The sequence below is a fragment of the Variovorax sp. ISS6 genome (assembly GCF_056523145.1).
Window position 1 is genome coordinate 6,733,945 of the sequence record NZ_JAWRZC010000001.1, and the last position, 53,387, is coordinate 6,787,331.

Sequence of the window (53,387 nt, forward strand, 5' to 3'; positions counted from 1 at the left end):
ATGACTTCGACCACCACCGATTCATGGAAGTTGGCGGCCTTGTGGCCCACCGACTTGCGGTGCTTCCAGATCGAATAGAACATGACCGCGAACACGGCCACGAAGATCACCGTGCAGATGATCATCATCACCGTGTGCAGGAAGTGCTGCTCCTGCGCAATCTTGGTCACACCGACCGGAAGATTCAACTGGCGCACCGAGGGGCCGCCGGGCAGATCGTTGACTGCGTGCGCCGCGCCGCTGAAAGCCGCGCCGGCCGCCAGCATCGCCGGCATGAACTTATTGCGCCAAATGCTCTTCATCGTGTTCACGTTTCTTCAAATTTTCAACAAACCCAACCGTGCGGCACCGCGCGAGCCCCCTCAGGCGCCGCGCAACGCCATCCGGATCTCGCGCGCCAGTGCGGCCCTCAACTCCGGCCGCACATAGCGTCCCACCCTGACCGACCGACCCTGGCCCGACAACTCGATCAGCGATCGGTCGCCGGTCTGCGGCTCGATCCGCACCCGGTGCGGAAGAAATTCCGTGCGCTCGTAGCTCCCGCCGTTCTCGAGTTCGACCACGAGCCGACCTGCCTGCAACATGATCCTCTCGCCGTCGGTCGCATGCCGCGCGTAGGCCATGAACGCGAACCCCACGGCGGCCAGTTCGAGCCAGGCGAACGGCAGCACGAGCGGCGCGCCATGCAGCCAGAAGACCGTGCCTATACCGAGCGATACCACGCACAGCGAAGCGTAGAGCCAGCCGAGCTGGCTCGGCGTCACCGAGCAGTTCCGCTTCAGGAACCAGTGGATGTTCTGGCCTGAAACGGTGGCAAATCGAAACACGGAATTCGACACGGGCGAGTTCAGCAAATCGGTCAATCGGCGCCCGCCCGAACCCTTGTCTTCCACGGGTTCCGACGGACCTCGATCGCGGGCATGTACCCACGAGTTTCACGCAACGGCGGATTGTAGCGGGTAGATACCAGCGGCCGTGTACCGAATGCGGCACGCGCGGGCCGCTCGACAACCGGCTTCAGTGGGCCGGCGGGCGCCCGCGCTGCAGCATCGCGCGCATCTCGCGCAGCGAGACCGCGCTCTCGGCCGACAGCGAGACCCGCGGGGTCGGCTTGAAGGCATGGCCGTAGATGATCTCGAAGGTCAGCGCGATCCGGCCCTCGCCGCCCTCGGCCGGCGCGAGCTCGGGCAGCGCCTTTCGCAAGGCCGCGTGCCAGGCCCGGCCGCGCAGGGCCGGGAACCGCGCCGGATGCAGGTTGCGCCCGAGCGTGCGCAGCTCGGCCAGCGCGGCCTCGGGCGTGGCCCAGGTCAGCACGATGCGCTCCATGTCCATCACCGGCTCGGCGAAGCCGGCATGCACCAGCATGTCGCCCCAGTCGTGCATGTCGGTGAACTCGTGACTGGCGGCCGGCCAGCCCAGGCGCGCATGCAGGGCGCGCAGTTCGCGCAGGGTGTCGGGGCCGAAGCACGAGAACATCAGGAAGCCGTCGGTGGCGACCTGCCGGTGCCAGTGCGCGATCAGCGCCTCCGGGTCGGCCGCCATGTGCAGCGCCATGTTGGCCCAGAGCAGGTCGACGCCCTCCTCGGGCAGTCCGTCGAAGCGCAGCTTGCCGCCCTGCCAGCGCCGCGCGCTCCACCAGGGCGCGGCCAGCGCGGCCGAGGTCGCGGCGGCCAGCGCCGGTTCGGGCTCGATCACGAAGGCCTCGGCCTCGCGGTAGCGGCGCGCCAGCAGCTCGTGCGCCTCGAGGCCGCCGCGCAGCGGCGCCCAGTCGGCCCAGTGGCGCGGCTTGGCCTTGATCCATTGCAGGCGGTCTTCCATGCGCCGCCCGATCTCCTCGTGCAGCCAGGGCGAGCCGTCGGCGGGCGCCAGCCGGCGCCAGCGGGCGGCCGCCGCGGCATCGATGGTCGGCGGTCGTCGTTGGGGGTCGGTGGCCATGGGGGCGTGAGTATATTGAGCCCATGCTCAGCCGCTGGACCGCACGCCCTTTGACCTCGCTGTTGGCACGGCTGCCCAGCCAGTGCGCGCTGTGCCGCGACTGGCCGTCGCGCCCGGTGTGCGAGGCTTGCGCCGCGCGTTTCGCCGCCAGCGCGCCGCGCTGCCAGACCTGCGCGCTGCCGCTGCCCGCGGGCGTGGCGCGCTGCGGCGACTGCGTCGTGCACCCGCCGCCGCTCGATGCCTGCCTCGCGGCCTGCGACTACGCCTGGCCCTGGCCGGACTGCGTCGCCGACTTCAAGTTTCGCGGCGACACCGGCTGGGCCGGCCCGCTCGCGCAGCTGCTGCGCGCCATCCCGCAGGCGGCGGCGCTGCTCGATGCCTGCGACCGCGTGCTGCCGATGCCGCTCGCGCCGGGCCGGCTGCGCGAGCGCGGCTTCAACCAGGCACTCGAGCTGGCGCGCCGGCTCGCGCCCGGCAAGACCGATGCCGCGCTGCTGCTGCGCACGCGCGAGACGCCGGCCCAGCGCGGCCTCTCGCGCGCCGAGCGCATGCGCAACCTCCAGGGCGCCTTCGCGGTCGAGCCGCTGCGCGCCGATGCGCTGGCCGGGCGGCGCGTGGTGCTGGTCGACGACGTGATGACCACCGGCGCCTCGTTGTTCAGCGCGGCCCAGGTGCTGCGGCGCGCGGGCGCGGCGCATGTCGCGGGCATCGTGCTGGCGCGCACCGGCAAGCCGCACTGAGCGTGGCGACAATCGGGCCATGTTCCATATCGTCCTGGTCCACCCCGAGATTCCGCCGAACACCGGCAACGTGATCCGCCTGGCCGCCAACACCGGCTGCACCCTGCATCTGGTGGAGCCGCTGGGCTTCTCGATGGACGACAAGCTGCTGCGCCGCGCCGGCCTCGACTACCACGAGTACGCCGAGGTGCGCCGCCATGCGAGCTGGCAGGCGCTGGTCGACAGCGAACGGCCGGCGCCCGAGCGCCTGTTCGCGCTCACCACGCGCGGCACCCGCGCCGTGCACGACATCCGCTTCGCGCCCGGCGACTGGCTGGTGTTCGGCTCCGAGACCAGCGGCCTGCCGCCCGCGATCCGCGAGAGCTTCGATCCCGCGCAGTGGCTGCGGCTGCCGATGCGCGAGGGCCAGCGCAGCCTGAACCTGTCGAACGCGGTGGCGGTGACGGTGTTCGAGGCCTGGCGGCAGAACGGATTCAAATGAGGCTTCGCGACCCCTCGCGCGATGGGGTCGCATCCGAACGGCGGAATCCCCCGTATGGAAAGCATGCCGGCTCGATGCGTTCCGGCATGCCGATCCACCCACGCTCCACACGGGGCACGAGGAGTTCCACCATGCAAGCCAAGTCCATCGCCTTCGCCGCCCTCGCCACCCTGGTCCTGAGCCATGGCGCCCAGGCCTTCCAGGGCGAACAGAATCCGCTGCCCGCGGCGCCGTTCCAGTCGACGCTGTCGCGCGCCGAGGTGCAGACCCAGGCCATGCGGCCGCTGCGCATCACCAATGGCGGCACCGGCGTGGCCCGACCGACCGACGGCATGACCGACCGCGCCGCGGTGCGCGCCAGCGCGGTCGGCATCACGCGCCAGGGCGCGGCCGCCTATGGCGAGATCAGCGACCGCCGCATGTAAGAAAAGAAGGGGCCGCCCGCGTCAGCGGTAGCGGCGCACCACCGACTCGGCCACGCAGGCGGGCTTGGCCGCGCCTTCGAGCTCGATGGTGGTTTCCCAGGTCATCTGGATGCCGTCGTCGGCAATGGGTTCGGCGGTCAGCAGCTTCATGCGCGCGCGCAGCCGCTTGCCCACCGGCACGGGCGACATGAAGCGCACCCGGTTCAGGCCGTAGTTCACGCCCATGCGCGACTCCACCACGTCGAGCGCGGTCTCGTAGAAGCGCGGCAGCAGCGACAGGGTGAGGAAGCCGTGGGCGATCGGCCCGCCGAAGGGACCGGCCTTCGCGCGTTCGAGGTCGACGTGGATCCACTGGTGGTCGCCGGTCGCTTCGGCGAACTGGTTGACCTGCTCCTGGGTGATGGTGATCCAGTCGCTCACCGCGACTTCCTGGCCGACGCAGGCGGCCAGATCCTGAAGGGTCTGGAAGGTCTTCTTGGTCATGCGCCGCACTCTAGCGGCAAGGCCGCGGCCGCGGGTGTCGGCACCGCGACAAGCGGCCTCAGGGAATACCTGGGGCGCCCAGGCACGCGGCGGCTCAGCTTTCGAGCCATTGGCAGATCGGCTGCCATTGCTCGAGGTCGCGCTGCACCCGTCCCGGCGCGATGTCGAACACGGTGAGTCCGCGCGCCGCGAGCTGCACGTAGTTCTGCGTGTCGCGCAGCTCGCCGACCACCGGCACGCCCAGCCCCGCGATGAATTCGTTGAGCCGGTCGGCCGCCAGCGTGCGGGCGTTGACGCGCATGCCGACCAGGCCGATCTGCGTCTTCTCGGCGCGGCGCTGCTCGAGCAGCCGGTCGATGAATTCGCGCGTGGCGTAGATGTCGAAGATGCTCGGCTGCAGCGGCACGATGAGCTTGTCGGCCAGCCCGATCACGTCCTTGAAGCGCCAGCCGTGCAGGCCGGCCGGCGTGTCGAGCACCGCATGGGTGGTGCCGCGCGGCGGGCGCACCACGCTGTTGTCCTCGGTGGCGTCCCAGGTCGAGATGGTCCGCGCCTGCGGCGGGCGCAGCCCGAGCCAGAGCCGGGAGGACTGCTGGCGATCCACGTCGCCGAGCATCACGGCGTGGCCGCGGCTTGCAAAGTAGCCCGCGATGTTCGTCGCGAGCGTGGATTTGCCAACGCCACCCTTGGGATTGGCGACCAGAACCACCGGCATGGAAATCTCCTCCAGAAGGGACAGTCCGCCATGGTAGTGGCTGGCGCCCAAAATCCCGGGACTGCGCTATGTTCGCGGGATGACGACAACAACATCCACGGGAACCCCTCAGGGCGGAGGCACCTACGTGCTCGCCGCCCATCCGCACTGGCGCGATTCGCGCGTGAACCGCCGGCTGCTGGCCGCGGCGCGCGCGGTGCCGGGCGTCGATGTCAACGACCTCTACGGCACCTACCCCGACTACGCGATCGACGTCGAGGCCGAGCAGCGGCGCCTCGAGCGCGCCCAGCTGGTGGTGCTGCTGCACCCGATCCAGTGGTATTCGATGCCGGCGCTGCAGAAGCTCTGGGTCGACGAGGTGCTGGCCTACGGCTGGGCCTACGGGCCGGAGGGCATCGCGCTGCAAGGCAAGGACCTGTGGCTGGTCGCCACCACCGGCAGCCCCGAGAGCAGCTACCACCCGCAGGGTTACCACCGCTATTTCTTCGACGCCTTCCTGCCGCCCTACGAGCAGACCGCCGCGCTGTGCGGCATGCGCTTCCTGCCGCCGCTGATCTCCCATGGCGCGCGCAGCGCCCCCGAGGCCGAGGTGGCCGCGCATGTCGAGGTCTTCGCCCAGCGCCTGGGCAGCTACCCCGACTGGCCCGAGATGGACGAGCTCGACGCCTGCGTGGCCTGCCCGGTGCCAGAGAGCGACCGGCCGGCCGAATCGGACGACATCGGCAAGGTGGTCGAGCGGGTGTTCCACACCACCATGAGCCGCCGGCTGGCCGCCACGACCGGCGGGAGCGCCTGAATGGAGCACGCGCCCGCCTGGCTGACCAACAGCCTGATCTACCTGAGCGCCGCCGTGCTGGTGGTGCCGCTGTCCAAGGCCCTGGGCCTCGGTTCCATCATCGGCTACCTGGTGGCCGGCATCGCCATCGGCCCGTGGGGGCTGGGGCTGGTGTCGCGCGTGGAGGACGTGCTGCACTTCGCCGAGTTCGGCGTGGTGCTGATGTTGTTCCTGGTCGGCCTCGAGCTCGAGCCCAAACGGCTGTGGAACCTGCGCCGGCCGATCTTCGGTTGGGGCACGGCGCAGGTGCTCAGCTGCGCCGCGGTGCTGTTCGCCATCGGCTGCGCGGTCGGCGCGCCCTGGCGCGTGTCGCTGGTGGCGGCGCTGGGGCTGGCGCTGTCCTCGACCGCGATCGCTCTGCAGGTGTTCGGCGAACGCAACCTGCTGCGCACGCCGAGCGGCCAGGCCGGCTTCTCGATCCTGCTGTTCCAGGACGTCGCGGCGATCCCGATCCTCGCCATCCTGCCGCTGCTGGCCGGCGCCACCGCGGCCGAGCAGTCGATGGGCGGCCTCGACCGCCTGCTCGAGGGCCTGAAGATCTTCGGCGTGATCGGCGGCATCGTGCTCGGCGGCCGGCTCGCGCTGCGCCCGGTGCTGCGCTGGATTGCGCGCAGCGACACGCCCGAGATCTTCACCGCCGCCGCGCTGCTGCTGGTGGTGGCGATCGCGGCGCTGATGCAGTTCGTCGGCCTGTCGATGGCGCTGGGCGCCTTCCTCGCGGGCGTGCTGCTGGCCGAGAGCGAATACCGGCGCGAGCTCGAGACCGACATCGAGCCCTTCAAGGGCCTCTTGCTCGGGCTGTTCTTCATCGCCGTGGGCATGACGATCGATTTCGGCGTGCTGCTCGCGAGCCCCTGGATCATGGCGATGCTGGTGGTCGGCTTCATGGCCATCAAGCTGGTGGTGATCTACGCGCTGGCCAAGGCGATGGGGCTGGCCTACCAGGAGCGCCCGGTGTTCACGCTGCTGCTGGCGCAGGGCGGCGAATTCGCCTTCGTGGTGTTCCAGTCGGCCGGGCCCGACGTGCTGCCGCCGCAGGTCACCTCGCTGCTGATCGGCGCGGTCGCGCTGTCGATGCTGCTGTCGCCGCTCCTGCTGGTGCTGCTCGACCGCTACCTGCTGCCGCGCTACAGCCGCTCCGGCGGGCCGCAGCTCGAGGAGATCTCGGAGCAGCAGGACGCCAAGGTGCTGATCTGCGGCTTCGGCCGCTACGGCCAGATCGTGGGCCGCATGCTGATGTCGCAGGGACTGCAGGTGACGGTGCTCGACCACGATGCCGACAACGTCGAGGGCCTGCGCGAATTCGGCTTCCGTGTGTTCTACGGCGATGCCACGCGCCTCGACCTGCTGCGCACCGCGGGCGCCGGCACGGCCAAGGCGGTGGTGGTGGCGGTCGACGACATCGAGCAGTCGCTGGAGATCGTCGACCTGTTCCGCGAGAACTTCCCGCAGACGCGGATCATCGCGCGGGCGCGCAACGTGAGCCACCTGTTCCAGCTGCGCGACCGCGGCGTGACGCTGGTCGAGCGCGAGGTCTTCGAGTCCTCGCTGCGCAGCGCGCGCTCGGTGCTCGAGGTGCTGGGCTGGCCCGCGCACGAGGCGCGCGAATCGAGCATGCGTTTCCGCGAGCGCAACCTCAAGCTCACCGACGAGATCTACCCGCACTACAAGGACCGCGCGAAGCTGATCGCGGTCAACAAGGCGGGCCGCCAGCAGTTCGAGGAGCAGATGGCGCGCGAGCGCGAGGAGCGCAAGCGGCGCGCCGGGAACGACTGGGACCGGCAGGAGGAGGACGAGGAGCGGGTGCCTTAGACCGGCACCGTCAGGTACACGCCCTCGCGGCCCACCAGCGCCGCGCGCGTGGGCATGAAGACCGTGCAGCCGTCGCAGGGCGAGCGGATCTCCTGCCCCGCGTCGACCGCGATCAGCTCGCCCCGGTCGAAGGTCTCGAAGCCCAGCAGCGGCCGCGTGAAGGCGAAGCTCTCGGTCTTCACCATGTGCACCTCGAGCAGGCGGAAGCGGCGCGCGGGCGCAGCGGGCGCCTGCGGGGCCACCGGATCGACCAGCCCGAGATGCGCGAGAAAACGCTGCGTCACGTCGACCGCGAGCTCGGCGGCCGAGCGGCTGAAGTGCTGGCCGCACTCCACCACGACGGCTGCGCCATTTCCCTCGACTTCACCGTGGCGGCCGTAGCCGATCACGCCGGTGCCCGGCGCCGCGCCCGCGGGCATCACCAGGTGCACCAGCGGCGCGCCCACGGCCAGCGCCAGCCGCGCATTGCGCTCGAGCTCCGGATAGACCCAGAAGGGCTGCACCGGCGCGCGCGTCGAATGGATGTCGAGCACGTAGTCGGCCGCATCGAGCACCGGCCGCAGCTCGCGCGCGCGGCGCAGCTCGGGGCTGTCCTCGTTGCCGTCGAGCAGCGCCGGCGTCCAGATGCGGTTGAGGTTGTGCACCAGCTGGCGGTTCTCGTAGGGCCGCTCGATGTCGAAGGCCTCGTAGGCTTCGACGTTGGCGAAGCTCACGGTCAGCGTGCCGATCTTCGGGCGCACGCCGCGGTCGAGCAGGTCGGTCGCCGCCACCATGCCGCAGATCTCGTTGCCATGCGTCAGCGCATTGACCAGCACATGCAGGCCGGGCCGGCCCGATTCGAAACGATGGACGTAGTCGATGCCGGTGTTGCCCGCGCGGTAGGCCGAGAGGTCGCGCGGCAGCACCTCGAGCGGCGCGGTGTCGGGGGTGAACGAGGACGCGCTCATTCGCCGCGGATCCCCGCGCGCTTCACCATCTCGCCGTACAGCGCGAGACGCTCCGACATCATGGCCGTGAACTGTGCGGGCGACTGCTGCTCGGGCGTGAGCGAACCACGCGACTCCAGCGCCTCGACCATGGAAGGCTGGTCGGCCACCGAGCGCACGGCCTTGTGCAGGGTGGCGATCACGTCGCCCGGCGTCTTCGCGGGCGCGGCCAGGCCGATCCACGAGGTGGTGTTGAGCACCGGATAGCCGAGCTCCGCGAAGGTCGGCACGTCGGGCAGCGCCGCGACGCGCGCCGGCGCGGCCACCGCGAGCGCGCGCAGCTTGCCGGCCTGGATGTGCGGCAGGAAGGGCGCGAGGTTGTCGAGGCCGAACTGCACCTCGTTCGAGATCAGCGCCGTGACCAGCGGCCCGCCGCCGCGGTACGGCACGTGCGTGGCATTGAGCTGCAGCTGCGACTTCATCAGCTCGACGTTGAGCTGGCCCATGCTGCCGGGCCCGGCGCTGCAGAAGTTGAGCTCGCCGGGGCGGGCCTTCAGCAGCGCGACGAATTCCTTGAAGTTCTTCGCGGGCACGGCCGGGTTCACCAGCAGCACGTTGATCGAGCGCGCGAGCTGGCTGATGGAGGCGAAGTCCTTGATCGGGTCGTAGCCGGGGTTGGCCTGCGTGAGCGGATTCGCGAGGTGCGAGCTCTGCGACGAGACCACCAGCGTGTAGCCGTCGGGCTTGGCGCGCGCCACCTGCGCGCTGGCGATCGAGCCGCCCGCGCCGCCGCGGTTGTCGATCACCACCGGCGCGCCCAGCGCCTTGGCGAGCGGATCGGCGTAGAGCCGCGCGATCAGATCCACCGAGCCGCCGGCCGGAAACGGCACCACCAGCGTGACCGGACGCGACGGATAGGCCTGCGCATGCGCCGCCAGCGGCAGCGCGGCCGCGAGACCCGCGCCCAGGAAGGTGCGGCGGCGCAGCGCGGAGGCGGAAAGGGGGAAGGTCATGGAAGCGTCCTGGAATCGGGAAGGGATGGGGCCTGAATGTGCGTGCATTCTTGCAAGGTCGTCACATTTTTGCAATAACCATTGCAAAATCGAAGCCCATCGCGACCCCTGCGCGGGCAGAATGCCCGGCGACCATGAACCTCAACCAACGCATCTCGGGCTACGGCCGCAAGCTCACCAAGAGCGAGCAGCGGCTGATCGAGGAACTGCAGACGCGCTATCCCCAGGGCCTGCTCGAATCTGCAACGAGCCTTGCAAAGAAGGTGGGCACCAGCGCCTCGACCGTGGTGCGGCTGCTCGCCAAGCTCGGCTATCCCAGCTACGCGGAAGCGCAGCTCGAGGCCCGCTCCGAGGTCACGGCGCGGCTGGCCTCGCCCGCCACGCGCGCCGATGCCGTGATCGTCGACGACGCCTCGGTGCGCACCTGCCTGGCCAACGCGCTGCTGCACGACCAGCACAACCTGAGCTCGACCTTCGCGGCCATCGATCCCGTGGCCTTCGAGGCCGCCGTGCGGCTGCTGGTGCAGCGCAAGGCGCGCGTGCACGTGCTGGGCCACCGGCATGCCGCCGCCATCGCGGGCCACCTGGCGCTGCACCTGAACCTGTGCCTGCCCGAGGTGCGGCCGCTGGCCGGCACGGCGGCGCTGCCGCTCGAGGACCAGTTGTTGTGGGTCGGCGAGAACGACGTGCTGCTGGCCGTCACCTTCAGGCGCCACTCGCTGGCCACGGCGCGCGCGGCGGCCTACTTCCGCGAACGCGGCGCGAAGGTGATCGTGATCACCGACAGCCCCTCGGCGGCCGCGGCCGCCTCGGCCGACCACCTGATGCTGGTGCGCACCTCGAGCGCCTCGCCCTTCGATTCCTACACGGCCGCCTTCTCGCTCGGCAATGCGCTGGTCACCGCGGTCGTGCAGCGGCGCAGGAAGGAGCTGGGCGCCGCGCTCGAACGCGGCGACGCCCTGTGGGAACAGCACTGGAACGACGCCGCCGCGCCGGCGGGCCCGGCGCGCAAGGCGGACTGATCAGGCCGCGGCAGCGGTCTCGAGCCGCAGCAGCCGCACCGCGTTGCCCTTCAAGATGCCCGGCATCACCTCGGGCTTGAAGCCCGCGACCTCGAAGTCCTTCATCCAGCGCTCGGGCGTGATCAGCGGGTAGTCGCTGCCGAACAGCACGCGGTCCTTCAGCAGCGTGTTGGAGTACTGCACCAGCTGCTTCGGAAAGTACTTGGGGCTCCAGCCCGAGAGGTCGATCCAGACGTTGGGCTTGTGCGTGGCCACGCTCAGCGCCTCGTCCTGCCAGGGGAAGCTGGGGTGGGCCATCACGATCTGCATGTCGGGGAAGGCGATCGCCACGTCGTCCAGGTGCATCGGGTTGCTGTACTCGAGCCGCAGGCCGCCGCCGCAGCGCATGCCCGAGCCGATGCCGCTGTGGCCGGTGTGGAAGATGGCGGGCATGCCGTACTCGGCCACCACCTCGTAGAGCGGCCAGGCCATGCGGTCGTAGGGATGGAAGGCCTGCACCGTCGGGTGGAACTTGAAGCCCTTGACACCGTGCTCCTCGATCAGCCGCCGCGCCTCGCGCGCGCCCATCTTTCCCTTGTGCGGATCGATGCTCGCGAAGGCGATCATCATGTCGGCGTTCTTCTGCGCCGCCTCGGCGATCTCCTCGTTCGGGATGCGCCGCCGGCCCATGTTCGACTCGGCGTCGACCATGAACATCACCAGCCCCAGCTTGCGCTCGCGGTAGTAGGCCACCGTCTCCTCGATCGTCGGGCGGCGGTTCGAGCCGAAGTACTTGTCGGCCGCGCGGTCGTACTCCTCGCCGTAGTTGTCGAACGGGTTCCAGCAGCTCACCTCGGCATGGGTGTGGATATCGATCGCGATCAGGTTCTGGTGGTCCACTTCATCGTCTCCTTTACGGGAAAGTCCCTAGTCCGCGGCATCGTCGAATGCCTTGAATTGATTATTTCACATAACCATAATCCGCTTCAATCCCGAACGCAACATGACCTCTTCCGACCTCCACATCGAACTCCGCGACGACGTCGCCATCATTCGCCTGACGCGCGGCGCCAAGCGCAACGCGCTGTCGGATGGCCTGATCCTCGCGCTGCGCGATGCCTTCCAGAACCTGCCCGCCAGCGTGGGCGCGGCCGTGATCGACGGCGAGGGCCCGCACTTCTGCGCCGGCCTCGACCTGAGCGAACTCAAGGAGCGCGACGCGGGCCAGGGCCTCGCCCATTCGCGCCTGTGGCATGCGGCGCTGGACTGCATCGAGAAGGGCCCGGTGCCTGTGATCGCCGCGCTGCACGGCGCGGTGGTCGGCGGCGGGCTCGAGCTCGCGAGCGCCTGCCACATCCGCGTGGCCGACCGCAGCACCTTCTATGCGCTGCCCGAGGGCTCGCGCGGCATCTTCGTGGGCGGCGGCGGCTCGGTGCGCATCCCCCGGCTGATCGGCGTGGCGCGCATGACCGACATGATGATGACCGGCCGCGTCTACAACGCCGAGGAAGGCGAGCGCGCCAACTTCGCGCAGTACCTGGTCGACGAGGGCACGGCCTTCGACAAGGCCTTCGAGCTCGCGAAGCGCGTGGCCACCAACGCGCCGCTCACCAACTACGCGCTGATGCACGCGCTGCCGCGCATCGCCGAGCAGCCGGCCGACCACGGCTTCTTCACCGAGGCGCTGATGTCCGGCATCGTGCAGGCCGCGCCCGAGGCCAAGCAGCGCGTGCGCGACTTCCTCGAAGGCCGCGGCGCCAAGGTCAGCAAGGGCTGAGGCCCTTCCTTCATTCATTCACCGATCCACTCACGCACGGGCGCCCCGATGACGGCCATCCAATACCGACCGCTCGCCTTCGGCGTCACGCGCGCGCTGCTGCGCGACGGCGCGCCGGGCACGCAGTACCTGCGCGCGGAAACGCCGCTTCGCCCCTACCGCGAGCGCATGACCGACCGGCTGCACCACTGGGCCGAGGCCGCGCCCGAACGCACCTTCATCGCGCGCCGCGCGCGGCTGGCCGACGGCGGCACCGGCGACTGGCTGCGCGTGAGCTATGCCGAGACGCTGCACAAGGCGCGCGCGATCGGCCAGGCCCTGCTCGCGCGCGGCCTCGATGCCGAGCGCCCGGTGGCCATCCTCAGCGAGAACGGCATCGAGCACGCGCTGCTCGCGCTCGGCTGCCTCTACGCGGGCGTGCCCTATTGCCCGGTCTCGCCGCCCTACTCGCTCGTGAGCCAGGATTTCGACAAGCTGCGCCACGTGCTGGCCACGCTCACGCCGGGCCTGGTGTTCGCGGCCGACGCCGCGCGCTATGCCCGCGCGATCGAGGCCACGCTGCCGGCCGATGCCGGCGTCGAGATCGTGCTGGCCGAAGGCGAGCTGCCCGGGCGCGCCACCACCTCGTTCGACGCGCTCGCGGCGACGGTGCCCACGCCGGCCATCGACGCCGCGATGCAGGCCACCGGCCCCGACACCATCACCAAGTTCCTGTTCACCTCGGGCTCGACCAAGATGCCCAAGGCGGTGGTCAACACGCACCGCATGTGGTGCGCCAACCAGCAGCAGCTGCGCCAGTCGATCCCGGCGCTGGGCGACGAGCCGCCGGTGCTGGTCGACTGGCTGCCGTGGAACCACACCTTCGGCGGCAACCACAACGTGGGCATCGTGCTCGACAACGGCGGCACGCTCTACATCGACGAGGGCAAGCCCACGGCCACCGGCATGGCCGAGACGCTGCGCAACCTGCGCGAGATCGCGCCCACCATCTACTTCAACGTGCCGACCGGCTTCGAGGCGATCGCGCAGGCGATGGAGACCGACCCGATGCTGCGGCGCAACCTGCTGTCGCGCGTGAAGATGTTCTTCTACTCGGGCGCGGCGCTGTCGCAGCCGGTCTGGGACAGCCTGCACCGCACGCAGGAGGCCGAGGTCGGCGAGCGCATCGTCATGGGCACCGGCCTGGGCATGACCGAATCGGGCCCGTTCGCGCTCTACGTGACCGGCCCCGACGTGAAGTCGGGCGACGTCGGCCTGCCCGCGGCGGGCATCGAGCTCAAGCTGATCGAGGTCGACGGCAAGACCGAGGTGCGCTATCGCGGCCCCAACATCACGCCCGGCTACTGGCGCGCGCCCGAGGCCACGGCCGAGGCCTTCGACGAGGAAGGCTTCTTCTCGACCGGCGACGCGGTCAAGTGGATCGACGACGCCGACATCCACCGCGGCCTGCGCTTCGACGGCCGCATCGCCGAGGACTTCAAGCTCGCCACCGGCACCTTCGTGAGCGTGGGCCCGCTGCGCGCGAAGATCGCGACGGCCGGCTCGCCCTATGTGCAGGACGCGGTGCTGACCGGCATCAACCTCAAGGAGGTCGGCGCGCTGGTCTTTCCTACGCAGAAGGTGCGCCAGCTCGCGGGCCTCGACGCCGGCGCGAGCATGCGGCAGGTGCTCGAGAGCGCGCCGGTGCAGGCGCACTTCCAGCAGGTGCTGGACCAGCTCGCGGCCGCGAGCACCGGCAGCGCCAACCGCATCGCGCGGCTGCACCTGATGAGCGAGCCGCCCTCGATCGACAAGGGCGAGGTCACCGACAAGGGCTCGATCAACCAGCGCGCCGTGCTCAAGCACCGCGCCGCGCTGGTCGAGGCGCTGCACGACGGCACGCTGCCCTTCACCTTGCGGCCGCGCTGACGCTTTTTCCCATCTCTGGAGACGAACCCATGAAGATCGAAGGACAGGCCGCGCTCGTGACCGGCGGCGCATCGGGCCTCGGCGAGGCCACCGCGCGCGAACTCGCGCGCCTGGGCGCGAAGGTAGCGCTGCTCGACCGCAATGCCGAGCTGGCCGCGAAGGTCGCGGACCAGATCGGCGGCATCGCCTGCGCCTGCGACATCACCGATGCCGCGAGCGTGAGCGCCGCGCTCGACCGGGCCGAGGCGGCGCATGGCCCGGCGCGCATCCTGATGAACGTGGCCGGCATCGGCAGCGCGAAGCGCATCGTCGGCAAGGACGGCAACCCGGCGCCGCTCGAGGACTTCGTGCGCGTGGTCAACGTCAACCTGATCGGCAGCTACAACATGGCGCGCCTGTTCGCCGCGCGCTGCGCGAAGCTAGCGGCGCTCGCCAACGGCGAGAAGGGCGTGATGCTGTTCACCGCCTCGGTCGCGGCCTTCGACGGCCAGGTCGGCCAGCAGGCCTACAGCGCCTCAAAGGGTGGGCTGGTCGGCATGACCCTGCCGATGGCGCGCGACCTCGCGCAGCACGCGATCCGCGTCTGCACCGTCGCGCCCGGGCTGTTCGCCACGCCGCTGCTGCTCGAGCTGCCCGAGCCGGTGCAGCAGTCGCTCGCGGCCTCGATCCCGTTCCCGCCGCGGCTGGGCCAGCCCTCGGAATTCGCCGAGCTGGCCTGCCACGTCGTGACCAACGGCCACCTCAACGGCGAGGTGATCCGCCTCGACGGCGCACTGCGCATGGCGCCGCGATAAGCCCCAGCAACACCACCGGAGACAAGACCATGACCAACCGACGTCAGTTCGTGACGGCGCTCGGCGGCGCAGCCGCGCTCGGCGCCCTGCAGCATCCCCTGGCCGCGCTGGCCGAGATCGTCGCCCAGCAGGTGAAGATCTACTACGGCTTCCCGGCCGGCAGCGCGGGCGACAGCGTGGCCCGCCGCGTGGCCGACAAGCTCGGCGGCACCGACTTCACGAAGCTCAACCCCGTGGTCGAGAACAAGCCCGGCGCGGGCGGGCGCATCGCGCTCGACTCGCTCAAGAGCGCGCCGGCCGACGGCTCGGTGCTCGCGCTCTCGCAGGCCTCGGCGCTGTCGACCTATCCCTACATCTACAGCAAGCTGAGCTACGGCCTGGCCGACTTCGCGCCGGTCTCGATCGGCGCGGTGATGACGCACGGCCTGGCGGTCGGCCCGATGGTGCCGGCCAGCGTGAAGACGCTGAAGGACTACGTGGCCTGGGCCAAGGCCAACCCGGGCCAGGCCAGCTACGGCTCGCCGGGCGCGGGCTCGACGCCGCACTTCCTCGGCGCGCTGCTGGGCCTCAACAGCGGCGCCGACCTGCGCCACGTGCCCTACCGCGGCTCGCTGCCGGCGGTCAACGACGTGGTGGGCGGCCAGATCGCCTCGAGCCTCACGCCCAGCGGCGACTACCTGCCCTTCGTCAAGGCCAACAAGCTGCGCGTGCTCGCCACCTCGGGCGCCCAGCGCGCCGCCTACCTGCCCGAGGTGCCGACCTTCGCCGAGCAGGGCTTCCCCGAGCTGGTGGCCGACGAGTGGTTCGGCTTCTTCGCGCCCGCGAAGACGCCCGCGCCGGTGATCGCCGCCGCGAGCGGCGCGATCCAGGCCGCGCTCAAGGACAAGGCCGTGGCCGACGGCCTGCTGTCGGTGGGCCTGATCGCGCAGGGCTCCACGCCCGAGGAGATGCGCCGGTCGCTGCAGTCCGAATACGAGCGCTGGGGCCCGCTGGTGAAGAAGATCGGCTTCACCGCGGAGTCCTGAGCCGGCGCCGGGCTGTCGCCAAGTCGCCACCGGCCCGGCCCTTCGGGGCCCCGCTCGCGGTTACGCTTGCGGCATGCCCACCTCCCCGAAATCCGCCAACCCCAAGGGCGCGAAGAGCGACGCGGCCGCCGCGCCGCTCGGCAGGACGGACCGCCTCGACGCGCGCGTGCTCGAGACCCTGGTCGGCTACAACGCGCGCCGCGCCTGGCTGGTGGTGAGCGCGCTGTTCGCCAAGCGCATGGCCGCCTTCAAGCTCAAGCAGATCGACTTCTCGGTGCTCTCGCTGCTGGCGCACAACCCGGGCGCCACCTCGCGCCAGATCTGCAGCACGCTCGACATCCTGCCGCCCAACCTCGTGAGCCTGGTGGCCGAGCTCGACGCGCGCGCGCTGATCGAGCGCAAGCCGCATCCGCACGACGGCCGCGCGGTCGGCCTGCATCTCACGCCGGCCGGCGAGGCGCTGGTGCGCGAGGCCGAGCAGGCCGTGATCCAGCTCGAGCTCGATGCCAGCGCGCGGCTCAGCGCGCGCGAGCGCGAGACGCTGATCAAGCTGCTGCAGAAGGTCTATCTCTGAGCCTCTGAGCGCCGCGCCTACTGCAGGCCCAGCTCCACCATCTCCAGCAGCCGCAGCGTCAGCGGCTCCAGCACCGACGGGTCGGCCTCCTTGAGCGGGCCCTCGATGATCAGCAGCGCGAGCCCGTGCACCGCCGACCAGGCCAGGTACTCGGCATTCGGGCGCCGTGCCGGATCGAGCGCGCCGGCCTCCACCAGCCGGTCCAGGCCCGAGCCCAGCAGCTGGAACGGGTCCATGCCGCTCGCGCCAGCGCTCGAGGGGCCGATGGTGCCGCGCGCCTCGTCGGAAGAGATCACGAAGGCGGTGCGGAACAGCCCCGGCTCGTCCTGCGCGAAACGCAGGTAGCCCGAGCCGATCGCCCGCACCCAGGCGCGCGCGTAGTCGGCCGGCGGCTGGTCGTGCGAGATCGCACCGAGTTCCTTCTCCATCGAACGTGCCGCGGCCGACAGCGCGGCGCCGCGCACCGCCAGCAGCAGTTCGTGCCGGCTCGCGAAGTGGCGGTAGGCCGCGTTGGGCACCACGCCCACGCGGCGCGTGGCCTCGCGCAGCACCACGGCATCGGGGCCGCCGTCGCGCGCCAGTTCGATGCCCGCGTCCAGCAAGGCCCGGCGCAGGTCGCCGTGGCGGTAGGTGGAGCGCGAGGGCGGCGCGGATTCGGCGGCGATGGCGGCGTTGCGGACCATTTCCTTCTTTCTCGGACTACGATTTTTCGATGTGGACAGTGTCCATTATCTTTGCTATTCTTTGTGGACGGTGTACACAAAGTAGTGCCATCGTATTCGCCAGGGCCTTTTTCGCCCAACGGCGCCCACGGAATAACCGCACCAGCGAAAAGGAATTGCCATGAAAGTCCAGTCCTATCTCTCGTTCGAAGGCCGCTGCGACGAGGCCATCGCGTTCTACGGGAAGGCGCTCGGCGCCGAGGTCGTGCAGCTCATGCGCTACAGCGACGCCCCCGCCGACATGCCGCCCGACGCGGACGGCTGCGCCGGTGCCATGCCCGGTCCCGACAAGGTCATGCATGCGGTGCTGCGCATCGGCGAGACCGAGCTCATGGCCTCCGACGGCCGCTGCTCGGGCCAGGCCGAGTTCAAGGGAATCATGCTGGCGATCACCGCGCCGACCGAGGCCGATGCGCGCAAGTGGTTCGACGCGCTGGCCGACGGCGGCCAGGTGATGCAGCCGCTGATTCCCACCTTCTTCTCGCCGGGCTTCGGCATGGTCGGCGACCGCTTCGGCGTGGGCTGGATGGTGGTGGTCGGCCACTGAAGCCGCGCCCCGCAAGACCCCGCCCCCTTTCCTCCCCGGATCTCCATGTTCAAGAAAATCGCCCTCCTCCTCGTCGTGCTGATCGCCGGCGTCCTGCTGTACGCGGCCACGCGCCCCGACAGCTTCCGCGTCGAGCGGAGCACGCGCATCCAGGCACCGCCCGAGCGGATCGCGCCGCTGGTCGCCGACTTCCACCGCTGGAGCGAGTGGTCGCCCTACGAGAAGCTCGATCCGGCCATGAAGCGCAGCTTCGGCGGCGCCGCCAGCGGCCCGGGCGCGACCTACGCCTGGGAAGGCAACGACAAGGCCGGCGCCGGCCGCATGGAGATCCTCGAGGCCTCGCCCACCAAGGTCTCGATCAAGCTCGACTTCCTCAAGCCCTTCGAGGCCCGCAACACCGCCGACTTCAGCTTCCAGCCGCAGGGCGACGCGACCCAGGTCACCTGGGCCATGCACGGCCCGGCGCCCTACATCTCCAAGCTCATGGGCCTGTTCTTCGACATGGACACCCTGATCGGCAAGGACTTCGAAGCCGGCCTCGCCAACCTCAAGACCGCGGCCGAGAAGCCGGCGGGATCCTGAGCCTGTCCCCCTCCCGTTCTCCCATCCACCCACTCACGAAGGAACTCCCATGTCGCTCCTCAACGCCTATCTCACCTTCGACGGCAACGCGGCCGAGGCCATGCGCTTCTACGAGAAGACGCTCGGCGGAAAAATGGAAATGCTCATGACCGTGGGCGACAGCCCCGAGGCCGCCAACATGCCGCCCGAGGCCGCGAGCCGCCTGATGCACGCCAGCCTCGTGGTCGGCGACAGCACGCTCATGGCCTCCGACAGCATGCCGGGCATGCCGTACGAAGGCATGAAGGGCTTCGGCGTCGCGCTCAACTACCCGACGGTCGCCGAAGCGAAGCGCGTGTTCGACGCCTTCGCCGAAGGCGGCCAGGTCGGCATGCCGTTCGAGAAGACCTTCTGGGTCGAGGGCTTCGGCATGGTGACCGACCGCTACGGCACGCCCTGGCTGATCAACGGCGGCGCCTCCCTCGTCTGACGAAGAACGCCACAACCATCCGCCGGGCGGCGCGCCGCCCGGCCCCTGAGGAATCCTTTCCATGACCGAATCCCTCGACAACCGCAAGCGCTGGCTCGCCCTGATGGTGCTGTGCCTGGGCGTGCTGATGATCGTGCTCGACACCACCATCGTGAACGTCGCGCTGCCCTCGATCCGCACCGACCTCGGCTTCACCGAGACCTCGCTGGTGTGGGTCGTCAATGCCTACATGCTGACCTTCGGCGGCTTCCTGCTGCTGGGCGGGCGGCTCGGCGACCTCTACGGCCACCGCCGCGTCTTCCTCGCCGGGCTGGTACTGTTCACGCTGGCCTCGCTGGCCTGCGGCATCTCGACCACGCAGGGCCTCTTGATCGCCGCGCGCGCGGTACAGGGCCTGGGCGGCGCGATCGTGTCGGCCGTCTCGCTGTCGCTGATCATGAACCTCTTCACCGAGCCGGCCGACCGCGCCAAGGCGATGGGCGTCTACGGCTTCGTCTGCGCCGGCGGCGGCAGCATCGGCGTGCTGCTCGGCGGCCTGCTCACCAGCTCGCTGAGCTGGCACTGGATCTTCCTGGTCAACCTGCCGATCGGCGTGGCCGTGTACGCGCTGTGCATCGCGCTCTTGCCGAGCGCGCGCGGCCAGGCCCATGGCGAGAAGCTCGACGTGGCCGGCGCGGTCACGGTCACGCTCTCGCTGATGCTCGCGGTCTACGGCGTGGTCAACGGCAACGAGGCCGGCTGGCGCTCGGCGCAGACGCTGGGCCTGCTCGGCACCGCGGTCGCGCTGCTCGCGATCTTCATCGCCATCGAGGCCAGGGTGAAGCATCCGCTGATGCCGCTGGGCCTGTTCCGGCTGCGCAGCGTCTCGGTCTCGAACGTGGTGGGCGTGCTGTGGGCCGCGGCGATGTTCGCCTGGTTCTTCATCTCGGCGCTCTACATGCAGCTGGTGCTCGCCTACACGCCGATGCAGATCGGCCTGGCCTTCCTGCCGGCCAACGTCATCATGGCCGTGTTCTCGCTCGGGCTGTCGGCGAAGATCGTGATGCGCTTCGGCATCCGCCGTCCGCTCGCGGCGGGCCTGTGGCTCGCGGCCATCGGGCTGGCGCTGTTCGCGCGCGCGCCGGTCGACGGCCGCTTCGCGATCGACGTGCTGCCCGGCATGCTGCTGCTGGGCCTGGGCGCCGGCATGGCCTTCAATCCGCTGCTGCTGGCCGCGATGAGCGAGGTGAGCCCTAGCGAATCGGGCCTGGCCTCGGGCGTGGTCAACACCGCCTTCATGATGGGCGGCGCGCTGGGCCTCGCGGTGCTCGCGAGCATCGCGGCCGCGCAGACCGGCTCGATGCTCGCGGCCGGCGCGAGCACGCCGCTCGCGCTCACCGGCGGTTACCAGATGGCATTTCTCGTCGGCGCCGTGTTCGCGGCGGTGGCGGGTTTGTTGGGCGCCCTGCTGCTTCGCTCCGCCATGCCGGGGCAGATGCACGACAACGAGGAAGCGGCGGGCCCCGGGAGCGCGGCGAATGGCGCGGCAACGTCCTGACGGGCTGCTGCTGGGCCGGCCGCCGTTTCTGTTTCTCTTTCCCTTCTTTTCAAGGAGTGTTCCCATGGCTCGCTATGTCGACGGTTTCATCGTGCCGATTCCCGCCAAGAACGTGGAGGCCTACCGCAAGGTGGCGCGCAAGGCCGGCAAGGTCTGGATGGAGTACGGCGCGCTCGAATACGTGGAGTGCGTCGCGGACGACGTCAAGCCCGGCAAGCTGACCTCGTTCCCGCAGAGCGTGAAGCTCAAGGCCGACGAGGTGGTCGCGTTCTCGTGGATCGTCTACAAGTCGCGCAAGCACCGCGACACGGTCAACGCCAAGGTGATGGCCGACCCGCGCATCGCGGCGATGGACCCGAAGACCATGCCCTTCGACGCCAGGCGCATGATCTTCGGCGGCTTCAAGTCGATCGTCGAATTCTGAGCGCCGCGGCGGGGACTCAGGCCGCCACGAAGCCGTCGTAGACGAGCTTGAGCCCCGTCAGCAGCATGCCCAGGTAGACGAAGCGGTAGAACCAGGTGGCGTCGATGCGCCGCGCGATGCGGATGCCGACCCACACGCCCAGCGGCGCGAAGGGCATCAGCGCCAGCGAGGTGGCCAGCGTGCGCAGGTCGATCAGGCCCAGCCATGCGTAGGGGATCCACTTGCTGAGGTTCACCACGAAGAAGAAGTAGGCCATGGTGGCCGTGAACACCACCGGCGACAGCCGCAGCGGGATCACGTAGGCATTGATCGGCGGCCCGCCCGCATGCGCGATGAAGCTCGTGAAGCCCGACACCGTGGTCAGCGCGGCGCCGATGCCGCGCGAGGGCAGCGGATCGTCCGGCTTGGGCGGGAACAGCACGCGCTGCGCCAGGAAGAGCAGCGTGAACACGCCCACGATGCCCGCCACCGTGTGCGCCGACAGCGCGCGGAACAGCAGCGTGCCGATCACCGTGCCCAGCAGGCCGAAGGGGATCAGGAACTTCAGCAGCGAACGGTCGAAGTCGCGCCGGAAGGCCGCGAGCCCCAGCAGGTCCATCAGCAGCAGCAGCGGCATCAGGATCGCCGCGGCCTGCGGCACCGTGACCGCCAGCGCCATCAGCGGCACCGCGAGCGAGCCGAAGCCGGCGCCGAAGCCGCTCTTGCTGATGCCGAGCAGCAGCACGGCGGGAATGGCGACCGCGTAGAAGTGCGGGTCGGTGATGAGGGGGAAGACCATGGGCAGGGAGGGCGCGCGAAAAAAAGCCCGTCGTCGCGGCGGGCCCCGGCGAGCGTAGCAGGAAGGCGCTCGGGCCGCTGCGGCCCCGATCCGGCCCGGCTCAGCGCTCGAGCGCGCCGCCCGCGAGCCAGCGCGCGCCGCGCTGGTAGAGCGCCTCGACCGCCGGGCCCTTGAGCATCGGCATGTCGAGCTTCACCGTGTAGCCGATGCGCTGCTGTATGTAGGCCAGGTGGCGGTAGCCCTCGGGCAGCTCGGCCAGCTTCGCGGCATCGAGCGTCACGCTGGCGGCCGGATCGATCGGGTCGATGCGGTCCTTCTCGTAGATCGGCTGGCGGTGCAGCAGCTTCCACTGCCCCTCGTGCAGCACCACGAAGTCGTAGAAGCGGCCGGTGCACACCACGTCGCAGGGCACGCCCTCGACCGGGCCGCGCTGCGAGATCGTCATCTTGGTCTGCACGATGGCGCGCTCGCCCGCCAGCTCGATCGCCGAGCCGCCGAGGAAGTGCAGGATGCTCACGCCCTTGGCCCAGCCCTCCCGCGTGACGCGGATGAACTCGGCGAACGGCCCCTGGAACCAGGTCGCCATCATCACGCCCTCGGGATGCCACACGGTGGCGAAGCGCTCCCAGTCGCCCGCATCGCGCCAGACGGCCCAGCGTTCGATCATGCGGCGGATCAGCAGCTCCTGCTGCAGCGTGTCGTTCATTCCCTGCGTCTCCTGTCGGGGGGTGGATGTCATGCGGGCTGGGCCACGGCCTTCGCCGCACCGGTCGCCGGCGACGGCGCCAGCGGGTTCAGCACGAAGTCGAAATCGAGCCGCCAGCGGCCGTCGGCCTGCCGCGTCCAGGGCGCCACCAGCGATTCGCGCACCGCGAACACCGCATCGGAATCGAGCCATTGGTCGCCCTCGCGGAACACGTGGGTGATGAGCCGTTCGTAGCCCGGCGCCTGGATCATGAAGTGCAGGTGCGCGGGCCGCCACGGATGGCGCTTCGTGGCATCGAGCAGCTGGCCCACCGGGCCGTCGGTCGGGATCGGGTAGGCCTCGGCCAGCACGCTGCGGAAATGCAGCGCGCCGTCGGGCCCGGTGCGCAGCCGGCCACGGTTCTCGGCATGGCCGAGCTCGGGATGCTGCACGTCGTAGTGCCCGCCCGCGTCGGCCTGCCACACGTCGACCACGGCACCGGCCACCGGCGCGCCATCGAGGCCGCGCACCGTCACGCTGACGTCGCAGGGCTCGCCGGCCGCGCCGTTGGCCACGTCGTCGCCATGCGCGTACTCGGGGGCGCCCTCGACGTAGAACGGCCCGAACACCGTCGCCTCGGTGCAGCCCGCGGGCTTGTCGTTGTTCATCGCGATCGTGAGCATCGACAGCCCCAGCACGTCCGACAGCAGGATGAATTCCTGGCGCGTGTCGTCGCACATCCGGCCCGTGGCCGTCAGGTAGTCGATGCCCTGCTTCCACTCCGCCTCGGTCAGCTTCACCTCGCGCGCGAAGGCGTGCAGGTGCTGCACCAGGCTGGTCACGATCTCGTGCAGCCGCGGGTTCGGGGTGTCGGCGAAGCGCGCGAGCACGGCCTGGGTGATGTTGTCCTGGTTGAGATTGCGCATGGCGGCTGTCTCCATTCGTTCGAGGGGTTCGCCGACTCTAGGCGTCGGACCGATGGGCGCAAAGCACCTCGGCGCAAATGATTTTTCCGCCCAGCGGAACGGTCGACCCATCGCCTGGCACAAAATCGCGCAGCCCGAAAAAGACGCTCGCCGGAGACACCCATGGACCGCTGGACCGAAATCGCCCTGCTCGTGCAGATTGCCGACGCCGGCAGCCTGAGCCGCGCCGCCGAGGCGCTGGGGCTGTCGAACGCGGCCGCGAGCCGCCACCTGAGCGCGCTCGAGGCGCGGCTGGGCGCCCGGCTGGTCGAGCGCAACACGCGCCGGCTCTACCTGACCGACACCGGCCGCGAGTTCTGCGGCCGCGCGCGCACCATCCTGTCGGACCTCGAGGATGCCGAGACGGCCGTCAACGCCACCGCGCTGCAGCCCACGGGCACGCTGCGCATCACGGCCTCGCTGTCGTTCTCGATCCACCACATCGCGCCGCTGCTGCGCGAGTACACCCAGCGCTACCCCGGCGTGAAGGTGCACGTGGAGGCGGCCAACCGCTACTTCGACCTGATCGACAACAACATCGACGTGGCGATCCGCACGCGCGAGTACGAGCCCGATTCCAACGTGACGATCCGCCGCCTCGGCGAGACGCGGCGCATCCTCGCGGCCTCGCCGCGCTACTTCGCGCAGCACGGCTTCCCGAAGACGCTGGAGGAGCTGCTGCAGCACAAGCTCCTGATCTACACCTACGCCAACAACCCCAACGAGCTGCGCTTCACGGGCCGCGACGGCGAAGTCCGCACGGTGGCGGTGCAGGGGCTGCTCGAATCGAACGACGGCCAGGTGCTGCGCGCCGCGGCGCTCGACGGCATGGGGATCCTGGTGCAGCCCACCTACATCGTCTACGACGACATCGTGGCCGGCCGGCTGGTGCCCACGCTCGACGACTGGGACCTGCCGCACCTGCGCATCAACCTCGCCTACCCGAGCCGCAAGCACCTGTCGGCCAAGGTGCGCAGCTTCATCGACTTCATGGCGGCGCACTTCCACAAGATGGACTACGAGCGCAAGTGGACCGGGCATTTCCTGGGCCGCTGATCCCTGCGTCCACCCGGCTTTCTCGAAAAAAAGGTGCGAAAACGCACCGACCGGCCCGCCGCCCCCTGCGCACACTCGAAACGGACCTGCCCGCATCCCGCGGGCGGGCGCAGTCCTTTCCCATCCTGACCGCTCGAGGAACCGCCATGAACACCCAGGCCGCCACCACGCATGCGCCGATCGCTTCGTCGTTCGCCGCCCCCACCCTCGCCAACGGCGACGACGCCGGCAAGCTGCTGCTGCGCGTCGCCATCGGCGTGCTCGTGCTGCTGCACGGCATCTTCAAGCTCTCGGCCGGCGTCGGCTTCATCGGCGGCATGCTGGCCAAGGCCGGCCTGCCCGGCGGCCTGGCCTACCTGGTCTACGTGGGCGAGATCGTCGCGCCGCTGCTGCTGATCGCCGGTTTCTGGACCCGCGCCGCGGCCGCCGTGGTGGTGGTCAACATGCTGTTCGCCTTCGGCCTGGTGCACATGGGCGACTTCTTCGCGCTGACCAAGCAGGGCGGCTGGGCGCTCGAACTGCAGGGCCTGTACCTGTTCGGCGCGCTGGCCGTGGTGCTGCTGGGCGCGGGCCGCTTCAGCGTGGGCGGCACGACCGGCCGCTGGAACTGATCTCGCGCAGGCTCAGGACGCGTCGCCGCGCACCTGGGCCACCATCCGCTCCAATCGGCCGGCGTCTTCCAGCACCAGCGCGCGGCCGTCCTTGCGCAGCACGCCGCTGCGCACCAGCGCATTGAGCTCGCGCGTGACCTGCTCGCGGTTGGTGCTGATCTGGCTGGCCAGGGCCGCGTGGCGCGGCGCGGGCTCGAGCCGCGCCTGGTTGCCGTCGAAGCCGGCGCCGCGTGCCAGCCGCAGCAGTTCGGCATGCAGCCGGTTCTGCACGCCCAGGGTGCTCAGGTCGATCACGCGTTCGCTGAGCTGGCGCACCAGCGCGGCCAGCCGCTGCATCACGCGCTCGGCCACCAGCGGCTCGTCGCGCAGCAGGGCCAGGAAGGCGGCGCGGTCGAGACTGGCGACCACGCAGGGTTCGAGCGTGACCACGTCGGCCGAGCGCGGCCCGCCGTCGATGGCGGCGATGTCGCCGAAATGCTCGCCGGCCTCGGAGTCGCGGAAGGTCACCTGGCGGCCGTTGGCCGAATAGGTGGTCACGCGCACGCGGCCCGAGACCAGCAGGAACACCTCGCCCTGCTGCTCGGCGCGCAGCAGCAGCGGCTTGGCGGCCGCCACGCTGTGCCACAGGCACTGCTGCGCGAGCTGGTCCAGGCGCTGGTCGGACAGCCCCGCGAGCAGCGCGATCTGGCGCAGCGCGAGGCTGGAACGCGGGGCGGCCGAAGCCGGGGCGGAAGACGGGGAAGGTGTGGTGGAGGCCATGCCGGGTCGGTGGGCGCCGCGCATTATGCTCGGGTGCCCTTCCGACCCGCCGCATGCAAAGACGTTCCCCATCCGCCCTGAGAACGCCCACGCGGCGCAACCTGCGCTGGGCCAGCGGGATCGTGCTGATGGCCTACGTCACGCTGCACCTGCTCAACCATGCGCTGGGCATCGCCTCCTTCGCCCGGGCCGAGGCGGTGCTCGACCAGTTGCGCGCCTTCTGGCACAGCCTGCCCGGCACCCTGCTGCTGTATGGCGCCGCGCTGGCGCACCTGGCGCTGGCCGTGGTCGCGCTGTGGGAGCGGCGCACGCTGCGCATGCCGCCGCTCGAGGGCCTGCGCGTGCTGCTGGGCTTCTCGCTGCCGCTGTTGCTGGCGGCCCACCTGACGGCGATGCGCGGCGCCCACACCCTCTACGGCATCGATGGCTCGTACGCGCGCGTGGTCTGGGGCCTGTGGGACCTGCCGGGCGCGAGCGCGCAGTTCGCGCTGATGCTCGCGGCCTGGGTGCACGGCTGCCTGGGCCTGCACTTCGCGCTGCGCGTGCAGCCCTGGTATCGCCGCTTCTCGCATCTGCTGCTGGCCATCGCCGTCGTGCTGCCGCTGCTGGCCGCCGTGGGCTTCGTCTCGATGGGGCGCGAGTTCCAGTGGACCGGCGTGCCGCCGACGGTGGTCCCGACTGCCGAGCAGTCACGCGCGCTCGGTGCGATCGAACGCAACATCAAGCTCTTCTATGCGCTGGCGCTGGCCGCGCTGCTGCTCGCGCGCTGGGGCCGCACGGCCTTCTATCGCTGGTCGGGCCGGCCCTCGATCGCGCTGCGCTATCCCGAGCGCACGGTGCACGTGCCGCGCGGCTGGAGCGTGCTCGAGGCCAGCCGCTCGCACGGCATCGCCCACCTGTCGGCCTGCGGCGGCCGCGCGCGCTGCTCGACCTGCCGCGTGCGCGTGAACGGCCCGGCCGGCCACGTCGGGGCGCCGGGCCGCGACGAGCAGCGCACCCTCGAACGCGTGCGCGCGCCGGCCGACGTGCGCCTGGCCTGCCAGCTGCGCCCGCGCGGCGACATCGAGGTCACGCCGCTGTTCGCGCCGCGCCCCAACGAGGGCCGGCCCGCGCCCGTGGGCAGCTTCGGCCACGAGCGCGACGTGGCGATCCTGTTCGTCGACCTGCGGCGCTGGTCGGGGCTGTCGGAACGCCAGTGGCCCTTCGACCTCGCCTACGTGCTCGACCGCTACTTCGCCACCGTGGGCGCCGCCGTGCGCGAGGCCGGCGGTGTGCCCAACCAGTTCATCGGCGACAGCGTGATGGCGATCTTCGGCCTCGAGACCGACCTCGCCACCGCCTGCCGCCAGGCGCTGCGCGCCACCACGCTGATCGGCGAGCGCATGGACGCCTGGAGCGAGGGCTTCGAGGCCCAGTTCGGCCAGCGGCTGGACTTCGGCATGGGCCTGCACGCGGGCCGCGCCGCGGTCGGCGAGGTCGGCTACCTCGAGACCACAACCTTCACCGCGATCGGCGAGGTGGTCAACACCGCGAGCCGGCTGCAGGACCATTCGAAGAAAGCCTCGGCGCGGCTGGTGCTCTCGCTGTTCGCGGCGCAGCAGGCCGGCGCGGCCGAGGCGCTCGGCGAGCCCGAGATGCTCGTTGTGCGCGGGCGCACCGAGCCGCTGGCGGTGCTGTACGCGGTGCGAACGGCCTGAGCCTTCATCCCCGTTTCTCCCCACTGCCAGTGGGGTTCACGGCCCGCGCGCGATCGATCGAAAGCAGTGCGCAAACGCACAGCGCGAACCACGATGCGGTTTCACACTGCATCCCGTGGCAACGACGAATGTCCGCCGCCCACACAGACATCCGAAGGGACTCTCACCATGAACACCAAGCAACTCATCGCCCTCTCCGCTCTCGCACTCGCAGCCGGCGCCGCCTCGGCCCAGACCGTGCCCGCCGAAGCCTGGGTGGGCGCGCCGATCGCCACCACCGGCAGCGCGCTGAGCCGCACCGACGTGCGCGCCGACCTGGACCGTTCGAAGACCGTGGCCCAGGCGCCGCAGGAAGCATGGGTCGGCAGCGAAGCCGGCGAGAACGTGGCCGCGGGCGCGCTGAGCCGTGCCGAAGTCAAGGCCGACCTCGCGCTGTGGACCCGCGCCGGCCTCAACCAGTACGCGCGCATCGACGGCATCGACAGCACCAACCCCGATTTCCGCCAACGCACGGCCGCCTACGAGCGCCTGCGCAACAGCCCGGCCTACCTGGCCGAAGTGAAGCAGCTGCAGGGCGTGCCCTCGGTGGCCAGCACGCAGCCCGCGGGCGGCGAAGCGGCCGCGAACTGAGAGCGGCAGACGGACCTCGCGCGCAAGGCGCGGAGGTCCCGCCGCTCAGGGCCGCGCGCCTTCCCAGGCGTTCTGCAGCAGCGCGCGGATCGCGTCGCGCTCCAGCGGCCGCGGATTCGGATACTGGTTCTGCAGCGCCTGCGCGCAGGCCACGTCGAGATCGGCTTCCTTCATGCCGATGTCGCGCAGCGCCACCGGCGCGCCGTTGTCGCGCGCGAGCTCGTACACGGCCTGCGCCGCGCTGCCGCCGCCGAGCGCGCCGGCGATGCGCTCCATGGCGCGCGGCGCCGCCGCGGCGTTGTAGGCCAGCGCATGCGGCAGCACGATGGTGTGGGTCTCCGCATGCGGCAGGTTGAAGCTGCCGCCTAGCGTGTGGCAGAGCTTGTGGTGCAGCGCCATGCCCACGTTGCCGAGCACGGTGCCGCACAGCCATGCGCCGTACAGCGCATCGCCGCGCGCCGCCACGTCCTGGGCCGAGGCACGCAGCACGGGCAGCGCACGGCCCAGCGCGGCGATGCCCTCCACCGCCATCAGGTCCATGATCGGATTGGCATCCACCGCGTAGAGGCCCTCGGCCGCATGCGCGATCGCGTTGATGCCGCTGGTCACGCTCATCGCCACCGGCAGGCTCAGCGTGAGCTCGGGGTCGTAGATCACGGTGCGCGGCAGCACGCGCGCGTCCTTGCCGGTCTTCTTGAGGCCGGCCTCGGTGATGCCGTAGATCGGCGTCATTTCGGAGCCCGCATAGGTGGTGGGAATGGCGAGGATCGGCAGCCCCGAATCGAGCGCGATCGCCTTGCCCAGGCCGGTGGTCGAGCCGCCGCCGATGGCCACGGCGCAGTCGGCATCGAGCCGCCGCGCCACCTCGCGCGCCTCGCGCGCGGTCTCGATCGGCACGTGCATCACGGCGCGGTCGAACACGCCGGCCGCATGGTCGCCGAGCAGGGCCTCGATACGCTCGGCCTGCGGCCGCTGCTCGGGCGTGGACAGCACCAGCGCGCGCCGAGCGCCGAGCGCCTCGATCTCGCGCGCCAGGTGCCGCAGCGCGCCGGCGCCGAAGACCACGCGCTGGGGCGCGCTGTTGTAGACGAAGGAAGAATGGGTCATGGGGTCGGGCTTTCGGATTCGGGACGCGAGGCGCCCGCCGCGAGTCTCCCGCGCGCCAGTGCGCGCTGCCATGCCGCCAACGGAAAGCAGTTTTCCGCTCAGCGCACAGTGTCTCTGGTGCGGGCCTGCACGATCAGCAGCAGGAAGCCACCCGCCATCGCGACGTTCTTGAGGAAGTTGTTGAGCTGCGCATTGAACTGCGCCGCGTCGGCCGCCCAGAAGGCATGGGCCGCGAAGGCGGTGGCGAGGGTGAAGAGCGCGAGCGCACCCGCCACCCACTTCACGCGCCAGCCCGCGACCAGCAGCAGGCCGCCGCCGATCTCGAGCGCGATGGTCAGCGGCAGCACCACGTCGGGCAGCGGGATGCCGAGCTTGGCGAAATAGCCGAGCGTGGCGCCATAGGTCATGAGCTTGCGCACGCCCGCGATCAGGAAGATCGCGGCCATCAGCACGCGGGCCGCCAGCACCGCCGCGCCGCCATCCATCGGCCTCGTCGCCGTTCCATTCGTCATGCTCTCTCTCCTTCGCGCACCGTGGCGCTGTTCGTGAATCCAGTCCGCCCCATGCAGAACACCATCGCGCACGACAGCAGCGCGGGCAGCGCCGCCGCCACGAACAGCGCGCCGTTCGACCAGTGCAGCCCGATCAGCCAGCCCGCCACCAGCGGCCCCGCGATCGAGCCCGCGCGGCCGATGCCCAGGCTCCAGCCCATGCCGGTGGCGCGCACCGTGGTCGGGTAGACGCTCGAGGCCAGCGCGATCAGCGCCGGCTGCGCGCCGACGATGCAGAAGCCGCTGACCACCACCGCCGCCAGCATGGCCGCGAGCGGCAGCGCGGGCTGGCCGATCAGCGCGATGGTCAGCACCGCGAGCGCGAACACCGGCACCAGCACGCGGTAGAAGCCCACGCGGTCGATCAGCGGCCCCATCGCCACCGTGCCCACCACGCCGCCCACCTGCAGCAGCGTGCCGGCGGCCACCGCCACGTTCGCGCTGTAGCCCGCGTCGACCGCCAGCGTGGGCAGCCAGTTGGCGAGGAAGAACAGGTTCAGCAGGTTGAGGAAGTTGATGCCCCACAGCAGCAACGTGGCGCGCGCGCGGCCGCCGCGGAACAGCTCGGCCACCGGTGCGCCGTCCTGCTTCGCCTCGTGCACCACGTAGCGGCTGGCGGCATCCACCGGCACGCCGGGCGCGATGTGGCGCAGCCATTGCTGCACCCGGTCGAGCCGACGCCCGCGCAGCACCAGGAACTGCATCGACTCGGGCATGTAGCGCAGCATCAGCGCCGCGATCACCAGCGGCACCACGCCGCCGAACACGAACACCGCGCGCCAGCCGCCCAGCGGCAGCAGCAGCGCGCTGATCGCGCCGCCGAGCACCGCGCCGCCCGTGAAGCCGCACGAGACCCACATCATCAGCGTCACGCGCCGCCGGTGCGGGCTGTACTCGCTGGCCAGCGCGCTGGCGTTGGCCATGATGCCGCCCAGTCCGATGCCGGTGACGAAGCGCATCGCGAGCAGCTGGCCCAGCGTGTGGACCCCGGTGGTCGCGAGCATGCACAGCGCGAAGAACACCGTGGCCGCGATCAGCACCGGCCGGCGGCCGAAGCGGTCGGCGCAGATGCTCAGCACCAGCGAGCCGACCAGCATGCCCAGCAGGCCGGCGCCGAACACCGGGCCCAGCGCGGCCTTCTCGATGCCCCATTCGTGCACGATCGCGGGCGCCACGAAGCCCATCGCCTGCACGTCGAAGCCGTCCATCACCACCGCGCAGCCCACCAGCACCAGGATCCAGCGCTGGAAGCGGCTGACCGGATGGCTGTCGATCAGCGCGGGGATGTCGATCGGCGCGCGCAGCTCGGCGGCGGCGCCCGTGCCCGCGGATTCGGCGATGGCTCTCACGCGAGCGCCTCGTCGAGATCCAGGCAGTGCTCGGCGCTCCAGCCGTAGAGCCATTCGAGCGCGTCGTGGAAGCGCGCCTGCGGCCGGCCCTTCCACATGCTGTTGCGCACCTGCCGCTCCACGCCCTTGGCGTGGTAGATGCGCCCCATCTCGCGCGCCGACAGCACCACGCGCGCGGTGCGCGCCACGCGCGAACGCTCGTACAGCGCGAGCGCGCGCGGCCAGTCGCCCTGTTCGCGGCGCAGCGCGAGGCCGAGCGTGACCGCGTCCTCGCAGGCCATGCAGGCGCCCTGCGCGAGGTACTGCACCATGGGATGCGCGGCGTCGCCCAGCAGGGTGGCGCGGCCGAAGGTCCATTGCTCGATCGGGTTGCGATCGGCCGTCGAGTAGCGCTTCCAGGCCCTGGGCACGCGCAGGATCTGCTGCACCCGCTCGCAGGTGCCGGCGAAGAAGCGCGGCAGCTCGGCCGGGTCGCCATCCATCGAGCCCCATTCCTCGGGCCGGTCGCTGTGGAAGGTGGCGGCCAGGTTGAACTTGTCGCCGCCCTTGAGCGGGTAGTGCACCAGGTGGCAGTTGGGGCCGACCCAGATGCATGGCGCGGTGAAGCGCAGCGCCTCGGGGAACTCGGCCGTGTCGACCACCGCGCGGAACACCACGTGGCCCGACACCCGGATGCCGTCGCCCACGTACTGCTGTCGCACCACCGAGCGCACGCCGTCGCAGCCGATCAGCGCCTGGCCTTCGTGGCGCCCGCCCTGCGCGTCGATCAAGGTCACGCCCTCGGCGTCCTGCTCGATCTTCACGCCTTTGGTCGAGGTCAGGAACTCGATCTGGCCGTCGCGCGCCGACTGCACGCCGTCGAGCAGCGCGCCATGGATATCGGCGCGGTGGATCACCGCATAGGGATTGCCGAAGCGCTCGCGGAAAGCGTCGGCCAGCGAGATGCCCGCCACGCGCCGCGCATCGAGCGCGTCGAACATCACCATCTCGTCGGTGTAGACCGCCTTGGCGCGCAGCTGCGCGCCCACCCCGAGGGCATCGCAGGCCGCGAAGGCGTTCGGGCTCAGCTGGATGCCGGCGCCGATCTCGCCGATCCGGCCGGCCTGCTCGATCACCTTGACGCGGTAACCCTCGCGCACCAGCGCGAGCGCCGCCGCCAGCCCGCCGATGCCGCCGCCGGCCACCAGCACCGGCCGCGTGTCTTTCGCCGCGCCCATTTCAGTTGAGCCCGAACAGCCGGCGCGCGTTGTCGCGGCCGATCTTGCGCCGGTCGTTCTCGCTGATCTCGCAGCGGTCGAACCAGCGTGCCGCGTCCTCGTGCTTCTCGAACGGATAGTCGACCGAATACATGATGCGGTCAGATCCCACCTCGAGCATCGTCGACAGCAGCGTGGGCGTGCGGAAGTTGCCGCTGGTCGTGATGTGCACGTTGCTGCGCAGGTAGTCGCCGATCTCCCTGTCGCAGGGCATGCCGCGGCGGCCCTTGCGCAGGATGTGGTCGACGCGCCAGATGTTGAACGGGATGCCCTCGCCGAAGTGGCCGAGGATCATCTGCAGCTCGGGATGGCGGTCGAACAGGCCGCTCGACAGCAGGCGCAGCGCATGGATGCCGGTCTCGACCGCGAAGGCCCAGGTCGGGCCGGTGAGCCAGTGCGCGCCTTCGTAGATCGGCTCGCGCGGCAGCAGCGGGTCGCGCGGATGCATGTAGAAGGGCTTGCCCAGCGCCGCGGCGGCGCGCCAGAAATCGGCGAAGCGCGGATCGTCGTAGTAGACGACCGTCTGCTCGTCGCCCACCTGCGAGAAGCCGTTGACCAGGAAGCCGTGGAAGCCCAGTTCCTTCACGCAGCGCTCGAGTTCGCGCGCCGCCGCCTCGGGGTCCTGCAGCGGCAGCGCCGCGAAGCCGCCGAAGCGCGCGGGATGGCGGCGCACCTGCTCGGCCAGCACGTCGTTGGCGCGCTTCGCGACTTCCACCGCGCGCTTCGCGTCGGGAATGCCCTGCACCGCGGGCGAGTTCAGCGAGAGGATCGAGAAGGCCGTGCCCCACTGGTCCATCTGCTCGAGGCGCTGCTGCTCGAAGTCGAGCAGGTTGCTCCTGAGCGTCTGCCACACCTCGGGCCGTGCATAGACCTGCGAGTCGGCGATCGTCAGGTCGATCGCGAAATGCTCTTCGAGCGCAATCTTGTCTTTCATGGGGTGTTCACTCCGGTTTGATGTTCAGCTTGTCGAGCACGTCCTGCCAGGTCTTGCGGTCCTCGGCGATGTAGCGCGCCAGTTGTTCGGGCGTGCCGGGGCGCGGATAGGTGCCGAGCTCGCGCGACTTGGCGACCACCTCGGGCAGCAGCAGCGCCTCGTTCATGTCCTTGTTGAGCTTCGCGAGCACCTGCGCGTCGACGCCCTTCTTCGCGATCACCGCGAACCAGCCGTGCGCCACCGCGCCGGGCACGGTCTTGCTCGCGAGCGGGAAGGCCTCGAGGCCGGGCTCCACGCGGTCGCCCATGCTGGCGAGGATGCGCATGCGGCCGCCCTGCACGTTGCCCGCGACCACGTTGTAGGTCTCGACCATCATCTGGGTCTGGCCGCCGAGCGTGGCCTGCATCGCCTGCGCGCCGCCCGGGTAGTGCACCTCGAGGAACTGCGCGCCCGACTGCAGCCCGAGCAGCGCCGAGGCCAGGTGCGGCGCCGTGCCGCGGCCGTTGTCGGCCACCTCGACGCCCTGCGGCCTGGCGCGCGCGGCCGCGATGAAGTCGGCCAGCGTCTTGTGCGGCGAGTTGCCGGGCACCGCGAGCATGAAAGGCGCGACCGCCGCGAGCGTGACCGGCACGAAGTCGCGGTTGAAGTCGTAGCTCACGCCCTTGATCGTGCTCGGCGCCACCGAGATCGCCGAGCCCTGCACGAAGCCGAAGCTGTAGCCGTCGGCGGGCGCGGCGAGGATGCCGTTCATGCCGATCACGCCGCTGCCGCCGGGCCTGTTGTCGACGATCACGCCCTGGCCCCACTTCTCGCCGAGCTTCGCGCCCACGAGGCGGATCAGCACGTCGGGCGCCGAGCCGGCCGGGAACGGCACGATGAAGCGCACGGCCTGGGCGGGCCATTTCGCCGCCGTCTGCGCCTGTGCGGCCGGCAGTGCCGAAACGAGGGCCAGCAGGGCCGCGACGGCGTGCCTGCGCGAGTGTCCGAGGCTCATCTTTTTTGTCTCCATTTACTTGATTATTCAAATAAGTGGGCGGACTATATACTTGAACAATCAAGCATGTCTAGATGAAAACCCTGAGCCAAGAACACGACCTCGAGAAGGCCATTCCCTTCCTGCTGGCACGCGCCGGCGCGCGCATGGGCAATGCCTTCGCCAAGGCCCTCAAGCCCTATGGGCTGAGCCTCAGCGAGTGGCGCGTGTGCGCCTCGCTGCAGCACACGCCGCGCCAGACGCTCTCGGAGCTGGCGACGCATGCCTCGACCGACCTGTCGGCGCTGTCGCGCATCGTCGACCGCCTGGCGGCCAACGAGCTGGTGATGCGGGAGAAGTGCGACACCGACAAGCGCGCGGTGCGCATCGCGCTGACCGAGCGCGGGCTCGCGCTCACGCTCGAGCTGATCCCGCTCGCGCAGCACTACGAGGCGGTCGCGATCTCCGACTTCAGCCCGGCCGAAGTCAAGACCCTGCGCGCGATGCTGCTGCGGCTGTACGCGAACGCGACGCCGCTGGCCTGAGGAGTTGGCTCAGGCCGGTTCGACGCGCACCGTCGAGGCCGCGCGCGCCTGCGCGATCGCGAAGCGCACCGGCAGGAAGCGCTCGATCACCGCGCAGTTGGTGCGCGTGTGCTCGGTCACCTCGCTGCAGGTGAACGCCGCGCCGCGGCCGCTCTGCCAGCAGGCCAGCGCCAGCAGCAGCGCGAGCTGGTCGGCCAGGTGCGGCCCGACCGCCGCCTCGCTCTTGAGGAAGTCGCGCAGTTCCTTCACCAGCGCATGCGCCACCTGCTCGGCGCTCAGCGTCTTCTCGCCGAAGGCCGTGAACACCTCGGTCACCTCGGCATGCACCAGCGTCGCGATCAGCGCATTGCCCGGGCCCTCGTTCTGCCGCGTGGCGCCGTAGCGCAGCTGCTCGCCGGTCCAGCCCATCGCCGCGCCCAGGGTCTCGAGTTCGCGCGTCATCACATGGCGCGCGATGCCCGGCGCCAGGCATTCGGCATGGCGCTCCAGCGCCTCGCCGCGCGAGAGCAGGTCGAAGGGCTGCAGCGCACCGGCCGCCGGCACGATGTCGGCCTCGACCTCGCCACCGCCGGCCGGATAGAAGCCATGGCGGCGCAGCTGCAGTCGCAGGTCGGCGCCGAGGCGGCGCACCAGCGGCGCAAAGGCGCGCTCGAGGAAATGGAACGGCGGCGCCATCGGGTTGTGCGTACCGCCGCTCAGATGCAGCCGGCTCGCAGCACCCGCCAGCAGCAGCGGCGGCAGCACGGTCTGCAGCACCAGCATGCAGCTGCCAGCGCCCGAGATCGCGAAGCGGTACTCGCCCGCGCGCACCGGGCCCGGCGCGAAGCGCAGCGACTGCGAACCGAGTTCGGCGCCCTCGACGGCCGCGCCGCTGATGGCGGCGGCCGCCTTCACGCACGCGAGGTGCTGGCGCATCAGGCCCGGCTTGGCTCGGCCGGCGCGAATCTTCTCGATGGCCATGGGCCGGCCCGTGACCATCGACAGCGCGAGGCTGGTGCGCAGGATCTGGCCGCCACCCTCGCCTTGGGAGCCGTCGAGCACGACGGTCTGCAACGGCGCCGCATGCGCCTGTTCTCGTTGGATTTCTTCTTCTTTCATGGCTGTTCTTCTTGTAGCGAGCGCATGCATCGCGCGCCCCTGTTCCCATTTTTCTCGGTGTGCCTTCAGCCGCAACCCCGCGACCCATGGCGCACCGCGCTCTTCGCATCGCTAGCCCCGAAGCGCTGCACCGTCTCGCTGAGGAAGGCATCGAGCCCCGACGCATCGGCCGGCGGCAGCGCCGTCACGGGCTCGGCCGCATGCGCGGCCAGCTCCGCCTCGATGAAGGCATGGATGCACGGCCAGCGCGGGCTGGTCGCGGCCTCGCCGGCGCGCATCTTCACCTCGAGCAGCGCGTTGATCTCGTCGATCAGCGCGGCATCGCGCACCGGATCGAGCGTGTGCTGCGCGAGGTCGGCGAAGCGCATCGGCGGCACACCGGGCCGCATGCGGATCCAGCGCGCGGCCAGCAGCGGGCGCAGCACGTAGAGGTACTTCTTGTAGCGCACCGTCTCGGCCTGCAGGTGCTCGCGGAAGTTCTTCTTCGCCATCGAGGCGTAGTGATGCCAGCCGCGCGCGTTGGAGAACACGGCCTCCGACAGCGCGCGGAAACGCGGCATCGCCTGCGCGTCCTCGCGGTAGACGATCGGCGAGCGCAGCCACTCGAGCAGCGTCGGGTTCGATTCGCGCATCAGTCCCAGTGCCTTGCGCAGGTCCCAGCCGTTGATGTCGAGCTCGCCGCTGATCGGCAGCTCGATCACGTCGCGCCGCGGCGTCACCGTCAGGTACCACGGCAGGCGGTTCACGTAGATGAAGCGCACGTCGTAGTCGCTGTCGGGCGAGGCGAAGCCCCAGCCGCGGCTGCCCGATTCGCAGGCGAACAGCACCGTGACCTCGTGCCGGGCCTCGATGGCGGCGAGTTCCTCCATGATCTGCGCGCGCATGGCGGGCTCGACCGGGTGGGCCGAGCGGATGCGCTCCTCGTTTCGTTGCGGTTCCATCGTTGTCCTTTCCCTCTCGTTCGTCATTCAATCCGTCGTGCTCGCCATCACCGCGGCCAGCGTGCCGCGCCGCGGATTCCACACGGTGAAGCACCAGATGCCCCACCACTCCTTGCCGTCCTCGAAATACGCACTCCACGTGCTGCGCTCGGGCTCGCGCTCCGGATCGCCGACCCAATCGAGCAGCACGAGGCCTTCGTCCGGCAGCAGCCCGATGGCCTCGCAGAAGCGCGGGAACAGCGTGGCTCGCTCGGCTTCGTCGGCCACCGTCAACGGATACGGCGGATCGCCGAAGGCTTGGCAGAGCCACTCGAACCAGTCCACCTCGTCGAGCTCGCGCGTGTGCGCGATGCGATGGTTCGGTGGATAGCTGTCGGCCGCGACCACCGCCGCCGCGTCGAGCCGCGTCGCGCTTGCGCTCGCCACGTCGAAGGCCCGTTGCGCATCGAAGCTGGCCGGCTGCAGGGACGGGTTCTTTTCCATGGCCTCGCGCCAGTGGCGTTCGGCCCGCGCCATCGTTTCCTCGCCCAGCCGCCGCAACACCTCGCGGTGATGCGCTTCGCCCACCACCGGTGCCTCGCCGGCCACGCGGCAGACGCTGAACTCGAACACCACGCCCACGCGCTGCAGCGTGGCGCGCAGCGCGTCGTGGGCGGCCGCCGCCTCCGATGCCATCGGCACGACCTCGTCCTTCGATGCGCTCATTCCGGCTTTCTCCCGAATCGTTGGGCCCACTGGCGGACCTCCTTGTCCGCATGGGCGTTCAAGGCCGCGACCTGCGCCGGCCCGGGCGCGAGACCCAGGCAATGCGCCACCGCCAGCCATCGCAACAGCCGATGATGCCCTTCGCCGCGCCGCGCGAACTCCGCTTCGCCGCATGCCGCAAGGCGCGCCGATGGAATGGCAGCCAGAAAGGCACGCCAGTTCCACGGGTTCGCATGGCCGCGCAGGCAGGCTTCGAGTGCCCAGTCCTCGTCGGCGGGATGGCGCAGCTTCGCGGCCAGCGCCTCGACCGCCGCCTGCGCGCCCTGCCGCTCCCAGCTGTTCCACGACGGTTGCCAGGCATCGACCAGCGCGCGCAGCCGCGCGAGATCGGCCGCCGAACCCCAATGGCCCAGTGCCTCGACCGCCAGCGTGCGCAGGCCCCACCACTTGCTCTCGAGCGCGGCATCGACCTCGGCGCGCGCCGCGGGCGTTGCGGGTGCGCCGGCGAACGCACGCAGCCGTTGCGACATCACGCCCAGCAGGTTCGCGCCCTCGCCTTCGCGCGAGGCGGACCGCGCCGCGCACAGCGCCCGCCGGCATGGCAGGCAGCGCACCGCGCGGCTGTCGATGCTGGCGTGCATCGTCTCGTACCACCACTTCTGCTGCTTGGCCGTCCACACCTGCTCGGCACCGCAGTCGCGGCAGGTGAAGGCGCGGTCGACGTAATAGGTGGGCAGCGCGCCATAGGTGTTGTTGTGGCGTGCCAGCACCGCCACGTCGGCAGGCTCGAGGCCCGGCGCGCGCCGCGACGGCAGGTGCCGCTGGTCGGGCAGGCGCAGTTGCGCCTCGATGCGCGCCGCGCGCTCGAGGCGGCGGCCGCGGATCTCGGCGCGGCGTTGCTTGTTGCTCTTCATCTCGTCGTCCTCGTTCGGTCTCTCTGAAAAAGGGAGGCCGATCGGGACGACCTCCTTGCACTAACCCTTCACGCACACCACCTGCTTGAGCGTGTAGACCACCTCCACCAGGTCCTTCTGCGCGTCCATCACCGCGTCGATGTCCTTGTAGGCCATCGGGATCTCGTCGATCACGTCGGCGTCCTTGCGGCATTCCACGCCCTCGGTCGCGGCGATCTGGTCGGCGATCGTGAACAGCTTCTTCGCCTTGGTACGGCTCATCTTTCGACCGGCGCCGTGGCTGCAGCTCATGAAGCTCTCGGGGTTGCCCTTGCCGCGCACGATGTAGCTCTTGGCGCCCATGCTGCCGGGGATGATCCCGAGCTCGCCGGCCTTCGCACTCACCGCGCCCTTGCGGGTCACGAGCACGTCCTCGCCGAAGTGCGTTTCGCGGCTCACGTAGTTGTGGTGGCAGTTCACCGCTTCCACGTGCGCCTCGAAGGGCTTCGCGATGACCTTGCGCGCGGCCGCGACCACGCGCTGCATCATCACCTCGCGGTTCGCACGCGCGAACTTCTGGGCCCAGCCCACCGCGCGCACGTAGTCGCCGAAGTACCGGGCGCCTTCCTGGAAGTACGCCAGGTCCTGGTCGGGCAGGTTGCGCTGGTGCTGCTCGGCGTCCTTCTTCGCGAGTTCGATGAAGTGCGTGCCGATCGCGTTGCCCACGCCACGCGAACCCGAGTGCAGCATGAACCACACCGAACCCGCCTCGTCGAGGCAGACCTCGATGAAGTGGTTGCCGGTCCCCAGCGTTCCCAGGTGCTTGTGGTTGTTCGTGTTCTTGATGCGCGGGTAGTCCTCGCAGATCGCATCGAACTCATCCACCAGCTTGGCCCAGGCGGCGTCGGTTTCGTCGGGCGGCGTTTCCCACGAGCCCTTGTCGCGGCCCATGCGCTTGGGGTTCGAGCCGTGCGGCACGGCCTTCTCGATCGCCGAGCGCAGCGGGCCCAGGTTGTCGGGCAGGTCGTTGGCATGCAGCGTGGTCTTGCACGCCATCATTCCGCAGCCGATGTCCACGCCCACCGCGGCCGGGATGATGGCCTTGAAGGTCGGGATCACCGAACCCACGGTCGCGCCGATGCCGTAGTGCACGTCGGGCATGGCCGCGATGTGCTTGAACACGATCGGCAGGCGAGCCGCGTTCTCGAGCTGCTTGCGCGCCTCGTCTTCCACGGGCACGCCGCGGGTCCACATCTTCACGGGCACGCCGTTGGGGACTTCGTGCAGGTTGTAGTTCTGTTCTTTCATTTTTCTCTCCGTCTATCTGTTCTTCACGATCATTCTGGTGGACACGGCGGGATTCGAACCCGCATCAATACGGCGACCGTGGTGCTTGAATCCAGCGGCCCAGTCGACGATTGGAAACGCGCGCCAGTGACAGACCCGTCATCGGAGCCAGCACCTGCATCCTCAACCTTGCTCGTCGACCGACTTGCCCGCCGTACCTGGTCTTACCCAGGCTGCCGGCAACATCAACATTTTTGGCAGTGGCGCTCCCTTCAATGCCTGCGTGCCCTTAACCCTCATCTCCCGTCGCTCAAGCCCCGTTCGGCCGCAGCGTCACGAGCCCGTTGAGCACCTGGTCCAGGCCGCCGACCACCGAGATCTTGTCGATCCGCTCGGCCACGCGTTCCAGCGTCTCGAGTTCCTTCATCCGCAATGCGACAGGGTTGCCCTCCATCACTTTCGCGGTGTTCAGCAGCGAGCGCGTGGCCGCGGTTTCCTCGCGGCGGCGGATCACGTTGGCCTGGGCCGATTTCTCGGCCTCCACCACCTGCGCGAGGATGGTCTTCATCTCGCCCGGCAGGATGATGTCCTTCACGCCCACGCTCTCGAGCACGACACCCGAACCCTCGAGCCGTTCGCGCACCTGCGCCAGCACCGTCTGGTCGATGGCCGCCTTGTTCTCCAGCAGCGCATCGAGCGTCTGTTCGCCCACCGCGGCGCGCAGACCGAACTGCAATTCGCGGTAGACATGCTCGGCCGGCTTCGGCATCTGGGCCAGGGCCTGCCGCACGTCGGCGAAGCGCCACACCGCCGACAGGTTCAGCCGCAGCCCGACCTTGTCGCGGGTCAGGATCTCCTGGCCGCTCACTTCCGCGATCTGCGAACGCAGATCGATGCAGCTCACCGCCACCTGGCGGTTGAAGCGCCAGAAGCCGTGGTTGCCCGCCGGCAGCAGCGCCTGCATCTGGCCCTCGAGCGTCAGCACGCCGACGTGGAACTCGGGCACCTGCACCAGCAGCACGCCTTCGAGGCCCTGCACCGCACGCGGACGCAGCGCCACGCTCTGCAGCTTCGAGAGCAGATCGGCCGGCAGGCGCGCATCGACCGCCACGTCGACCACGTCGACGCGCTGCTCGCGCAGCCCGCGCCAGTACAGCTTGCGCGTTGCGGGCGGCAGGATCTGCACCAGCACACCGTCCTCGTGGCGCAGGCCCACCTGGGTCTCGCCCAAGGAAACCTGCACGAACTCGCGTGCCACCAGTTCGGGCTCGCGCGCCAGGAAGTAATCGGCCAGTTCGTGCTCGAACACCGGCTCGCCGAGCGCGAAGCGCTCGAGCTTCACGGTATCGAAGCCCGCGAAGACGCGATGCTTTCCCGGGCCGAGCAATTGCTCGAAATCGCCGTTGCGCAGCAGCAGCGCGCGCTCGTTCTTCTTGATGGTGATCTGGTGGAAGCCCAACATTTCTTCTCTCCTACTTCGCTTTTCGTTCGTTTCGTCGTCTTGTTCCTGGCAATGAATCCAGACCCTCGAAAGGGCAGGCGGCGGGCCTCGCGGTCGCCAGGGGCTGCAGCGCGGCGCTCGCGCGGTCCGGTGGTGACTCCTGTCGTCGCGATCGCAACGCCCTCCTCACCTTCCTCGCCGTCGATGGCCGCGCGCAGTTCCCTGACGCACGCACGGTGCGCAAGCCGCCTGCGCTTGGCACGGTGTCGCGCGCCGCAGGGCCGGGGCCCTGCGCCATCGCTCCGGTGTGCCGGGGCGGGGGGCTTTCGCCCCATCAGATGGCGGTGCACGCACCGCCGGGTGTTTCGCGGGAATCGAACCCGCAACGCCATGTGATCCACACGGTGCTCAACCATGAGCAAACTGGATCGAGTCCAGTCGCCAGGCAGTTCAACAGCGGCATACCGCCGACCCAAGACAGGTCTGGCCTGCGGCACCGGACCGCTTTCATGCGGTACCTGCGAGCGGATGAACTGCATCCGGACGGGTTCTTCATTGCAGGCCGCGTGCCACGTCGCGGCAATCCGCGGCACGGAGCGGCCGGAAGCACGCAAGTCATTGATATTCCTGGGGAAAACTTCTTTCCCTTCTTTGACACCTCGCAGTCCATCCGGCTAGCATCCAGATAAATTTATAAATTCGGCTAGTTTTTTATCCATGAAACCCATCGTCGTCATCGGCTTCCTCGGCACCCAGCTCGACGCCGGCCAGGGCGCCGGCCGCTGGAGCAAGTGGCGCCCCACCGTCTCGCTCGCGCAGCACGAGGACATGGTGGTGGCGCGCATGGAGCTGCTCTACACGCTCAAGCACAAGACGCTGGCCGAGCTCGTCAAGGCCGACATCGCGGCCGTCTCGCCCGAAACCACGGTCAACCTGGTGCCGATGGATCTGGCCGACCCCTGGGATTTCGGCGAGGTCTACTCGCGCCTGTACGACTGGGCACGCACCTATCCCTTCGACACCGAGCGCGAGCAGTACTGGTCGCACATCACCACCGGCACCCATGTCGCGCAGATCTGCATGTTCCTGCTGTCCGAGTCGCGCACCATCCCTGGCGTGCTGGCCCAGACCTCGCCGCCGCGGCGCCAGCGCGAGGGCGAGGCCGGCAAGTGCGTGCTGATCGACCTCGACCTCTCGCGCTACGACGTCATCGCGCGCCGCTTCGACGCCGAGCAGCGCGACGCGGTCGCCTTCCTCAAGAGCGGCATCGCCACGCGCAACGCGCGCTTCAACGCACTCATCGACGAGATCGAGCGCGTGGCGGTGCGCTCGCGCGCGCCGATCCTGCTGGTGGGCCCGACGGGCGCGGGCAAGTCCTTCCTCGCGCGGCGCATGTTCGAGCTCAAGCAGTCGCGCCACCAGGCCACGGGCGCCTTCGTCGAGGTCAACTGCGCCACCCTGCGTGGCGACGGTGCCGCCTCCACCTTGTTCGGCCACAAGAAGGGCTCGTTCACCGGCGCCGCGAGCGAGCGCGCCGGCCTGCTGCGCACGGCGCACCAGGGCGTGCTCTTCCTCGACGAGATCGGCGAGCTGGGCCTCGACGAGCAGGCCATGCTGCTCAAGGCGATCGAGGAGAAGCGCTTCTTCCCCGTCGGGGCCGACAAGGAGGTCGAGAGCGACTTCCAGCTCATCGCCGGCACCAACCGCGACCTGCGCAGCGATGTGGCCGAGGGGCGCTTCCGCGAAGACCTGTTCGCACGCATCAACCTCTGGACCTACGACCTGCCGGGCCTCGCGCAACGCCCCGAGGACATCGAGCCCAACGTCGACCACCTGCTGGCGCTGCATGCCACCGAGAACCACCGCGTGGTACGCTTCAACGCCGAGGCGCGCGCCGCCTACCTGCGCTTCGCCCAGAGCCCCGAGGCGCTGTGGAGCGGCAACTTCCGCGATCTCTCGGCCAGCGTCACGCGGCTGGCCACGCTGGCCGATGGCGGACGCATCCCGGTCGCGCTGGTCGAGGCCGAGATCGCGCGGCTGCGCTGGCTGTGGAAGCGCGCGCAGCCGGCACTGTTTGCGGACGAGTCGCAGGCCGTCGACCTCGATGCGCTGCTCGGCGAGGCGCGTGCCGCTTCGCTCGACCTGTTCGATCGGCTGCAACTCGAGGCCGTACTGCGCGTGTGCCGGAAGTCGCGCAGCCTGTCGGAAGCGGGGAGGCAGCTGTTCCAGGCCTCGCGAGCGCAGCGCAGCGTGGTGAACGATGCGGATCGGTTGCGCAAGTACCTCGCGAAGTTCGGGCTGGAATGGGGCACCATGACGAGCGCATGAACAAAGCATCGAACCCATGACCGAGATCTACATCAGCACCGACGTCGAATCCGACGGCCCCATCCCCGGCCCGCATTCGATGCTGAGCTTCGGCTCGGCCGCCTACACGGCCGACAAGAAGCTGGTGTCCACCTTCAGCGCCAACCTGCACACCCTGCCCGGCGCCGAGGCCGACCCGAAGACCGCCGCGTGGTGGCGGACGCAGCCCGAAGCCTGGGCCGCCTGCCGCAGCGACCCGCAGGAACCCGCGCACGCGATGAAGAACTACGTGGCCTGGCTCAAGGGCCTGAAGGCGCGGCCGGTCTTCGTGGCCTACCCGGCGGGCTTCGACTTCCTGTTCGTCTACTGGTACCTGATGCGCTTCGCGGGCGAGAGCCCGTTCAGCCATTCGGCGCTCGACGTCAAGTCCTTCGCCATGGCCCTGCTGAAGACCGACTACCGCGACAGCACCAAGCGCGCGATGCCGCGGCGCTGGTTCGACCCCGGCCTGCCGCACACCCACGTGGCGCTCGACGATGCGATCGAGCAGGGCGCGCTGTTCTGCAACATGCTGGCGGAAAGCCGCGCCGCCACGCCATGAGCGTTCCACGCCGTCTCGCACGCCTGGCCGGCCGCGCGCTGCTCGCGCTGCCCCTGCTGCTGCTCGGCGGTTGCGTCGAGTCGATGTTCTATTACCCCGACCGCGTGCGCTACGAAACGCCCGACGCGCTGGGCCTGCGCTACGAGCGCGTGCGCTTCCAGAGCACCGACGGCACCGCGCTCAGCGGCTGGTTCATTCCGGCCGCGGGCCGCGCCGATCCGCGCGAGGCCAAGGGCACGGTGATCCATTTCCACGGCAATGCGCAGAACATGTCCTCGCACTGGCGCTTCGTCGCCTGGCTGCCGAAGCAGGACTTCAACGTCTTCGTGTTCGACTACCGCGGCTACGGCGACTCCGAAGGCAAGCCCGAGCCCCGCGGCGTGTTCGAGGACTCGGGCAGCGCCATCGATCACATACGCTCGCGCGCCGACGTCGATCCCGCGCGCTTGCTGGTGTTTGGCCAGAGCCTCGGCGGCACCAATGCGATCGCGGCCGTGGGCGCGGGCAACCGCGCCGGCGTGCGCGCGGTGGCGATCGAGTCGACCTTTTATTCCTACTCGTCGATCGCCAACGACAAGGTCTCGGGCGCCGGCCTGCTCGTGGGCGATCGCTACGCCGCCTCGAAGTACATGGCCGCCCTCTCGCCGATCCCGCTGCTGCTGATCCACGGCACGGCCGATGCCGTGATCCCCGTCGAGCACTCGCGGCGCCTGCTGGCCGATGCGCGCGAGCCCAAGCGCCTGATCGAGGTGCCCGGCGCCGGCCATCTCGAGCCGATGAGCGAGGCCCGCTTCGGCACCACCTACCAGCGCGCGCTCGCCGAGTTCTTCGAAGCCGCGCTGGCGACCGTCCCCATCGCACCCACCCCACCCGCCCGATGAAGCACTTCGACGCCACCGCCACCCGCGCCCCGCTGGGCTTCGAGCGCCTCGTGCCCGCGCTGCGCGCCGCCTTCGCGGCCGAGGCCCAGGTACCGCCGCGCCACGTGCACGCCATCGACAACGCGAGCGGCGACAAGGGCACCGTGCTGATCATGCCGGCCTGGAGCGAGGCCGGCTTTCTCGGCATCAAGACCATCAACATCTTTCCGGGCAACGGCGCGCGCGGCCTGCCCGGCCTGCATGCCACCTACGTGCTGTACGACGCGCGCACCGGCGTGCCGCTGGCGCTGATGGACGGCGACGAGCTCACGGCCCGCCGCACGGCCGCCGCCTCTGCCCTCGGCGCCTCGTTTCTCGCGCGCGGCGATGCGCGGCGGCTGCTGGTGCTGGGCACCGGCCGCATCGCGCGCATGCTGCCCGCGGCCCATGCGAGCGTGCGCCCCATCGAGGAAGTAACGGTGTGGAACCACCGCCCCGAGGGCGCCGAGGCACTGGCCGCGCAATGGCGCGCGCAGGGCTGGGCCGGTGCGCGCGCGGCCGCGCCGGGCCCCGAGGGTCTCGAGGCCGCCGTGCGGCAGGCCGACATCGTCAGTTGCGCCACGCTGGCCACCGCGCCGCTGGTGCGCGGCGAATGGCTCGCGCCGGGCTCTCACCTCGACCTGATCGGCAGCTTCACGCCCGCCATGCGCGAGGCCGATGCACGGTGCTTCGAGGACGCGCGCACCTTCATCGACACGCCCGAGGCGCTGACGAAGGCCGGCGACCTGCTCGACGCGATCGCGGCCGGCACGCTGCGCGCCGAGGCGGTGCAAGGCACTCTGGCCGCGCTGTGCCGTGGCGAACGCGGCGGACGCACGCAACCCGACAGCGACGAACGCACGGTCTTCAAGGCCGTCGGCAGCGCACTCGAGGACCTGACCGCCGCCACGCTGGTGTGGCAGTCGTCGTCGGCCGCGGCGCCGCTGTAGACCTATGACTGCATGGCACGCCTAGTGCTTATGGCCAGTCGGCGCCCCGCGACGGCGCGCGCATACGTCAAGCGACGGATGGCGCTTCGCGGGGGAGGCCGTTAATCTGGCACGGCACACAGGGAGACCCACGCATGCTCACCATCGTTCAGAAAGCCGCCATCCTCGGCAAGGCCGGCATCGACGTGCCGGCGCGCCCCGAGGACGACCTGTCGACGCATGGGCTCACGGGCTCGCCGGTGCAGGCCGAGGGCGTTTCGCAGCAGGCCCATGACTGGGGCCGCGCGGTGGAGACGCTGTACGTGAGCTACGTGGCGGCGCGCGCCGCCAAGAGCCTGCGCGACGCCGAGGAGGCGCGGCAGAACGCGATGCTGAGGCGCATGGCATCGGGTTCGCCGCCGCGCACCTCCTTCGCCTGAGCAGGTCCCGGAGCGCCGCGGGCCGCTTGCCGCTTACTTGCCCTGCGCCGCGGTCAGTGCCGGGTTCTGCATCGTCGAGATCACCTTGCTGTTCACGCGCGAGCCGCTCACCACGTTCTGGTCGGGCGCCGCGGCGGCCGCCACGGCTTCGTTGTAGACCTTGGCCGGGTCGGCCATCGGCTTCACCGTTTCGGGGCCGCGCGAGCCACGGGTCACGTTCTGGTCGGCCGCGTGGGCGGTGGCCACGGCCTGCTGGTACATGGCATCGGCGTCGGCCATCGGCTTCACCGTTTCGGGGCCGCGCGAGCCGCGGACCACGTTCTGGTTGGGGGCATGGGCCGTGGCAATGGCTTCGGCTTCGACGGCTTCGCGGCTGCGGCCGCCCGTGGTCTGGGCCTGGACGGAGGCCACGGCCATCACGGCAAAAGCGGCCGCGAGGGCGAGTTGGTAGGAGGTCTTCATGTCGGTTGGATGTCGGAGGAGTTGTTTGGACAGGGTTTTCTTCTAGGGGAAACCCTGAATCACGGTAGCCCTCCTGCAAGGCGAATTGATGACGTCCCCGGGCGGGCGCAGGTTGCCGGGGAGCGCGCCAACCGAGTTGGGCGGGTTCTGCTAGTCAGGGCATCGGCGCGGCGACGGGAGCGGAGAATCGGCCGCGCCCCGCATCGGCGGTCTCTGCCTCCTTCCCTGGTCCATGAAGCCATCCACTCGCCGCACGCAAGACACCACCCTTGCCCGCAACCCATGGGCACGCCTGTGCCTCGCCGCCTGCCTGCTCGTTCTTGCCGGCCAGGGCCGCGCCCAACTCTCGGTGCTGTCGCCTGCCCGGACGCCGTCGACCACCGATCGCAACCTGGGCAGCCTGGCGCGCACGAAGAACGCCCAAGACCTGCCCGCGCCCTCGTCGCCAATCGCCCTCGTGCTGGGCCAGACGACTCGGCAGGAAGCCGAACTCGCCCGGATCGCACAAGGCAGCAGGATCGTCCGATCGGGAAACATGGGCGTCGGCGGCAGCGGCCTCGCCGACTATCACGTGCGCCGTGGCGTGCCCGAGATCGTGCTGGTCGACGTGGCGGGCGTCGACTTCGAGGATTTCACCGTGGCACGTTACTCGTTCATCGAAGGCCTGCTCTACGCCGTCGAGACCCCGCTGCATGCCAGAACGCCTCGCAGCGAAACCCCGTTCAAGGCACTCGATGCAACGCAGTTGCAGGAACTGGCCAGGACGCTGGAGACACGCCATGGTCCGCCCACGCGAAAGGCCTTCAGCCGACGCGCGGGCAGCGAACCCGATGTGCTGACCTGGGACACGGAGCAGGGCACGCTGGAGTTGGTGACCGACGAATTCTTCGCGCACCTGGGTCGATGGGATCCCGCACTGGAAAGGAAGGCGAAGGCCTTGCGGCGGGCGGCTTGCGATCAGGCCCCGGCCTGCTGACGGCACAGATTCGAGACGATGGCAACGGGCGTCTCGCGGGACGCCCGTTGCCGCTTCAGCAGAGCAGGCCCTTGCAGTCGTACGAGGTGGTGAAGATCATGTAGTAGCGATTGTTTTCCTGGTACTGCTGGAAGGCCCTGCTGCCCAGTGCGCCCTCGCGGTTCAGGATCTTCACGAGATCGCGCGCCTGCTCGATGCTGCCTGCTTCCGCCGTCGACATGTATTCCGTGGCGTAGTACTTGAACGTCGATTTCTGGGAGTCGTCCCGCACGAACAGCCCCTGGGTCGTGCCGTCAATGCCGACGGCGACGCCGAACTTGCTGCCGTTCGCTCCCTTTTCGTTCCCCTGCGCGATGGAGCTGGCGTAGGTAGGTGTCACGGGAAGGAGTTCGAAAGAGCACCGCGCCGTGGTCGGCTTCTCGCGCCCCAGCACCAGCGTTATCGACGCCAGATTGCCGTTCTGAGGTGATGTCATGCTGGTGCCGCAATAGCCTTGCTGCCCAAGTCTGTTCACGGACTCGAGGAAGCCCGCCACTTCCGCCCTCGTCTGCGGCAGCTTGCCCGCATCGACGAATTCATACCGGACGTCCTGGCTCGTGCTCTTGCTGAAGATGGTCTTGAACGATCCTTGATCCACGGCCATGGTGTTCGCAGCGATCCGATATCCGTCCGCACCCTGCACCTGGAGGGTGGCCAAGGTATAGGCATCCTGTGTCGACACGGCACGATGCAGATACGTCGCCGAGGGTTCCTGGCTTCGATAGACGGAGCGAACTTCGATGGACGGCGACAGCCTCAGCGGTATCACGGTGTCGACAAGATGACCGGCCATCTCGGGGCTTTGGAGTTCGGCCATGAGTGCGTTGAAATCCAGGCTGTTCGCGCTACCGAGCTTGAAGGAATAGGGCGTCGTCACCATCGGACGCTCCGGCGGATTCGTGCCGGGATCGGTCGGGCCTGGGTCCGAAGGCGCCGGCGCAGGTGCCGGTGCCGGTGCGGGCCCGGCCGCACTCGGCGCGGGCGCCGCGGGAAGCATAGGAAAGCCACCACCCCCGCCCCCTCCTCCGCCACCACGCCGTGAGCATTACCAATGCGCCGAGCACGATCGGCGACAGCTTGCGAACTTCCTTCATGAGACTCTCCTCGCTCCATTTGAATTTGTAGTCCAAATCTTACAAGGGAGACGATCAAGGTCGGGAACATGCGACGACCGGACTGCGGCGATTTTTCGATGACCGTTGCACGTGCTCCACGTCCCTTCGACGGGGGGATGGTCAGGCCCGTGGCGCTGTAGTAGGCGGCGTCCCGTCACGCCCGCCCTTTCCATACGTCGCCCGGCTCCCGTAGGTCGCCTTCGCCCGATCCACCTCTTTCTGAGGCAGCAGCTGCAACTTCTTGCAGTTCGCGCACTGGTACAGCCGCATCCAGGGAAAGAGCCGCATCCATCCCGAGCGCTCGACACGGCCGAGATAGTGGATGCTGCAGTCGCAGGCAGAAAAAATGGAACTCATGGTGACCTCGAAGGTGCGCGTTCGGGCGATCGCCGTGTCGCACACCTTGGAACGACGAGTGGCGGTTTCTATGGGGATCCGGACTTCACGAGGCACTGCCTTTTTGCGCAGCGTTTGCAAGACCGAAATACATCGCGGCGCAGATCGGAAAACACCTCGCTCGCCGCATGACTTCGATGCTAGGAATCGAGCCCTCCCGGTGCACGCGGGATCGCATCGCAACTGTGTGGCGGTTCACAGTTCGCACCAAACAGCGCGCGAAAACAACGCCGCCGAACGCCATCACTTCGTGCCCGTTCCGCGCCCGCCCACGGCCTTGAGCAGGTCGAGATCGTCGGGCGCCATGAAAGGAGATTCGCCGTCGCGCTCCTCGCCCGCCGAACGCGGCTCGAGCGACTCGAGCGACTCGAAACTGCCATGGTCGGTCGACGCGAAATCGGCCACCACGTGGATGCCGTGCTCGTCCTTCCACAACAGGCCGCGGCTCTCCATCTCGCGCATGGTCTTGTTGACGACCTCGCGCGACAGGCCCGCGTACGACGCGATCACGGCCTGCGAGATGCGCTTGTCGAAGCCGCCGGTGTCGGCCGGCGCGAGCTGGGTCAACTCATAGAGCACGCGCGCGACCAGGGTCTCGGAGGTCAGCGAGGAGATGCGGCGCAACTGGCTGCGGATGATCGTCATGCGCTTGACGGTGAGCTCGAGCAGTTCGAGCGCCACCGACGGATGCCGGGCGCAGATGTCGTGCAGCGCCGAGGCCGGAATGAGGTAGACCGAACTCGGCAGCGCGGCCACGAGGTTGGCCATCGACTGGTAGCGCGCCTCGTCGAGCGTCGGACTCAGGAACAGGTCGCGCGGGCGCACGAAGTCGGTGGTCACGCCCGCGCTGCCGCCGTTGCCGCCGACCACCACGCGCAGCAGTCCCGAGGCGACGAAATAGACCTTGTCGGTCCACTCGTCCATCCGCAGCACGGTCTCGTTGCGCCGGAAGGAACGCAGTTCGCTGCGCGCGACCAGCGCCGCGCGCTCCGCCGCCGGAACGTTTCGAAAAAGGGAATGCAGATACATGGTCGGAAACAGGCTCCATCCGATTCGCTTTCTCCGGGCGGGACATGCAGGGGAACGTGCGCGGCCGACGTGGACGGCAGCGCGCGCCGACCAACGGATGCGGCGCGCGGCGCCACGGACGGGCCCTAGGCGATGGAGTCGGACACGCCACGAGATCGCGAGCCATCGGCGTCATCGGCGCGATCGGGCATCGCAGCCGCGGACGGCGCCTGCGCGCCCGCCGCGCAAGCCGCGCACACCGAGCGCACGGCACGCAGCGCTGGCGAATCGCGCAGCTCCTGCTCGCGGATCGCGGCTTCGAGCGCCAGGTACTGGTCGCGCGCCAGCAGCTTCTCGCGCGCGCCGTCGCCATGCAGCAGGACGCCGTGGCGCATGACCTCGTGCAGGGTGCGCTGCAGGCTGTCGATCTGCGCGCCCAGGCGGGCAAGCTGCAGATGGAAGTCGGGCGAGGGATTCACGCGCGCCCTCCGGGGCCGCGCGCCGGCGCGCCATCGTGCAGCGGCACGCCGCAGCCCTGCAGCCATTCGGCGCCGGCCTCGAGCGCCACGCGGATGTCCTCCTCGCGCTCGATGCCGTCGACCACGATCGAGGGCGCGAAGCTGCCGCACAGCGCGAGCATCTCCTCGAGCAGCTCGCGGCCGAAGCGGTCCTCGCGCGCACGCCGGATGAACACCGGGTCGAGCTTGATGATGTCGGGCCGGCAGACCTTGGCGGCGGCGAGGTTGCCGGAGTCGCCGCCGAAATGCTTGATGGCGACGCGGCAGCCGCAGAGTTGCAACTGCAGGCAGAAGTCGCGCACCGATTCGAGATCGGGCAGCGTGGGCTCGCCGGCGATCTCGACCACGAGGCGCGCCGCCAGCTCGGGCTCGCGCCGCAACAGCACCATCAGCGAGGCCCACCAGTGGTCGCGCCGCGCGCTCTGCGCCGAGATGCTCAGGCCCAGGCGCACGGTGCCGCCCAGGCGCAGCTGCCGCACCACGCAGCCGGCCGCGAGGTGGTCGAAGGTACGCACCAGGCCCAGCCGCTGCAGGCAGGGCATGAAGAGTTCGGAACGCAGCGAGGCGGCGTGCGGTTCGCCCTCGGTGTGGAAGCGCGCCTCGTGATAGAGCGGCGCCGCGAAGGCGGCGGCCTGCGCCGGGGCGCCCACCACGGGATGCCACTCGATCGCGAGACGGCGCGCATGCAGTGCGTCGCCGACCTGCAGCGCAACCGCCATGTCCTCGCGGTAAAGCTGCTGCCAGCCTTCGGCCCGCACGAGCTGGAAGTCCGGCGCGGGCTGCGCGGCCCACAGGCGCAGCTCGACCTCGGACTGGCTCATGCGCCCGGGGCTGGGCGCGTCGCTCCAGCCCACGTGCAGCTGCACCAGCGCGCGCGTGTCGCGCAGTTGCACCGGCGTGCCGCCGAGGCCGGTGAGCAGACTCTCGAGCCGGGCCGAGGCGCCCTGGCGCGCCTGCGCGTCCTCGACCGGAAACGCCGGGTTGCTCCACAGCAGGAAGCAGTCGTGCCGCAGCATCGCGAGGTCGGCGTCGGCCACGCTGACGAAGCCGGTCAGCAGGCGGTACTTGATCTCGATGCTGGCATGCAGCGCGAACTCGGCGCCGTAGACCTCCATGAGCTGCGGCAGGTTCGCGATGAAGACGAAGGCACAGGCCCGCACCGGCGCGCCGGCGCCGGGGACGGTCGGCACGGCCATCGAGGCCGCGGGTCGCGGCATCGGCGCATGGCGCGGCGCGGCCGGACTGCGGCGGCGCATGCCATCGAAGCCCGCCCGCAGGCGCGCGACCACGGGCGCGACGAAGGACCGCACGACATGACCGGGCCCTGGCGTCGGCAAGGCAAGCGTCACGGGGCTGGTGACGCGATCACGTACGGCCATCTGGTTTTCTCCGCTAGGTAAGTTCGCCGAACCGCAACACGCTGGGTGGTTCCACTGCCGACGCCGAGGTCGGCCGCTGCACGTTCGAGAACGGGCCGTTATGCGGATTGCGCATGGAATGCTTAAACCGAAATGAATACTACGGATCCCGGTAGCAACCCGCATTAACTTTCTGGTGACAAATGTGTCCTAGCTCACAGGCGCTGTAACGCAGGGACTCAAAAAACGCGCCGAACGGCCGAAAACGCCTGGCCGGCGCGTGGCGCCGAAACCGGCACCCGCCACGGCCCGCGGCGGGCTGGCGCGATCCGCCGTTCGATTGGCGCGATCGGATTGGCCAGCGCGCGCCGTGCCGCGCACACTCCCGCCCATCGCGGCCCTCCGAAGCCGCCCGGAGTTCGCCCCATGCCCGCCCTCAAACGCCGCCATTTCCTGCTCGGCACGGCCGCCACCCTCGGCGCGCTGGTCGTCGGCTGGTCCGCCTCGCCCACGCGCCAGCGGCTGACCACCGCCGAGCCGCTGCCGGCCACGGCCAGCGGCCAGGTGGCTCTGAACGGCTGGGTCAAGGTCTCGAGCGACGACACGGTCACGCTGATGATGGCCGCGGCCGAGATGGGCCAGGGCATCCATACCGGGCTGGCGATGCTGCTGGCCGAGGAGATGGATGCCGACCTCGCCCAGCTGCGGCTCGAGCAGGCCGGCTACGACCCGATCTACAACAATCAGGCGGCGCTGCTCGACAACCTGCCGATGTTCAAGCCCGACGACGACGGCGCGCTCAAGCGCGGCACCCGCCACGTGGTCAGCAAGCTGCTGCGCGAGGTGCCCGGGCTCTGGGGCAGCGGCGGCTCGTCCGGCATCGTCGACCAGTGGTTGCCGCTGCGCGAGGCCGGCGCCTCGGCGCGCGCGATGCTGGTGGGCGCCGCGGCGGCGGCCTGGGACGTGCCGGCGGCCGAATGCGAGGTGGCGGCCGGCCGGGTGTCGCATCCGGCCTCGCAACGCAGCGCGCGCTTCGGCGAACTGGCGGCGCGCGCGGCGACGCAGCCATTGCCCGCGCAGCCGACGCTCAAGGATCCCTCGCGCTACACGCTGATCGGCCGGCCGGTGCACCGCCTCGACAGCGCCGCCAAGCTCGACGGCTCGGCGCGCTATGGGCTCGACGCGCTGCCGCCCGACGGCTTGCTCCATGCCACGCTCGCGATGTGCCCCACGCTGGGCGGCCGCGTGGCGCGCTTCGACGACACGGCCGCGCGCGCGATGCCCGGCGTGCGCAAGGTGGTGGCGCTCGCGCCGGTGGCCGGCGGCCTGGGCTCGGGCGGCATGACCTCGGGC

General features: G+C 70.0%; 58 protein-coding genes (2 of these 58 only partly in view). 28 read left to right on the forward strand and 30 right to left on the reverse strand.

Annotated features, from left to right (window positions below):
* The 3 genes from coxB to AC1HIL_RS31135 form a co-directional block, all read right to left on the reverse strand.
* A protein-coding gene (coxB, locus tag AC1HIL_RS31125) for a cytochrome c oxidase subunit II (RefSeq protein ID WP_261213491.1) crosses the window boundary here: on the reverse strand, positions 1-302 show its start. 871 nt of this gene lie to the left of the window's left edge; only the first 302 of its 1,173 coding nucleotides appear in the window; its start codon is at positions 300-302; its stop codon lies beyond the left edge, outside the window.
* Positions 303-362: 60 nt separating this feature from the next.
* Positions 363-839, reverse strand: a complete 477-nt coding sequence (locus tag AC1HIL_RS31130; protein ID WP_057596472.1) for a DUF2244 domain-containing protein — start codon at positions 837-839, stop codon at positions 363-365.
* Between the two features lie 178 nt (positions 840-1,017).
* Positions 1,018-1,935: a methyltransferase domain-containing protein gene (locus AC1HIL_RS31135; protein WP_479670791.1), complete on the reverse strand. Its 918-nt coding sequence runs from the start codon at positions 1,933-1,935 to the stop codon at positions 1,018-1,020.
* A gap of 23 nt (positions 1,936-1,958) precedes the next feature.
* On the opposite strand from AC1HIL_RS31135, the gene AC1HIL_RS31140 reads away from it, so the two are divergent.
* The 3 genes from AC1HIL_RS31140 (at position 1,959) to AC1HIL_RS31150 (ending at position 3,581) form a co-directional block, all read left to right on the forward strand.
* The gene (locus tag AC1HIL_RS31140) at positions 1,959-2,675 is read left to right on the forward strand and encodes a ComF family protein (protein WP_479670792.1); all 717 of its coding nucleotides are present in this window, start codon (positions 1,959-1,961) and stop codon (positions 2,673-2,675) included.
* Positions 2,676-2,694: 19 nt separating this feature from the next.
* The gene (gene trmL / locus AC1HIL_RS31145; protein ID WP_261213487.1) at positions 2,695-3,156 is read left to right on the forward strand and encodes a tRNA (uridine(34)/cytosine(34)/5-carboxymethylaminomethyluridine(34)-2'-O)-methyltransferase TrmL; all 462 of its coding nucleotides are present in this window, start codon (positions 2,695-2,697) and stop codon (positions 3,154-3,156) included.
* A 131-nt stretch (positions 3,157-3,287) separates the two neighbouring features.
* Positions 3,288-3,581, forward strand: coding sequence for a DUF4148 domain-containing protein (locus tag AC1HIL_RS31150; protein WP_479670793.1), 294 nt, complete (start codon positions 3,288-3,290; stop codon positions 3,579-3,581).
* A 21-nt stretch (positions 3,582-3,602) separates the two neighbouring features.
* On the opposite strand, the gene AC1HIL_RS31155 is transcribed toward AC1HIL_RS31150, so the two are convergent.
* Both AC1HIL_RS31155 and AC1HIL_RS31160 read right to left on the reverse strand, forming a co-directional pair.
* Positions 3,603-4,064, reverse strand: a complete 462-nt coding sequence (locus AC1HIL_RS31155) for a MaoC family dehydratase (RefSeq protein WP_172705582.1) — start codon at positions 4,062-4,064, stop codon at positions 3,603-3,605.
* Positions 4,065-4,158: 94 nt separating this feature from the next.
* The gene (locus tag AC1HIL_RS31160) at positions 4,159-4,779 is read right to left on the reverse strand and encodes a ParA family protein (protein ID WP_261213484.1); all 621 of its coding nucleotides are present in this window, start codon (positions 4,777-4,779) and stop codon (positions 4,159-4,161) included.
* 79 nt (positions 4,780-4,858) lie between these two features.
* Between AC1HIL_RS31160 and kefF the strand changes: the two genes are divergently transcribed.
* Together kefF and kefC are read left to right on the forward strand one after the other, a co-directional pair.
* On the forward strand, positions 4,859-5,575 hold the full coding sequence (gene kefF / locus AC1HIL_RS31165; RefSeq protein WP_479670794.1) for a glutathione-regulated potassium-efflux system oxidoreductase KefF: 717 nt from the start codon (positions 4,859-4,861) through the stop codon (positions 5,573-5,575).
* Positions 5,576-7,426: a glutathione-regulated potassium-efflux system protein KefC gene (gene kefC, locus AC1HIL_RS31170; RefSeq protein ID WP_057596458.1), complete on the forward strand. Its 1,851-nt coding sequence runs from the start codon at positions 5,576-5,578 to the stop codon at positions 7,424-7,426.
* Here kefC and AC1HIL_RS31175 read toward each other — a convergent pair.
* Both AC1HIL_RS31175 and AC1HIL_RS31180 read right to left on the reverse strand, forming a co-directional pair.
* Positions 7,423-8,373: a M14 family metallopeptidase gene (locus AC1HIL_RS31175; protein WP_479670795.1), complete on the reverse strand. Its 951-nt coding sequence runs from the start codon at positions 8,371-8,373 to the stop codon at positions 7,423-7,425. The genes kefC and AC1HIL_RS31175 overlap by 4 nt on opposite strands.
* Positions 8,370-9,365 (reverse strand): Bug family tripartite tricarboxylate transporter substrate binding protein, encoded by a 996-nt coding sequence (locus AC1HIL_RS31180; RefSeq protein ID WP_057596456.1) that lies wholly within the window; start codon positions 9,363-9,365, stop codon positions 8,370-8,372. Before AC1HIL_RS31180 ends, AC1HIL_RS31175 begins: the two co-directional genes overlap by 4 nt.
* Positions 9,366-9,499: 134 nt before the next feature.
* Here AC1HIL_RS31180 and AC1HIL_RS31185 point away from each other — a divergent pair, with 134 nt between their 5' ends.
* Positions 9,500-10,387 (forward strand): MurR/RpiR family transcriptional regulator, encoded by an 888-nt coding sequence (locus tag AC1HIL_RS31185; protein ID WP_057596455.1) that lies wholly within the window; start codon positions 9,500-9,502, stop codon positions 10,385-10,387.
* Here the strand turns inward: AC1HIL_RS31185 and AC1HIL_RS31190 are convergent, their stop codons facing one another.
* Positions 10,388-11,266: an amidohydrolase family protein gene (locus AC1HIL_RS31190; protein ID WP_479670796.1), complete on the reverse strand. Its 879-nt coding sequence runs from the start codon at positions 11,264-11,266 to the stop codon at positions 10,388-10,390.
* A 103-nt stretch (positions 11,267-11,369) separates the two neighbouring features.
* Between AC1HIL_RS31190 and AC1HIL_RS31195 the strand changes: the two genes are divergently transcribed.
* From AC1HIL_RS31195 to AC1HIL_RS31215, 5 genes are all read left to right on the forward strand, one after another.
* A complete protein-coding gene (locus tag AC1HIL_RS31195) occupies positions 11,370-12,143 on the forward strand; it encodes a crotonase/enoyl-CoA hydratase family protein (protein ID WP_057596453.1) in 774 nt (257 codons plus the stop codon).
* A 48-nt stretch (positions 12,144-12,191) separates the two neighbouring features.
* Positions 12,192-14,051, forward strand: a complete 1,860-nt coding sequence (locus tag AC1HIL_RS31200; RefSeq protein ID WP_479670797.1) for a feruloyl-CoA synthase — start codon at positions 12,192-12,194, stop codon at positions 14,049-14,051.
* 29 nt (positions 14,052-14,080) lie between these two features.
* Positions 14,081-14,845 (forward strand): SDR family NAD(P)-dependent oxidoreductase, encoded by a 765-nt coding sequence (locus tag AC1HIL_RS31205; RefSeq protein ID WP_422095956.1) that lies wholly within the window; start codon positions 14,081-14,083, stop codon positions 14,843-14,845.
* Positions 14,846-14,874: 29 nt separating this feature from the next.
* A complete protein-coding gene (locus AC1HIL_RS31210) occupies positions 14,875-15,870 on the forward strand; it encodes a Bug family tripartite tricarboxylate transporter substrate binding protein (protein WP_093347478.1) in 996 nt (331 codons plus the stop codon).
* 73 nt (positions 15,871-15,943) lie between these two features.
* Positions 15,944-16,444 (forward strand): MarR family winged helix-turn-helix transcriptional regulator, encoded by a 501-nt coding sequence (locus AC1HIL_RS31215; RefSeq protein ID WP_057596449.1) that lies wholly within the window; start codon positions 15,944-15,946, stop codon positions 16,442-16,444.
* Positions 16,445-16,461: 17 nt separating this feature from the next.
* Here the strand turns inward: AC1HIL_RS31215 and AC1HIL_RS31220 are convergent, their stop codons facing one another.
* Positions 16,462-17,127, reverse strand: coding sequence for a TetR/AcrR family transcriptional regulator (locus AC1HIL_RS31220; RefSeq protein WP_057596448.1), 666 nt, complete (start codon positions 17,125-17,127; stop codon positions 16,462-16,464).
* A 160-nt stretch (positions 17,128-17,287) separates the two neighbouring features.
* Between AC1HIL_RS31220 and AC1HIL_RS31225 the strand changes: the two genes are divergently transcribed.
* The 5 genes from AC1HIL_RS31225 to AC1HIL_RS31245 all read left to right on the forward strand — a co-directional run bounded on the left by AC1HIL_RS31225 (position 17,288) and on the right by AC1HIL_RS31245 (position 20,725).
* Positions 17,288-17,713 carry a VOC family protein gene (locus AC1HIL_RS31225; protein ID WP_057596447.1) on the forward strand — a complete coding sequence of 142 codons (426 nt, stop codon included), beginning with the start codon at positions 17,288-17,290 and terminating at the stop codon, positions 17,711-17,713.
* Between the two features lie 45 nt (positions 17,714-17,758).
* Entirely contained in the window at positions 17,759-18,295 is a 537-nt protein-coding gene (locus AC1HIL_RS31230) for an SRPBCC family protein (protein ID WP_479670798.1), read from the forward strand.
* A 49-nt stretch (positions 18,296-18,344) separates the two neighbouring features.
* Positions 18,345-18,764 carry a VOC family protein gene (locus AC1HIL_RS31235; RefSeq protein WP_057596445.1) on the forward strand — a complete coding sequence of 140 codons (420 nt, stop codon included), beginning with the start codon at positions 18,345-18,347 and terminating at the stop codon, positions 18,762-18,764.
* Positions 18,765-18,825: 61 nt separating this feature from the next.
* A complete protein-coding gene (locus tag AC1HIL_RS31240) occupies positions 18,826-20,301 on the forward strand; it encodes a DHA2 family efflux MFS transporter permease subunit (RefSeq protein WP_057598246.1) in 1,476 nt (491 codons plus the stop codon).
* A 64-nt stretch (positions 20,302-20,365) separates the two neighbouring features.
* The gene (locus AC1HIL_RS31245; RefSeq protein ID WP_057596612.1) at positions 20,366-20,725 is read left to right on the forward strand and encodes a DUF1428 domain-containing protein; all 360 of its coding nucleotides are present in this window, start codon (positions 20,366-20,368) and stop codon (positions 20,723-20,725) included.
* A 16-nt stretch (positions 20,726-20,741) separates the two neighbouring features.
* Here AC1HIL_RS31245 and AC1HIL_RS31250 read toward each other — a convergent pair whose 3' ends face one another.
* The 3 genes from AC1HIL_RS31250 to AC1HIL_RS31260 all read right to left on the reverse strand — a co-directional run bounded on the left by AC1HIL_RS31250 (position 20,742) and on the right by AC1HIL_RS31260 (position 23,114).
* Positions 20,742-21,503, reverse strand: a complete 762-nt coding sequence (locus tag AC1HIL_RS31250; protein ID WP_057596611.1) for a sulfite exporter TauE/SafE family protein — start codon at positions 21,501-21,503, stop codon at positions 20,742-20,744.
* A 100-nt stretch (positions 21,504-21,603) separates the two neighbouring features.
* Positions 21,604-22,209: a nuclear transport factor 2 family protein gene (locus tag AC1HIL_RS31255; RefSeq protein ID WP_479670799.1), complete on the reverse strand. Its 606-nt coding sequence runs from the start codon at positions 22,207-22,209 to the stop codon at positions 21,604-21,606.
* A gap of 29 nt (positions 22,210-22,238) precedes the next feature.
* Positions 22,239-23,114: an intradiol ring-cleavage dioxygenase gene (locus tag AC1HIL_RS31260; protein WP_057596615.1), complete on the reverse strand. Its 876-nt coding sequence runs from the start codon at positions 23,112-23,114 to the stop codon at positions 22,239-22,241.
* Positions 23,115-23,276: 162 nt separating this feature from the next.
* Here AC1HIL_RS31260 and AC1HIL_RS31265 point away from each other — a divergent pair, with 162 nt between their 5' ends.
* Together AC1HIL_RS31265 and AC1HIL_RS31270 are read left to right on the forward strand one after the other, a co-directional pair.
* Positions 23,277-24,209, forward strand: coding sequence for a LysR family transcriptional regulator (locus AC1HIL_RS31265; protein ID WP_057596609.1), 933 nt, complete (start codon positions 23,277-23,279; stop codon positions 24,207-24,209).
* A 146-nt stretch (positions 24,210-24,355) separates the two neighbouring features.
* The gene (locus AC1HIL_RS31270) at positions 24,356-24,820 is read left to right on the forward strand and encodes a DoxX family protein (protein WP_057596608.1); all 465 of its coding nucleotides are present in this window, start codon (positions 24,356-24,358) and stop codon (positions 24,818-24,820) included.
* A gap of 12 nt (positions 24,821-24,832) precedes the next feature.
* Here the strand turns inward: AC1HIL_RS31270 and AC1HIL_RS31275 are convergent, their stop codons facing one another.
* A complete protein-coding gene (locus AC1HIL_RS31275; protein ID WP_422095948.1) occupies positions 24,833-25,579 on the reverse strand; it encodes a Crp/Fnr family transcriptional regulator in 747 nt (248 codons plus the stop codon).
* A 53-nt stretch (positions 25,580-25,632) separates the two neighbouring features.
* Here AC1HIL_RS31275 and AC1HIL_RS31280 point away from each other — a divergent pair, with 53 nt between their 5' ends.
* Positions 25,633-27,276, forward strand: coding sequence for an adenylate/guanylate cyclase domain-containing protein (locus tag AC1HIL_RS31280; RefSeq protein WP_479670800.1), 1,644 nt, complete (start codon positions 25,633-25,635; stop codon positions 27,274-27,276).
* A gap of 168 nt (positions 27,277-27,444) precedes the next feature.
* A complete protein-coding gene (locus AC1HIL_RS31285) occupies positions 27,445-27,906 on the forward strand; it encodes a hypothetical protein (RefSeq protein WP_261213452.1) in 462 nt (153 codons plus the stop codon).
* A 45-nt stretch (positions 27,907-27,951) separates the two neighbouring features.
* On the opposite strand, the gene AC1HIL_RS31290 is transcribed toward AC1HIL_RS31285, so the two are convergent.
* The 6 genes from AC1HIL_RS31290 to AC1HIL_RS31315 form a co-directional block, all read right to left on the reverse strand.
* Positions 27,952-29,013: a maleylacetate reductase gene (locus AC1HIL_RS31290; protein WP_479670801.1), complete on the reverse strand. Its 1,062-nt coding sequence runs from the start codon at positions 29,011-29,013 to the stop codon at positions 27,952-27,954.
* 98 nt (positions 29,014-29,111) lie between these two features.
* Complete coding sequence (locus tag AC1HIL_RS31295) at positions 29,112-29,525, reverse strand: DoxX family protein (RefSeq protein ID WP_479670802.1); 414 nt, start codon at positions 29,523-29,525, stop codon at positions 29,112-29,114.
* Positions 29,522-30,913, reverse strand: a complete 1,392-nt coding sequence (locus AC1HIL_RS31300; protein ID WP_479670803.1) for an MFS transporter — start codon at positions 30,911-30,913, stop codon at positions 29,522-29,524. The genes AC1HIL_RS31295 and AC1HIL_RS31300 overlap by 4 nt, the downstream gene beginning before the upstream one ends.
* The gene (locus AC1HIL_RS31305) at positions 30,910-32,130 is read right to left on the reverse strand and encodes a 3-hydroxybenzoate 6-monooxygenase (RefSeq protein ID WP_479670804.1); all 1,221 of its coding nucleotides are present in this window, start codon (positions 32,128-32,130) and stop codon (positions 30,910-30,912) included. The genes AC1HIL_RS31300 and AC1HIL_RS31305 overlap by 4 nt, the downstream gene beginning before the upstream one ends.
* 1 nt (position 32,131) lies before the next feature.
* Positions 32,132-33,103: an amidohydrolase family protein gene (locus tag AC1HIL_RS31310; RefSeq protein ID WP_479670805.1), complete on the reverse strand. Its 972-nt coding sequence runs from the start codon at positions 33,101-33,103 to the stop codon at positions 32,132-32,134.
* A gap of 7 nt (positions 33,104-33,110) precedes the next feature.
* A complete protein-coding gene (locus AC1HIL_RS31315) occupies positions 33,111-34,097 on the reverse strand; it encodes a Bug family tripartite tricarboxylate transporter substrate binding protein (RefSeq protein WP_261213439.1) in 987 nt (328 codons plus the stop codon).
* Positions 34,098-34,171: 74 nt separating this feature from the next.
* Here AC1HIL_RS31315 and AC1HIL_RS31320 point away from each other — a divergent pair, with 74 nt between their 5' ends.
* A complete protein-coding gene (locus AC1HIL_RS31320) occupies positions 34,172-34,621 on the forward strand; it encodes a MarR family winged helix-turn-helix transcriptional regulator (protein ID WP_057596600.1) in 450 nt (149 codons plus the stop codon).
* Positions 34,622-34,630: 9 nt separating this feature from the next.
* On the opposite strand, the gene rtcA is transcribed toward AC1HIL_RS31320, so the two are convergent.
* The 6 genes from rtcA to AC1HIL_RS31350 all read right to left on the reverse strand — a co-directional run bounded on the left by rtcA (position 34,631) and on the right by AC1HIL_RS31350 (position 41,007).
* Positions 34,631-35,719, reverse strand: a complete 1,089-nt coding sequence (rtcA, locus tag AC1HIL_RS31325) for an RNA 3'-terminal phosphate cyclase (protein ID WP_479670806.1) — start codon at positions 35,717-35,719, stop codon at positions 34,631-34,633.
* Positions 35,720-35,784: 65 nt separating this feature from the next.
* Positions 35,785-36,660 (reverse strand): nucleotidyltransferase domain-containing protein, encoded by an 876-nt coding sequence (locus AC1HIL_RS31330; RefSeq protein ID WP_479670807.1) that lies wholly within the window; start codon positions 36,658-36,660, stop codon positions 35,785-35,787.
* 27 nt (positions 36,661-36,687) lie between these two features.
* Positions 36,688-37,365 (reverse strand): hypothetical protein, encoded by a 678-nt coding sequence (locus AC1HIL_RS31335; RefSeq protein ID WP_479670808.1) that lies wholly within the window; start codon positions 37,363-37,365, stop codon positions 36,688-36,690.
* A complete protein-coding gene (locus AC1HIL_RS31340; RefSeq protein ID WP_479670809.1) occupies positions 37,362-38,279 on the reverse strand; it encodes a zinc-ribbon domain-containing protein in 918 nt (305 codons plus the stop codon). The genes AC1HIL_RS31335 and AC1HIL_RS31340 overlap by 4 nt, the downstream gene beginning before the upstream one ends.
* 60 nt (positions 38,280-38,339) lie before the next feature.
* On the reverse strand, positions 38,340-39,566 hold the full coding sequence (locus AC1HIL_RS31345) for an RtcB family protein (protein ID WP_479670810.1): 1,227 nt from the start codon (positions 39,564-39,566) through the stop codon (positions 38,340-38,342).
* A gap of 289 nt (positions 39,567-39,855) precedes the next feature.
* On the reverse strand, positions 39,856-41,007 hold the full coding sequence (locus AC1HIL_RS31350; protein ID WP_413762373.1) for a slipin family protein: 1,152 nt from the start codon (positions 41,005-41,007) through the stop codon (positions 39,856-39,858).
* A gap of 696 nt (positions 41,008-41,703) precedes the next feature.
* On the opposite strand from AC1HIL_RS31350, the gene rtcR reads away from it, so the two are divergent.
* The 5 genes from rtcR (at position 41,704) to AC1HIL_RS31375 (ending at position 46,162) form a co-directional block, all read left to right on the forward strand.
* A complete protein-coding gene (gene rtcR / locus AC1HIL_RS31355) occupies positions 41,704-43,314 on the forward strand; it encodes an RNA repair transcriptional activator RtcR (RefSeq protein WP_479670811.1) in 1,611 nt (536 codons plus the stop codon).
* A gap of 16 nt (positions 43,315-43,330) precedes the next feature.
* The gene (locus AC1HIL_RS31360; RefSeq protein ID WP_413762371.1) at positions 43,331-43,894 is read left to right on the forward strand and encodes a 3'-5' exonuclease family protein; all 564 of its coding nucleotides are present in this window, start codon (positions 43,331-43,333) and stop codon (positions 43,892-43,894) included.
* Positions 43,891-44,775 carry an alpha/beta hydrolase gene (locus tag AC1HIL_RS31365; protein WP_479670812.1) on the forward strand — a complete coding sequence of 295 codons (885 nt, stop codon included), beginning with the start codon at positions 43,891-43,893 and terminating at the stop codon, positions 44,773-44,775. The genes AC1HIL_RS31360 and AC1HIL_RS31365 overlap by 4 nt, the downstream gene beginning before the upstream one ends.
* The gene (gene lhpI, locus AC1HIL_RS31370; RefSeq protein ID WP_479670813.1) at positions 44,772-45,743 is read left to right on the forward strand and encodes a bifunctional Delta(1)-pyrroline-2-carboxylate/Delta(1)-piperideine-2-carboxylate reductase; all 972 of its coding nucleotides are present in this window, start codon (positions 44,772-44,774) and stop codon (positions 45,741-45,743) included. Before AC1HIL_RS31365 ends, lhpI begins: the two co-directional genes overlap by 4 nt.
* A gap of 134 nt (positions 45,744-45,877) precedes the next feature.
* Positions 45,878-46,162 (forward strand): hypothetical protein, encoded by a 285-nt coding sequence (locus tag AC1HIL_RS31375; RefSeq protein ID WP_057596906.1) that lies wholly within the window; start codon positions 45,878-45,880, stop codon positions 46,160-46,162.
* A gap of 33 nt (positions 46,163-46,195) precedes the next feature.
* Here AC1HIL_RS31375 and AC1HIL_RS31380 read toward each other — a convergent pair whose 3' ends face one another.
* On the reverse strand, positions 46,196-46,624 hold the full coding sequence (locus AC1HIL_RS31380) for a hypothetical protein (protein WP_479670814.1): 429 nt from the start codon (positions 46,622-46,624) through the stop codon (positions 46,196-46,198).
* 232 nt (positions 46,625-46,856) lie between these two features.
* Here AC1HIL_RS31380 and AC1HIL_RS31385 point away from each other — a divergent pair, with 232 nt between their 5' ends.
* Positions 46,857-47,600, forward strand: a complete 744-nt coding sequence (locus AC1HIL_RS31385; protein ID WP_479670815.1) for a hypothetical protein — start codon at positions 46,857-46,859, stop codon at positions 47,598-47,600.
* 55 nt (positions 47,601-47,655) lie between these two features.
* Here the strand turns inward: AC1HIL_RS31385 and AC1HIL_RS31390 are convergent, their stop codons facing one another.
* From AC1HIL_RS31390 to AC1HIL_RS31405, 4 genes are all read right to left on the reverse strand, one after another.
* Entirely contained in the window at positions 47,656-48,519 is an 864-nt protein-coding gene (locus AC1HIL_RS31390; protein ID WP_479670816.1) for a hypothetical protein, read from the reverse strand.
* 874 nt (positions 48,520-49,393) lie between these two features.
* Entirely contained in the window at positions 49,394-50,179 is a 786-nt protein-coding gene (locus AC1HIL_RS31395) for a Crp/Fnr family transcriptional regulator (protein WP_479670817.1), read from the reverse strand.
* A gap of 125 nt (positions 50,180-50,304) precedes the next feature.
* Positions 50,305-50,637 (reverse strand): hypothetical protein, encoded by a 333-nt coding sequence (locus AC1HIL_RS31400; protein WP_057596902.1) that lies wholly within the window; start codon positions 50,635-50,637, stop codon positions 50,305-50,307.
* On the reverse strand, positions 50,634-52,055 hold the full coding sequence (locus AC1HIL_RS31405; RefSeq protein ID WP_479670818.1) for an EAL domain-containing protein: 1,422 nt from the start codon (positions 52,053-52,055) through the stop codon (positions 50,634-50,636). The genes AC1HIL_RS31400 and AC1HIL_RS31405 overlap by 4 nt, the downstream gene beginning before the upstream one ends.
* Before the next feature lie 405 nt (positions 52,056-52,460).
* Between AC1HIL_RS31405 and AC1HIL_RS31410 the strand changes: the two genes are divergently transcribed.
* Positions 52,461-53,387: the 5' portion of a xanthine dehydrogenase family protein molybdopterin-binding subunit gene (locus AC1HIL_RS31410; protein ID WP_479670819.1), read on the forward strand. The gene runs 1,365 nt beyond the window's last position; the window shows 927 of its 2,292 coding nt (coding positions 1-927); its start codon is at positions 52,461-52,463; its stop codon lies off the right edge, out of view.

Coding starts and splice junctions, on each gene's coding strand:
- rtcR (WP_479670811.1), top strand. CDS start 41,704: ATGAAACCCATCGTCGTCATCGGCTTCCTCGGCACCCAGCTCGACGCC.
- AC1HIL_RS31250 (WP_057596611.1), bottom strand. CDS start 21,503: ATGGTCTTCCCCCTCATCACCGACCCGCACTTCTACGCGGTCGCCATT.
- AC1HIL_RS31180 (WP_057596456.1), bottom strand. CDS start 9,365: ATGACCTTCCCCCTTTCCGCCTCCGCGCTGCGCCGCCGCACCTTCCTG.
- AC1HIL_RS31330 (WP_479670807.1), bottom strand. CDS start 36,660: ATGGAACCGCAACGAAACGAGGAGCGCATCCGCTCGGCCCACCCGGTC.
- AC1HIL_RS31205 (WP_422095956.1), top strand. CDS start 14,081: ATGAAGATCGAAGGACAGGCCGCGCTCGTGACCGGCGGCGCATCGGGC.
- AC1HIL_RS31295 (WP_479670802.1), bottom strand. CDS start 29,525: ATGACGAATGGAACGGCGACGAGGCCGATGGATGGCGGCGCGGCGGTG.
- AC1HIL_RS31275 (WP_422095948.1), bottom strand. CDS start 25,579: ATGGCCTCCACCACACCTTCCCCGTCTTCCGCCCCGGCTTCGGCCGCC.
- AC1HIL_RS31160 (WP_261213484.1), bottom strand. CDS start 4,779: ATGCCGGTGGTTCTGGTCGCCAATCCCAAGGGTGGCGTTGGCAAATCC.
- AC1HIL_RS31175 (WP_479670795.1), bottom strand. CDS start 8,373: ATGAGCGCGTCCTCGTTCACCCCCGACACCGCGCCGCTCGAGGTGCTG.
- AC1HIL_RS31280 (WP_479670800.1), top strand. CDS start 25,633: ATGCAAAGACGTTCCCCATCCGCCCTGAGAACGCCCACGCGGCGCAAC.
- AC1HIL_RS31315 (WP_261213439.1), bottom strand. CDS start 34,097: ATGAGCCTCGGACACTCGCGCAGGCACGCCGTCGCGGCCCTGCTGGCC.
- AC1HIL_RS31240 (WP_057598246.1), top strand. CDS start 18,826: ATGACCGAATCCCTCGACAACCGCAAGCGCTGGCTCGCCCTGATGGTG.
- AC1HIL_RS31270 (WP_057596608.1), top strand. CDS start 24,356: ATGAACACCCAGGCCGCCACCACGCATGCGCCGATCGCTTCGTCGTTC.
- AC1HIL_RS31335 (WP_479670808.1), bottom strand. CDS start 37,365: ATGAGCGCATCGAAGGACGAGGTCGTGCCGATGGCATCGGAGGCGGCG.
- AC1HIL_RS31220 (WP_057596448.1), bottom strand. CDS start 17,127: ATGGTCCGCAACGCCGCCATCGCCGCCGAATCCGCGCCGCCCTCGCGC.
- AC1HIL_RS31385 (WP_479670815.1), top strand. CDS start 46,857: ATGAAGCCATCCACTCGCCGCACGCAAGACACCACCCTTGCCCGCAAC.
- AC1HIL_RS31380 (WP_479670814.1), bottom strand. CDS start 46,624: ATGAAGACCTCCTACCAACTCGCCCTCGCGGCCGCTTTTGCCGTGATG.
- AC1HIL_RS31395 (WP_479670817.1), bottom strand. CDS start 50,179: ATGTATCTGCATTCCCTTTTTCGAAACGTTCCGGCGGCGGAGCGCGCG.
- AC1HIL_RS31235 (WP_057596445.1), top strand. CDS start 18,345: ATGTCGCTCCTCAACGCCTATCTCACCTTCGACGGCAACGCGGCCGAG.
- trmL (WP_261213487.1), top strand. CDS start 2,695: ATGTTCCATATCGTCCTGGTCCACCCCGAGATTCCGCCGAACACCGGC.
- AC1HIL_RS31320 (WP_057596600.1), top strand. CDS start 34,172: ATGAAAACCCTGAGCCAAGAACACGACCTCGAGAAGGCCATTCCCTTC.
- kefF (WP_479670794.1), top strand. CDS start 4,859: ATGACGACAACAACATCCACGGGAACCCCTCAGGGCGGAGGCACCTAC.
- rtcA (WP_479670806.1), bottom strand. CDS start 35,719: ATGAAAGAAGAAGAAATCCAACGAGAACAGGCGCATGCGGCGCCGTTG.
- AC1HIL_RS31140 (WP_479670792.1), top strand. CDS start 1,959: ATGCTCAGCCGCTGGACCGCACGCCCTTTGACCTCGCTGTTGGCACGG.
- AC1HIL_RS31210 (WP_093347478.1), top strand. CDS start 14,875: ATGACCAACCGACGTCAGTTCGTGACGGCGCTCGGCGGCGCAGCCGCG.
- AC1HIL_RS31290 (WP_479670801.1), bottom strand. CDS start 29,013: ATGACCCATTCTTCCTTCGTCTACAACAGCGCGCCCCAGCGCGTGGTC.
- AC1HIL_RS31365 (WP_479670812.1), top strand. CDS start 43,891: ATGAGCGTTCCACGCCGTCTCGCACGCCTGGCCGGCCGCGCGCTGCTC.
- AC1HIL_RS31135 (WP_479670791.1), bottom strand. CDS start 1,935: ATGGCCACCGACCCCCAACGACGACCGCCGACCATCGATGCCGCGGCG.
- AC1HIL_RS31195 (WP_057596453.1), top strand. CDS start 11,370: ATGACCTCTTCCGACCTCCACATCGAACTCCGCGACGACGTCGCCATC.
- lhpI (WP_479670813.1), top strand. CDS start 44,772: ATGAAGCACTTCGACGCCACCGCCACCCGCGCCCCGCTGGGCTTCGAG.
- kefC (WP_057596458.1), top strand. CDS start 5,576: ATGGAGCACGCGCCCGCCTGGCTGACCAACAGCCTGATCTACCTGAGC.
- AC1HIL_RS31155 (WP_172705582.1), bottom strand. CDS start 4,064: ATGACCAAGAAGACCTTCCAGACCCTTCAGGATCTGGCCGCCTGCGTC.
- AC1HIL_RS31360 (WP_413762371.1), top strand. CDS start 43,331: ATGACCGAGATCTACATCAGCACCGACGTCGAATCCGACGGCCCCATC.
- AC1HIL_RS31215 (WP_057596449.1), top strand. CDS start 15,944: ATGCCCACCTCCCCGAAATCCGCCAACCCCAAGGGCGCGAAGAGCGAC.
- AC1HIL_RS31310 (WP_479670805.1), bottom strand. CDS start 33,103: ATGAAAGACAAGATTGCGCTCGAAGAGCATTTCGCGATCGACCTGACG.
- AC1HIL_RS31245 (WP_057596612.1), top strand. CDS start 20,366: ATGGCTCGCTATGTCGACGGTTTCATCGTGCCGATTCCCGCCAAGAAC.
- AC1HIL_RS31200 (WP_479670797.1), top strand. CDS start 12,192: ATGACGGCCATCCAATACCGACCGCTCGCCTTCGGCGTCACGCGCGCG.
- AC1HIL_RS31350 (WP_413762373.1), bottom strand. CDS start 41,007: ATGTTGGGCTTCCACCAGATCACCATCAAGAAGAACGAGCGCGCGCTG.
- AC1HIL_RS31305 (WP_479670804.1), bottom strand. CDS start 32,130: ATGGGCGCGGCGAAAGACACGCGGCCGGTGCTGGTGGCCGGCGGCGGC.
- AC1HIL_RS31230 (WP_479670798.1), top strand. CDS start 17,759: ATGTTCAAGAAAATCGCCCTCCTCCTCGTCGTGCTGATCGCCGGCGTC.
- AC1HIL_RS31345 (WP_479670810.1), bottom strand. CDS start 39,566: ATGAAAGAACAGAACTACAACCTGCACGAAGTCCCCAACGGCGTGCCC.
- AC1HIL_RS31265 (WP_057596609.1), top strand. CDS start 23,277: ATGGACCGCTGGACCGAAATCGCCCTGCTCGTGCAGATTGCCGACGCC.
- AC1HIL_RS31225 (WP_057596447.1), top strand. CDS start 17,288: ATGAAAGTCCAGTCCTATCTCTCGTTCGAAGGCCGCTGCGACGAGGCC.
- AC1HIL_RS31185 (WP_057596455.1), top strand. CDS start 9,500: ATGAACCTCAACCAACGCATCTCGGGCTACGGCCGCAAGCTCACCAAG.
- AC1HIL_RS31340 (WP_479670809.1), bottom strand. CDS start 38,279: ATGAAGAGCAACAAGCAACGCCGCGCCGAGATCCGCGGCCGCCGCCTC.
- AC1HIL_RS31375 (WP_057596906.1), top strand. CDS start 45,878: ATGCTCACCATCGTTCAGAAAGCCGCCATCCTCGGCAAGGCCGGCATC.
- AC1HIL_RS31150 (WP_479670793.1), top strand. CDS start 3,288: ATGCAAGCCAAGTCCATCGCCTTCGCCGCCCTCGCCACCCTGGTCCTG.
- AC1HIL_RS31405 (WP_479670818.1), bottom strand. CDS start 52,055: ATGGCCGTACGTGATCGCGTCACCAGCCCCGTGACGCTTGCCTTGCCG.
- AC1HIL_RS31390 (WP_479670816.1), bottom strand. CDS start 48,519: ATGGTGACGACGCCCTATTCCTTCAAGCTCGGTAGCGCGAACAGCCTG.
- AC1HIL_RS31260 (WP_057596615.1), bottom strand. CDS start 23,114: ATGCGCAATCTCAACCAGGACAACATCACCCAGGCCGTGCTCGCGCGC.
- AC1HIL_RS31285 (WP_261213452.1), top strand. CDS start 27,445: ATGAACACCAAGCAACTCATCGCCCTCTCCGCTCTCGCACTCGCAGCC.
- AC1HIL_RS31255 (WP_479670799.1), bottom strand. CDS start 22,209: ATGAACGACACGCTGCAGCAGGAGCTGCTGATCCGCCGCATGATCGAA.